Source organism: Citrobacter sp. T1.2D-1, assembly GCF_950098555.1.
Lineage (GTDB): Bacteria > Pseudomonadota > Gammaproteobacteria > Enterobacterales > Enterobacteriaceae > Citrobacter_A > Citrobacter_A telavivensis.
In genome coordinates, this window is sequence record NZ_CATNHH010000056.1 from 173,015 (window position 1) to 230,685 (window position 57,671).

Annotated in this window: 51 protein-coding genes and 1 riboswitch (2 of these 52 running past the window's edge); of the genes, 30 read left to right on the forward strand and 21 right to left on the reverse strand. The window is 54.3% G+C overall.

What is annotated here, in order from left to right; all coding sequences use genetic code 11:
- Nucleotides 1-20, reverse strand: the start of a protein-coding gene (iaaA, locus tag QQZ17_RS21975; RefSeq protein ID WP_152405328.1) for a beta-aspartyl-peptidase. It extends 946 nt beyond the left edge of the window; 20 of the gene's 966 nt are visible here — the first part of the coding sequence; it begins with the start codon at nucleotides 18-20; its stop codon lies off the left edge, out of view.
- A 184-nt stretch (nucleotides 21-204) separates the two neighbouring features.
- Here iaaA and moeA point away from each other — a divergent pair, with 184 nt between their 5' ends.
- Both moeA and moeB read left to right on the forward strand, forming a co-directional pair.
- Nucleotides 205-1,440 (forward strand): molybdopterin molybdotransferase MoeA, encoded by a 1,236-nt coding sequence (gene moeA / locus QQZ17_RS21980; protein WP_152405329.1) that lies wholly within the window; start codon nucleotides 205-207, stop codon nucleotides 1,438-1,440.
- Complete coding sequence (gene moeB / locus QQZ17_RS21985) at nucleotides 1,440-2,198, forward strand: molybdopterin-synthase adenylyltransferase MoeB (RefSeq protein ID WP_152405330.1); 759 nt, start codon at nucleotides 1,440-1,442, stop codon at nucleotides 2,196-2,198. Before moeA ends, moeB begins: the two co-directional genes overlap by 1 nt.
- A gap of 94 nt (nucleotides 2,199-2,292) precedes the next feature.
- Here the strand turns inward: moeB and fsa are convergent, their stop codons facing one another.
- A complete protein-coding gene (gene fsa, locus QQZ17_RS21990; protein ID WP_152405331.1) occupies nucleotides 2,293-2,955 on the reverse strand; it encodes a fructose-6-phosphate aldolase in 663 nt (220 codons plus the stop codon).
- Nucleotides 2,956-3,086: 131 nt separating this feature from the next.
- Between fsa and QQZ17_RS21995 the strand changes: the two genes are divergently transcribed.
- The 6 genes from QQZ17_RS21995 to QQZ17_RS22020 all read left to right on the forward strand — a co-directional run bounded on the left by QQZ17_RS21995 (nucleotide 3,087) and on the right by QQZ17_RS22020 (nucleotide 13,156).
- Nucleotides 3,087-3,986: a glycyl-radical enzyme activating protein gene (locus QQZ17_RS21995; RefSeq protein WP_152405332.1), complete on the forward strand. Its 900-nt coding sequence runs from the start codon at nucleotides 3,087-3,089 to the stop codon at nucleotides 3,984-3,986.
- A gap of 4 nt (nucleotides 3,987-3,990) precedes the next feature.
- Nucleotides 3,991-6,423: a glycyl radical protein gene (locus QQZ17_RS22000; protein ID WP_152405333.1), complete on the forward strand. Its 2,433-nt coding sequence runs from the start codon at nucleotides 3,991-3,993 to the stop codon at nucleotides 6,421-6,423.
- Nucleotides 6,424-6,597: 174 nt separating this feature from the next.
- The gene (locus tag QQZ17_RS22005; RefSeq protein ID WP_152405334.1) at nucleotides 6,598-7,413 is read left to right on the forward strand and encodes a Cof-type HAD-IIB family hydrolase; all 816 of its coding nucleotides are present in this window, start codon (nucleotides 6,598-6,600) and stop codon (nucleotides 7,411-7,413) included.
- A 596-nt stretch (nucleotides 7,414-8,009) separates the two neighbouring features.
- A complete protein-coding gene (locus QQZ17_RS22010; RefSeq protein ID WP_284554177.1) occupies nucleotides 8,010-10,472 on the forward strand; it encodes an autotransporter outer membrane beta-barrel domain-containing protein in 2,463 nt (820 codons plus the stop codon).
- Between the two features lie 88 nt (nucleotides 10,473-10,560).
- Complete coding sequence (locus tag QQZ17_RS22015; protein WP_187696606.1) at nucleotides 10,561-11,703, forward strand: glycosyltransferase family 4 protein; 1,143 nt, start codon at nucleotides 10,561-10,563, stop codon at nucleotides 11,701-11,703.
- A gap of 190 nt (nucleotides 11,704-11,893) precedes the next feature.
- Nucleotides 11,894-13,156: a DUF1479 domain-containing protein gene (locus tag QQZ17_RS22020; protein ID WP_152405336.1), complete on the forward strand. Its 1,263-nt coding sequence runs from the start codon at nucleotides 11,894-11,896 to the stop codon at nucleotides 13,154-13,156.
- Between the two features lie 57 nt (nucleotides 13,157-13,213).
- Here QQZ17_RS22020 and QQZ17_RS22025 read toward each other — a convergent pair whose 3' ends face one another.
- A complete protein-coding gene (locus QQZ17_RS22025; RefSeq protein ID WP_152405337.1) occupies nucleotides 13,214-14,809 on the reverse strand; it encodes an ABC-F family ATPase in 1,596 nt (531 codons plus the stop codon).
- 217 nt (nucleotides 14,810-15,026) lie between these two features.
- Here QQZ17_RS22025 and ldtB point away from each other — a divergent pair, with 217 nt between their 5' ends.
- Complete coding sequence (ldtB, locus tag QQZ17_RS22030; RefSeq protein ID WP_152405338.1) at nucleotides 15,027-15,947, forward strand: L,D-transpeptidase; 921 nt, start codon at nucleotides 15,027-15,029, stop codon at nucleotides 15,945-15,947.
- Nucleotides 15,948-16,000: 53 nt separating this feature from the next.
- Here ldtB and QQZ17_RS22035 read toward each other — a convergent pair whose 3' ends face one another.
- From QQZ17_RS22035 to mntR, 4 genes are all read right to left on the reverse strand, one after another.
- Entirely contained in the window at nucleotides 16,001-16,615 is a 615-nt protein-coding gene (locus QQZ17_RS22035; RefSeq protein WP_152405339.1) for a TetR/AcrR family transcriptional regulator, read from the reverse strand.
- A 33-nt stretch (nucleotides 16,616-16,648) separates the two neighbouring features.
- The gene (locus QQZ17_RS22040; RefSeq protein ID WP_152405340.1) at nucleotides 16,649-19,744 is read right to left on the reverse strand and encodes a multidrug efflux RND transporter permease subunit; all 3,096 of its coding nucleotides are present in this window, start codon (nucleotides 19,742-19,744) and stop codon (nucleotides 16,649-16,651) included.
- Nucleotides 19,745-19,930: 186 nt separating this feature from the next.
- The gene (locus QQZ17_RS22045; RefSeq protein ID WP_152405341.1) at nucleotides 19,931-21,037 is read right to left on the reverse strand and encodes an anion transporter; all 1,107 of its coding nucleotides are present in this window, start codon (nucleotides 21,035-21,037) and stop codon (nucleotides 19,931-19,933) included.
- On the reverse strand, nucleotides 21,034-21,507 hold the full coding sequence (gene mntR / locus QQZ17_RS22050) for a manganese-binding transcriptional regulator MntR (protein ID WP_152405342.1): 474 nt from the start codon (nucleotides 21,505-21,507) through the stop codon (nucleotides 21,034-21,036). The genes QQZ17_RS22045 and mntR overlap by 4 nt, the downstream gene beginning before the upstream one ends.
- 185 nt (nucleotides 21,508-21,692) lie before the next feature.
- Between mntR and mntS the strand changes: the two genes are divergently transcribed.
- Nucleotides 21,693-21,821, forward strand: coding sequence for a manganase accumulation protein MntS (mntS, locus tag QQZ17_RS22055; protein WP_061076948.1), 129 nt, complete (start codon nucleotides 21,693-21,695; stop codon nucleotides 21,819-21,821).
- Between the two features lie 277 nt (nucleotides 21,822-22,098).
- Nucleotides 22,099-23,685, forward strand: coding sequence for a phosphoethanolamine transferase (locus QQZ17_RS22060; protein ID WP_152405343.1), 1,587 nt, complete (start codon nucleotides 22,099-22,101; stop codon nucleotides 23,683-23,685).
- A gap of 66 nt (nucleotides 23,686-23,751) precedes the next feature.
- Here the strand turns inward: QQZ17_RS22060 and ompX are convergent, their stop codons facing one another.
- Nucleotides 23,752-24,267: an outer membrane protein OmpX gene (ompX, locus tag QQZ17_RS22065; protein ID WP_152405344.1), complete on the reverse strand. Its 516-nt coding sequence runs from the start codon at nucleotides 24,265-24,267 to the stop codon at nucleotides 23,752-23,754.
- A 389-nt stretch (nucleotides 24,268-24,656) separates the two neighbouring features.
- Here ompX and rhtA point away from each other — a divergent pair, with 389 nt between their 5' ends.
- From rhtA to ybiO, 6 genes are all read left to right on the forward strand, one after another.
- Nucleotides 24,657-25,544: a threonine/homoserine exporter RhtA gene (gene rhtA / locus QQZ17_RS22070; protein ID WP_152405345.1), complete on the forward strand. Its 888-nt coding sequence runs from the start codon at nucleotides 24,657-24,659 to the stop codon at nucleotides 25,542-25,544.
- A gap of 309 nt (nucleotides 25,545-25,853) precedes the next feature.
- The gene (dps, locus tag QQZ17_RS22075; RefSeq protein ID WP_042320427.1) at nucleotides 25,854-26,357 is read left to right on the forward strand and encodes a DNA starvation/stationary phase protection protein Dps; all 504 of its coding nucleotides are present in this window, start codon (nucleotides 25,854-25,856) and stop codon (nucleotides 26,355-26,357) included.
- A 364-nt stretch (nucleotides 26,358-26,721) separates the two neighbouring features.
- Nucleotides 26,722-27,468 (forward strand): glutamine ABC transporter substrate-binding protein GlnH, encoded by a 747-nt coding sequence (gene glnH / locus QQZ17_RS22080; protein WP_152405346.1) that lies wholly within the window; start codon nucleotides 26,722-26,724, stop codon nucleotides 27,466-27,468.
- An 86-nt stretch (nucleotides 27,469-27,554) separates the two neighbouring features.
- Nucleotides 27,555-28,214 carry a glutamine ABC transporter permease GlnP gene (gene glnP / locus QQZ17_RS22085; protein WP_046477722.1) on the forward strand — a complete coding sequence of 220 codons (660 nt, stop codon included), beginning with the start codon at nucleotides 27,555-27,557 and terminating at the stop codon, nucleotides 28,212-28,214.
- Nucleotides 28,211-28,933 (forward strand): glutamine ABC transporter ATP-binding protein GlnQ, encoded by a 723-nt coding sequence (gene glnQ, locus QQZ17_RS22090; protein WP_152405347.1) that lies wholly within the window; start codon nucleotides 28,211-28,213, stop codon nucleotides 28,931-28,933. Before glnP ends, glnQ begins: the two co-directional genes overlap by 4 nt.
- A 117-nt stretch (nucleotides 28,934-29,050) precedes the next feature.
- Nucleotides 29,051-31,291 carry a mechanosensitive channel protein gene (ybiO, locus tag QQZ17_RS22095; protein ID WP_152405348.1) on the forward strand — a complete coding sequence of 747 codons (2,241 nt, stop codon included), beginning with the start codon at nucleotides 29,051-29,053 and terminating at the stop codon, nucleotides 31,289-31,291.
- Here ybiO and rlmF read toward each other — a convergent pair.
- The gene (rlmF, locus tag QQZ17_RS22100) at nucleotides 31,288-32,214 is read right to left on the reverse strand and encodes a 23S rRNA (adenine(1618)-N(6))-methyltransferase RlmF (protein WP_152405349.1); all 927 of its coding nucleotides are present in this window, start codon (nucleotides 32,212-32,214) and stop codon (nucleotides 31,288-31,290) included. The genes ybiO and rlmF overlap by 4 nt on opposite strands.
- Nucleotides 32,215-32,500: 286 nt before the next feature.
- On the opposite strand from rlmF, the gene mcbA reads away from it, so the two are divergent.
- From mcbA to ybiJ, 3 genes are all read left to right on the forward strand, one after another.
- Complete coding sequence (gene mcbA / locus QQZ17_RS22105; RefSeq protein ID WP_152405350.1) at nucleotides 32,501-32,761, forward strand: DUF1471 family periplasmic protein McbA; 261 nt, start codon at nucleotides 32,501-32,503, stop codon at nucleotides 32,759-32,761.
- A gap of 123 nt (nucleotides 32,762-32,884) precedes the next feature.
- Nucleotides 32,885-33,151, forward strand: coding sequence for a DksA/TraR family C4-type zinc finger protein (locus QQZ17_RS22110; protein WP_152405351.1), 267 nt, complete (start codon nucleotides 32,885-32,887; stop codon nucleotides 33,149-33,151).
- A 285-nt stretch (nucleotides 33,152-33,436) separates the two neighbouring features.
- Nucleotides 33,437-33,697 carry a DUF1471 family protein YbiJ gene (gene ybiJ / locus QQZ17_RS22115; protein WP_152405353.1) on the forward strand — a complete coding sequence of 87 codons (261 nt, stop codon included), beginning with the start codon at nucleotides 33,437-33,439 and terminating at the stop codon, nucleotides 33,695-33,697.
- A 108-nt stretch (nucleotides 33,698-33,805) separates the two neighbouring features.
- Here the strand turns inward: ybiJ and ybiB are convergent, their stop codons facing one another.
- The 4 genes from ybiB to pcaB form a co-directional block, all read right to left on the reverse strand.
- Complete coding sequence (ybiB, locus tag QQZ17_RS22120; RefSeq protein ID WP_152405354.1) at nucleotides 33,806-34,774, reverse strand: DNA-binding protein YbiB; 969 nt, start codon at nucleotides 34,772-34,774, stop codon at nucleotides 33,806-33,808.
- A gap of 26 nt (nucleotides 34,775-34,800) precedes the next feature.
- On the reverse strand, nucleotides 34,801-36,951 hold the full coding sequence (gene dinG / locus QQZ17_RS22125; RefSeq protein WP_152405355.1) for an ATP-dependent DNA helicase DinG: 2,151 nt from the start codon (nucleotides 36,949-36,951) through the stop codon (nucleotides 34,801-34,803).
- A 216-nt stretch (nucleotides 36,952-37,167) separates the two neighbouring features.
- On the reverse strand, nucleotides 37,168-38,589 hold the full coding sequence (locus QQZ17_RS22130) for a DASS family sodium-coupled anion symporter (RefSeq protein WP_152405356.1): 1,422 nt from the start codon (nucleotides 38,587-38,589) through the stop codon (nucleotides 37,168-37,170).
- A gap of 33 nt (nucleotides 38,590-38,622) precedes the next feature.
- Nucleotides 38,623-39,975 (reverse strand): 3-carboxy-cis,cis-muconate cycloisomerase, encoded by a 1,353-nt coding sequence (pcaB, locus tag QQZ17_RS22135; protein WP_152405357.1) that lies wholly within the window; start codon nucleotides 39,973-39,975, stop codon nucleotides 38,623-38,625.
- A 202-nt stretch (nucleotides 39,976-40,177) separates the two neighbouring features.
- Here pcaB and QQZ17_RS22140 point away from each other — a divergent pair, with 202 nt between their 5' ends.
- Nucleotides 40,178-40,912, forward strand: coding sequence for a GntR family transcriptional regulator (locus QQZ17_RS22140; protein WP_152405358.1), 735 nt, complete (start codon nucleotides 40,178-40,180; stop codon nucleotides 40,910-40,912).
- A 749-nt stretch (nucleotides 40,913-41,661) separates the two neighbouring features.
- Here QQZ17_RS22140 and rhlE read toward each other — a convergent pair.
- A complete protein-coding gene (gene rhlE / locus QQZ17_RS22145) occupies nucleotides 41,662-43,035 on the reverse strand; it encodes an ATP-dependent RNA helicase RhlE (protein WP_152405360.1) in 1,374 nt (457 codons plus the stop codon).
- A 231-nt stretch (nucleotides 43,036-43,266) separates the two neighbouring features.
- Between rhlE and cecR the strand changes: the two genes are divergently transcribed.
- From cecR to QQZ17_RS22170, 5 genes are all read left to right on the forward strand, one after another.
- A complete protein-coding gene (gene cecR, locus QQZ17_RS22150; protein ID WP_152405361.1) occupies nucleotides 43,267-43,941 on the forward strand; it encodes a transcriptional regulator CecR in 675 nt (224 codons plus the stop codon).
- Entirely contained in the window at nucleotides 43,941-44,936 is a 996-nt protein-coding gene (hlyD, locus tag QQZ17_RS22155; protein WP_152405362.1) for a secretion protein HlyD, read from the forward strand. Before cecR ends, hlyD begins: the two co-directional genes overlap by 1 nt.
- Complete coding sequence (locus QQZ17_RS22160; RefSeq protein ID WP_152405363.1) at nucleotides 44,929-46,665, forward strand: ATP-binding cassette domain-containing protein; 1,737 nt, start codon at nucleotides 44,929-44,931, stop codon at nucleotides 46,663-46,665. Before hlyD ends, QQZ17_RS22160 begins: the two co-directional genes overlap by 8 nt.
- Nucleotides 46,658-47,791 (forward strand): ABC transporter permease, encoded by a 1,134-nt coding sequence (locus QQZ17_RS22165; RefSeq protein WP_152405364.1) that lies wholly within the window; start codon nucleotides 46,658-46,660, stop codon nucleotides 47,789-47,791. The genes QQZ17_RS22160 and QQZ17_RS22165 overlap by 8 nt, the downstream gene beginning before the upstream one ends.
- Nucleotides 47,792-48,275: 484 nt before the next feature.
- Nucleotides 48,276-49,382 carry an ABC transporter permease gene (locus QQZ17_RS22170; protein ID WP_152405365.1) on the forward strand — a complete coding sequence of 369 codons (1,107 nt, stop codon included), beginning with the start codon at nucleotides 48,276-48,278 and terminating at the stop codon, nucleotides 49,380-49,382.
- Here QQZ17_RS22170 and QQZ17_RS22175 read toward each other — a convergent pair.
- The gene (locus QQZ17_RS22175; protein ID WP_152405366.1) at nucleotides 49,344-49,754 is read right to left on the reverse strand and encodes a YbhQ family protein; all 411 of its coding nucleotides are present in this window, start codon (nucleotides 49,752-49,754) and stop codon (nucleotides 49,344-49,346) included. The genes QQZ17_RS22170 and QQZ17_RS22175 overlap by 39 nt on opposite strands.
- A gap of 132 nt (nucleotides 49,755-49,886) precedes the next feature.
- Here QQZ17_RS22175 and QQZ17_RS22180 point away from each other — a divergent pair, with 132 nt between their 5' ends.
- The 3 genes from QQZ17_RS22180 to QQZ17_RS22190 are packed head-to-tail and all read left to right on the forward strand — an operon-like array spanning nucleotide 49,887 to nucleotide 52,848.
- Nucleotides 49,887-50,648, forward strand: coding sequence for an endonuclease/exonuclease/phosphatase family protein (locus QQZ17_RS22180; RefSeq protein ID WP_152405367.1), 762 nt, complete (start codon nucleotides 49,887-49,889; stop codon nucleotides 50,646-50,648).
- The gene (gene clsB, locus QQZ17_RS22185) at nucleotides 50,645-51,886 is read left to right on the forward strand and encodes a cardiolipin synthase ClsB (RefSeq protein ID WP_152405368.1); all 1,242 of its coding nucleotides are present in this window, start codon (nucleotides 50,645-50,647) and stop codon (nucleotides 51,884-51,886) included. The genes QQZ17_RS22180 and clsB overlap by 4 nt, the downstream gene beginning before the upstream one ends.
- On the forward strand, nucleotides 51,886-52,848 hold the full coding sequence (locus tag QQZ17_RS22190) for a lysylphosphatidylglycerol synthase domain-containing protein (protein WP_152405369.1): 963 nt from the start codon (nucleotides 51,886-51,888) through the stop codon (nucleotides 52,846-52,848). Before clsB ends, QQZ17_RS22190 begins: the two co-directional genes overlap by 1 nt.
- 91 nt (nucleotides 52,849-52,939) lie before the next feature.
- On the opposite strand, the gene QQZ17_RS22195 is transcribed toward QQZ17_RS22190, so the two are convergent.
- From QQZ17_RS22195 to moaA, 6 genes are all read right to left on the reverse strand, one after another.
- Nucleotides 52,940-53,644 (reverse strand): Bax inhibitor-1/YccA family protein, encoded by a 705-nt coding sequence (locus tag QQZ17_RS22195; RefSeq protein WP_152405370.1) that lies wholly within the window; start codon nucleotides 53,642-53,644, stop codon nucleotides 52,940-52,942.
- Nucleotides 53,645-53,698: 54 nt separating this feature from the next.
- Nucleotides 53,699-54,151, reverse strand: coding sequence for a molybdopterin synthase catalytic subunit MoaE (moaE, locus tag QQZ17_RS22200; protein WP_152405371.1), 453 nt, complete (start codon nucleotides 54,149-54,151; stop codon nucleotides 53,699-53,701).
- 1 nt (nucleotide 54,152) lies between these two features.
- Nucleotides 54,153-54,398: a molybdopterin synthase sulfur carrier subunit gene (gene moaD / locus QQZ17_RS22205; protein ID WP_152405372.1), complete on the reverse strand. Its 246-nt coding sequence runs from the start codon at nucleotides 54,396-54,398 to the stop codon at nucleotides 54,153-54,155.
- On the reverse strand, nucleotides 54,391-54,876 hold the full coding sequence (gene moaC / locus QQZ17_RS22210; protein ID WP_152405373.1) for a cyclic pyranopterin monophosphate synthase MoaC: 486 nt from the start codon (nucleotides 54,874-54,876) through the stop codon (nucleotides 54,391-54,393). Before moaC ends, moaD begins: the two co-directional genes overlap by 8 nt.
- Nucleotides 54,877-54,878: 2 nt before the next feature.
- Complete coding sequence (moaB, locus tag QQZ17_RS22215) at nucleotides 54,879-55,391, reverse strand: molybdenum cofactor biosynthesis protein B (RefSeq protein WP_152405374.1); 513 nt, start codon at nucleotides 55,389-55,391, stop codon at nucleotides 54,879-54,881.
- Nucleotides 55,392-55,416: 25 nt separating this feature from the next.
- Nucleotides 55,417-56,406, reverse strand: a complete 990-nt coding sequence (moaA, locus tag QQZ17_RS22220; protein WP_152405375.1) for a GTP 3',8-cyclase MoaA — start codon at nucleotides 56,404-56,406, stop codon at nucleotides 55,417-55,419.
- Nucleotides 56,394-56,536: riboswitch (molybdenum cofactor riboswitch) on the reverse strand. (Overlaps the previous gene by 13 nt.)
- 267 nt (nucleotides 56,537-56,803) lie before the next feature.
- Between moaA and yvcK the strand changes: the two genes are divergently transcribed.
- On the forward strand, nucleotides 56,804-57,671 hold the 5' portion of the coding sequence (gene yvcK / locus QQZ17_RS22225) for a uridine diphosphate-N-acetylglucosamine-binding protein YvcK (protein WP_152405376.1). It continues 41 nt past the right edge of the window; only the first 868 of its 909 coding nucleotides appear in the window; its start codon is at nucleotides 56,804-56,806; its stop codon lies beyond the right edge, outside the window.

Here is a 57,671-nt window from a genome sequence, read left to right on the forward strand (position 1 = left end):
GCAATAACTGCTTTGCCCATGTTTGTCGTCCGTCTTCTACAAATATCAGAATTTTGTAGACTTATTGATTCGATTTTTGACTATAGAAAGATGCGATTAGCATGTAAAGCGTTCACATTCTTTCTAAGTCCGAGGTGGCATACAGTCCCCTCGTGTTTTCTGACATAATAGGCGGATTCGATTTTGCCCCGCAGGAGTGTTTTCATGGAATTTACCGCCGGACTGATGCCGCTGGAAACGGCGCTTACCGAAATGTTATCGCGTGTTACCCCACTGACTGCCGTTGAGACGCTGCCGCTGGTGCAGTGCTTTGGCCGTATTCTGGCGACCGACGTGGTTTCGCCGCTCGACGTGCCGGGTTTCGATAACTCGGCGATGGACGGCTATGCGGTGCGACTGGCCGATCTCGCCAGCGGACAGCCGCTGTCGGTCGCCGGTAAAGCGTTCGCCGGTCAACCGTTCCAGGGAGAATGGCCTGTGGGGAGCTGCATTCGCATTATGACCGGCGCGCCGGTACCGGCGGGATGTGACGCCGTGGTGATGCAGGAGCAGACGGAACAGACTGATGACGGCGTGCGTTTTACCGCCGACGTCCGCGGCGGGCAAAACATCCGCCATCGTGGCGAAGACATTAAACAAAATGCGGTGGTTTTCCCTGCCGGTACGCGCCTGACCACCGGCGAACTGCCGGTGCTGGCATCGCTCGGTATTGCCGACGTCCAGGTCGTGCGGAAAGTCCGCGTCGCGCTGTTCTCGACCGGTGATGAACTGCAGCTGCCGGGACAACCGCTCGGCGAAGGCCAGATTTATGATACCAACCGCCTGACCGTGCATCTGATGCTGCAACAGTTGGGTTGCGACGTGATCAATTTAGGCATCATCCGCGATGACCCGCACGCTCTGCGCACGGCGTTTATCGAAGCCGACAGCCAGGCGGATGTGGTGATTAGCTCCGGCGGCGTGTCGGTGGGTGAAGCCGATTACACCAAAACCATCCTTGAAGAGCTGGGCGAAATCGCCTTCTGGAAGCTGGCAATCAAACCCGGCAAACCGTTCGCCTTCGGCAAACTGAGCAACAGTTGGTTCTGCGGATTGCCGGGTAACCCGGTGTCAGCGGCGCTGACGTTCTACCAACTGGTTCAGCCGTTGCTGGCGAAGCTGAGCGGCAACGCGGCCAGCGGGTTACCTGCACGCCAGCGTGTGCGTACCACCTCACGGCTGAAGAAAACGCCGGGTCGTCTCGATTTCCAGCGCGGCGTGCTCCAGCGCACCGCCAACGGCGAGCTGGAGGTGAGCACCACGGGTCATCAGGGTTCACACGTCTTCAGTTCCTTCAGTCAGGGGAACTGCTTCATTGTGCTGGAGCGCGATCGCGGTAACGTTGAAGCCGGTGAATGGGTGGAAGTCGAGCCCTTCAATGCGCTGTTCGGAGGCCTCTGATGGCGGAACTCAGCGATCAGGAGATGCTGCGTTACAATCGGCAGATAATCCTGCGCGGCTTTGACTTTGACGGGCAGGAAGCGCTGAAGGAAGCCAACGTGCTGGTTGTCGGTCTCGGTGGGCTGGGCTGCGCGTCCTCGCAGTATCTGGCGAGCGCTGGCGTCGGCCACCTGACGCTGCTCGATTTTGACACCGTGTCGCTGTCGAATCTACAGCGCCAGACGCTACACAGCGATGCGACCCTCGGCCAGCCGAAAGTGGAATCGGCGCATGCGGCGCTGAGCCGTATTAATCCGCACGTGGCTATCACTGCGGTTAATGCGCTGCTGGACGAGACCGCCCTTCGGACACTTATCGCCGAACACGATCTGGTGCTGGACTGCACCGATAACGTCGCGATTCGTAATCAGCTCAATGCCGGTTGTTACGCGGCAAGAGTCCCGCTGATTTCTGGCGCGGCGATCCGCATGGAAGGTCAGGTTACCGTCTTTACCTACAAAGAGGGTGAGCCCTGCTATCGCTGCCTGAGCCGTCTGTTTGGTGAAAATGCATTAACCTGCGTGGAGGCGGGGGTGATGGCGCCGCTGATTGGCGTGATTGGGTCGCTACAGGCGATGGAAGCCATTAAGCTGCTGGCGCATTATGGTCAGCCAGCGTCGGGGAAAATCGTCATGTACGACGCCATGACCTGCCAGTTCCGCGAAATGAAGCTGATGCGAAATCCGGGCTGCGAGGTGTGTGGGGAAGCCTCATCCTGATCGGATTGTAAGCCGGATAAGCGTCGCGCCATCAGGCAATGACGGCGCGAATTGCCGGATGATGGCGTTGCCTTATCCGGCCAACAACGACAACTTACAGCGACGAACGCCCAAAGGCGCTCTGCCAGTCGTGCTCAAACTTCGCCACCGCCGCATCGACAGCCGGAGAGCTAATCAACTGTTGGGCAACGTCCAGCGGTAAGGTGATGGATTCACAGCCCGCCAGCAGACAATCCAGTGCCTGACGCGGCGTCTTGAAACTGGCTGCCAGCACTTTGGCATGCGGCGCGTGCATCTTCAGCAAATTCTGCAAATCGGTAACGGTCTGAATGCCATCGCCACCCTGCGCATCCACGCGGTTGACGTAAGGCGCAACATACTCCGCCCCCGCCAGTGCCGACAGCAGGCCCTGTGCCGCACCGTACACCGCCGTTCCCAGCGTCGGAATACCTTCCTCTTTAAGCAACTTGATCGCCGCCAGACCTTCCGCCGTGACGGGCACTTTCACGACGATATCAGGAATGATCCCACGCAGTTTACGCGCATCACTCACCATCCCTTCTGCCGTTGTCGCCATCACCTGAGCAAATAAACGCCCCTGCCCCCCCATTGCTTCATGCAATTGTGGCAGTAAGACGTCCAGCGTTTTTTTACCCGCCGCAACAATACTGGGGTTTGTGGTCACGCCCGCCAGCGGGAAAATTCGCGCCAGTGCTTTCACCGCGTCAACGTCGGACGTATCCAGATAGAGTTCCATAATCATTCCTCAACGACTAGTTTGCATAAAAGAAAGATACCACGGCAAAACCTCTCGGTTAGTTGACGCACGTCAACATAACTTTCATTCGAAAGTTATTTAATCTTTATACGAAACACGAGAGGCCGTTTATGATTTTCAATATTCAGCGCTATTCTACTCACGATGGCCCCGGTATCCGCACCGTGGTGTTCCTTAAAGGATGCTCTCTGGGCTGTCGCTGGTGTCAGAATCCGGAAAGCTGGGCACGCACGCAGGATCTGCTGTTTGACGCACGTCTGTGCCTCGAAGGCTGCGAGCTTTGCGTCCAGGCGGCACCGGGCGTTATCGAACGCGCGCTGAATGGCCTCCTTATCCATCGCGAAAAACTGACTGACGCGCATCTTGCCAGCCTGATCGACTGCTGCCCTACTCAGGCTCTGACCGTCTGCGGCGACGTTAAAAGCGTCGATGAGATTATGACCACCGTCCTGCGCGATAAACCTTTTTATGACCGCAGCGGCGGCGGTATTACGCTTTCCGGCGGCGAACCGTTTATGCAGCCAGAGCTGGCGGCATCACTTTTAAAAGCAAGCCATGAGGCGGGCATTCATACCGCGGTCGAAACCTGTTTGCATGTGCCGTGGAAATACATTGAACCGTCACTGTCCTGGATCGATCTGTTCCTTGCGGATTTGAAACACGTCGCCGACGCGCCGTTTAAGCAATGGACGGATGGCAGCGCGTCACGCGTGCTGGAAAACCTGAGAAAGCTCGCCGCCGCCGGGAAAAAAATCATCATCCGCGTTCCGCTGGTTCAGGGGTTTAACGCCGATGAAGAAAGCATTAAAGCGATTACCGATTTTGCCGCCGATGAACTGCACGTTGGCGAGATTCACTTTTTGCCCTACCACACGTTAGGCATCAACAAATACCACTTACTCAGCCAACCCTACAACGCGCCGGACAAGCCGCTGGATGCACCCGATCTGCTCGCCTTTGCGCAGCAGTACGCCTGCACGAAAGGTTTGACCGCGACATTACGAGGATAATCTCATGACCCAACTGAAACTGGATACGCTCAGCGACCGAATCAAAGCGCACAAAACCGCGCTGGTGCACATCGTCAAACCGCCGGTCTGTACCGAACGCGCGCAGCATTACACCGAAATGTACCAGCAGCATCTGGACAAACCGATTCCGGTACGCCGCGCGCTGGCGCTGGCGCATCATCTGGCAGAGCGGACCATTTGGATCAAACACGACGAGCTGATCGTCGGCAACCAGGCGAGCGAAGTGCGCGCCGCGCCGATCTTCCCGGAATACACCGTCTCGTGGATTGAAAAAGAGATAGACGCCCTGGCGGACAGACCGGGTGCGGGTTTTGCGGTCAGTGAAGAGAACAAACGCGTGTTGCATAGCGTTTGTCCGTGGTGGCGCGGCCAAACCGTTCAGGATCGCTGCTACGGCATGTTTACCGATGAGCAAAAAGGGTTGCTGGAAACCGGTATTATCAAAGCCGAAGGCAACATGACCTCCGGTGACGCGCACCTGGCGGTCAACTTCCCGCTGCTACTGGAAAAAGGCATTGACGGCCTGCGGGCAAAAGTCGCGGAGCGCCGTTCACGCATTAACCTGACCGTTCTCGACGATCTGCATGGCGAGCAATTCCTGAAAGCTATTGATATTGTGCTGATTGCCGTCAGCGATCACATCGCCCGCTTCGCCGAACTGGCGCGTAAAATGGCGAGCGAAGAGACACGCGTCAGCCGCCGTAACGAGCTGCTGGCGATGGCGGAAAACTGCGATCTTATCGCTCACCAGCCGCCGCAGACTTTCTGGCAAGCGCTGCAGCTGTGCTACTTCATCCAGTTGATTCTGCAAATTGAGTCCAACGGTCACTCGGTGTCGTTCGGGCGCATGGACCAGTATCTTTATCCGTACTACCGCCGCGATGTGGAACTGAACCAGTCGCTGGACCGCGAACACGCCATTGAGCTGCTGCACAGCTGCTGGCTGAAACTGCTGGAAGTGAACAAAATCCGCTCCGGCTCGCACTCTAAAGCCTCCGCAGGCAGCCCGCTGTATCAGAACGTTACCATTGGCGGACAAAACCTGGTCAACGGTCAGCCGATGGATGCGGTCAATCCGCTCTCCTACGCGATCCTCGAATCCTGTGGGCGTCTGCGCTCCACCCAGCCTAACCTCAGCGTGCGTTATCACGCCGGGATGAGCAATGATTTCCTCGACGCCTGCGTACAGGTGATCCGCTGCGGCTTTGGTATGCCAGCCTTTAACAACGATGAAATCGTGATCCCGGAATTCATTAAGCTCGGTATTGAGCCGCAGGACGCCTACGATTACGCGGCGATTGGCTGCATCGAAACCGCCGTGGGCGGCAAGTGGGGCTACCGCTGCACCGGCATGAGCTTTATCAACTTTGCCCGCGTGATGCTGGCTGCGCTGGAAGGTGGTCGGGACGCCACCAGCGGGAAAGTTTTCCTGCCACAGGAAAAAGCGCTCTCCGCCGGTAACTTCAACAATTTCGACGAGGTGATGGCGGCGTGGGATACCCAGATCCGCTACTACACGCGCAAATCGATTGAGATCGAGTATGTGGTCGATACCATGCTGGAAGAGAACGTGCACGATATCCTCTGCTCGGCGCTGGTGGATGACTGCATCGAGCGGGCAAAGAGCATTAAGCAAGGCGGGGCGAAGTATGACTGGGTATCCGGCCTGCAGGTCGGTATCGCGAACCTCGGCAACAGCCTGGCCGCGGTGAAAAAACTGGTCTTTGAACAGGGGGCAATCGGTCAGCAACAGCTGGCGGCTGCACTGGCAGATGATTTTGACGGCCTGACCCACGAGCAGTTGCGCCAGCGTTTAATCAACGGCGCGCCGAAGTATGGCAACGATGATGACTCCGTCGATACCCTGTTGGCCCGTGCTTATCAGACCTATATCGATGAACTGAAGCAATACCATAACCCGCGTTATGGACGCGGCCCGGTCGGCGGTAATTACTACGCGGGTACGTCGTCTATCTCGGCAAACGTGCCGTTCGGCGCAGCGACCATGGCGACGCCTGATGGTCGTAAAGCCCATACCCCGCTGGCTGAAGGGGCAAGCCCGGCATCCGGTACCGACCATCTTGGTCCCACGGCGGTGATTGGCTCCGTCGGCAAGCTGCCTACCGGTTCGATTCTGGGCGGCGTGCTGTTGAACCAGAAGCTGAACCCGGCCACGCTTGAGAACGAGTCCGACAAGCAGAAACTGATGATCCTGTTGCGAACTTTCTTTGAAGAGCACAAAGGCTGGCACATTCAGTACAACATCGTCTCGCGCGAAACCCTGCTGGACGCGAAAAAGCATCCGGACCAGTATCGTGATCTGGTGGTCCGCGTAGCCGGTTATTCCGCCTTCTTCACCGCGCTTTCACCGGACGCGCAGGACGATATCATCGCCCGTACCGAACATATGTTGTAATCCCCATGGCCCGGTGGCGCTAACGCTTACCGGGCCCACAAGCCTCTCTCCGTAGGCCGGATAAGGCGCAGCCGCCATCCGGCGCTTTTGCTTTCATTCGAAATTAAATTTGTGCTTTAGGTCACATTGTTATTAGAATGTTGCTAGCCACAGTAATATTCTGGAGAGAAATGTATGACCGTAAAAGTTATCGTCACTGATATGGACGGAACTTTTCTCAATGACGCCAAAAAGTACGATCACGCACGTTTTATGGCGCAGTACCACGAGCTAAAGAAACGCAACATCGAGTTTGTCGTCGCCAGCGGCAATCAGTACTTTCAGCTCATCTCTTTCTTCCCCGAACTCAAAGACGAGATCTCTTTCGTTGCCGAAAACGGCGCGCTGGTGTTTGAGCATGGCCAACAGCTTTTTCACGGCGAACTTACCCGTCATGAATCACGGAGCGTGATCGGCGAACTGCTCAAGGATAAACAGCTCAACTTTGTCGCCTGCGGTCTGCAAAGCGCTTACGTCAGTGAACACGCCCCGGCGTCCTTTGTTGCGCTCATGGCAAAGCACTATCACCGCCTGAAGCCGGTGAAGGACTATCACGACATCGACGACGTGCTGTTTAAGTTCTCTCTGAATCTGCCGGATCAGCAGATCCCGTTGGTTATCGACAAGCTGCATACGGCGCTGGACGGCATTATGAAACCTGTGACCAGCGGTTTCGGCTTTATCGATCTGATCATTCCGGGGCTCCACAAAGCCAATGGCATCAGCCGGTTGTTGAAACGCTGGAACCTTTCACCGAAGGAGGTGGTCGCCATTGGCGACAGCGGCAACGATGCAGAAATGTTGAAAATGGCGCACTACTCTTTCGCCATGGCGAATGCCACCGACAGTATCAAAGCGCTCTCCCGCTATCAGACGGATGACAATAACCATCAGGGTGCGCTGAACGTGATCCAGGCTGTGCTGGATAACACGGCCCCCTTCAACGTGTAATGCCTGAATGCGGCGACTGGAGAATATTTTAATCCGGATGCCGCATTCAGATTATTATTATTAATATTAGGATTTTTGATAATAATAATGGAAAGTTTTTTTGTTATTCCTTTATATAGATATCTTCAGGCTGGTAAAATTCTTAATTCTTTTGGATTAGCATCGCAACAGGTTTCTTTTATAACACTCGACCTCTGGCAACTACTTTACAGCAATAGATAGCTTTATATTTTTACGGATAACCAATATCACCGTAAGCCAAAAAAATTCATTATTAACTCATTGATAAACATACAAAACAATCACAACGCAATTAAAGTGATGTCTATTTTATTTTCATACACACACAAATCATTTAGACTATTAATTGACAAACAGAAACCTTTGTTTGCCCCACTTATTAAATGTTAAATTTTTTATTATAATTTAATCATTATGGACAAGTTAACATGGATTACACTCTGAAATTACACCAGGCCAGGAATTTCACGTTTCTTTCGGGAAATTTTAATAAAACTTTTCTCGCTAGCGCCATTTTATTGGCAGCCCACTCTGCTTACGCAGATGACTGTAATAACCTGGCACTTCAAGCTGGAGTGAGTTGCGTACAAAACGGTAACCAACTGAATATTGATATTCATGCAGATATCGACAACCCTACCCCATACCCTGCCTACTCATTCAACGCTCAGAACGGGATGCAGTCTGATAAGGTCGTCATCTCTCTGGACGCGGGTAAGACGCTCACGGCCGCTCAGAATGGGATACAGGCCCAAGGCAATCCCCTTGCTCTTGATGAAATAGAAGTCAGCACATCGGGAAACATCTATACCGGTAAGGTAACCGACAACGATGCGGCGGATCCGCTTGCACCGATTACGGGCCCTTCTGGTGGCATAATTTTTGATAAAACCAATATCCGGGATACGCAGCACGCTGGGATTTATCTGGCCGGCGCATCCGGCGGGCTGTTAGCTATTGGTTCAGTTCTTCAGCAGTCCGGAAGCCAGATCGTTAACAACAGCGCGAGTAAAGATACCGCAGCTATCTATTCGCAGGCGCTGGAATCGCGGATTACCAGCTCAGGCGTGATTCGTTCCCAGGTCGGTGATGCCATTCGCATAGAAAGCACCCCGCCTGAATATACCTGGTCCAGCGGCGGTTACATCATTGTCGATCCGCAGGGCGTGTTTGATGTTCACCTGAAGGCCGACAGCGTTGTCGAGGGGGGGAGCGAAGGCGCGGGTATCAAAACCACGGGGGGAACGCAGTCCACTGTGCAAATCGATCAAGGTGCCACGCTTGGCGCGCTATCCGATGTGGCAATCGACGTGGCAGGTTTTGACGGTTTTTATTTGCGCGATCCCGCCATGCCCAATTTGCCGCTAGACAGTACTCATTATAGCGGAGCAGAAACCCGCATCATTAACGCAGGGGCCATGACGGGCGTCGTACGCCTCTCCAGCGGTCGGGATACGGTGATTAACGACGCTACGGGTGTCTGGAACGTGCGGCAGTGGTTTGATTCGGATCGCGACGGTATCCGGGATACCGTCGCGCCTGTAGCGACCAGTGATTTTGGCGGAGGCACAACGGAACTTGTCAACCGTGGCGTAATTTCCCTCACCGCGCGCCCGGACGGGACAGCCAATCATGCGTTATTTGATAACCTGGCGACGTTTCGAAATCAGGGTAGCCTGCAGTTAACCAATAATGTCGCTGGCGATCGCTTTACCCTTAACGGGGATTATGTCGGAGACGGCGGCGTTATTGCGCTTGATACGGTTCTGGGTGACGATAACTCACTGACCGACCAGCTCATTATTAACGGCTCAACGTCAGGCCAAAGCGTGCTGTCCATCAATAATCTCGGTGGCACCGGGGCACAAACCCGTGAAGGCATTAAAGTCATTGAGGTCAATGGCGATTCATCAGGGGTGTTCACGCAGAGCGGGCGTATTGTCGGAGGAGCATATGAATACTATTTACACAAAAATAGTCTCAGCGTTCAGGACGGCGACTGGTACTTGCGCTCCGAACTGCCTTCGGTCACGCCGGATCCCCAGGATCCTGAACCCGTGCAACGTCCGGAAATCGGCAGCTATATGGTTAACCACATGGCCGCCAATACCCTCTTCCAGACACGTCTTCACGATCGCCTCGGTGAAGCGCAGTATACCGATGCGTTAACCGGGGAACAGACAACCAGCCTGTGGCTTCGTCAGGTCGGTGGGCATAACCGCTCTCAGGACAGTTCTGGTCAGTTTAAAAACCAGGGAAATCGCTATGTCGCGCAAATTGGCGGTGACATTGCGCAGTGGAGTTCCGATCAACGGGATCGCTGGCATCTGGGTATCATGGCGGGCTACGCCCGGCAAAGTAACAATACCGAATCCAGATACTCACACTATCAATCCAAAGGCTCGGTCAAAGGCTATAGCGCGGGTTTATACGGAACCTGGTATGCCAACGATGAGAAAAAAACCGGTAGCTATGTCGACAGTTGGGCGCTCTACAACTGGTTTGATAACGAAGTGAAAGGCGATCAGCTGGCGTCCGAGAAGTATAAATCTCGCGGCATTACCGCCTCGGTAGAAGCGGGTTATACTTTTGAATTAGGCAGCAGAGAAACGGATGCAGTGGGATATTACATCCAGCCTAAAGCCCAGCTTATCTGGATGGGCGTCAGATCCAGCGATCATACTGAACGCCAAAGCAGCGGCGGTTCACGTGTCTCATTCGAGGGCGATGGTAATCTTCAAAGTCGATTGGGTGTCCGTGCCTATCTGCAAGGACACAGCACGGTAGACAAGGGCAAAAATCGCGAGTTCCAACCCTTCATCGAAGCAAACTGGATCCATAACACCCGTGATTTTGGGGCCAGTATCAATGGCCAGGGCAATGAAATTGCCGGCACCCGCAATATTGGTGAAGCCAAAATCGGGGTTGAGGGACAACTCTCCCGACAACTGGATATGTGGGGTAACGTGACGCAGCAAATAGGGAACAGTGGTTACAGTGATACTCAGGCAATGATAGGGATCAAATACCGTTTCTAGCCAGTAGCAGGGCCCTGGCAGACGGATAATATTGTCCGTCTGCCTCCCTGACGATTTATACCAAACGCATTTGATAACAGGAATGGTCATGCAACCACGCGTTTTAATTGTCACCACCGAAGCCCCTGATGTGCTGTTCAGTGGCCTGGGTTTTTTCAATCAGCATTTCTGGCAGGAATTAACGCGCCGTCGCTACCCCTTCAGGGTGTTATACCTGAACAATCAGAAAACCCGGGCGTCAACACTGGCTGATTATGAGATTGCCGTTGAACCTACATTGCCTTTTGACTCCTCCCTGGAATCACTGAGCCTGAATGTGGCATGGAGTACCGCGCAAAAAATTCAGCCCATACTCAATGAGTTCAAGCCCGATATTATCTCAGTGCACGAAAACTCACCTCTGTTACCGTTTTACTTTGAGTTACACAGAGTGCAATTCACGCTCCATTCCAGCTATATCGGCATGCAGCACTATCTGACCCGAACCCAGAAAGGTATGCAGCATTACTGGGAACAGCGAATCGCGGTACGTCAGAGTGGCGCGGTAGTGCTTCACAGCGACTGGGCGCACCGTTCAATTATTCAGCATGTCTCCGCCGATATTGTCCCCCCCGATATCTTCCCTATCGGTGTCGATTTCGCCGATTACCCGGAAAAAAAAATCCGCCATCCGCAAGGTAAAGTGGTCATCAGCTTCTTTGGGCGATTCACCGATATTGTGAAAAACTTCCAGATTTTTCGTGAGTCGATCAATACGCTGCCAGAAGCCTATCGCAACCGGGTTGAGGCCAGGGTTTATGGGCCAGAGAAGATCCCTGACTACATGGAAAAAGAAGGCTTTAAAGGTCTGACATTTGTTCAGGGTGAGGAAAAAAAACGGGCTTTTGCGGAAACTGACATTGTGGTCTTCCCCAGCATTCAGGAGAGTTTCGGTATTGTCGGACTGGAAGCCTTGCTCTCAAACTGCGCACTGATCGCGACGCCAGGACTGGGTATGGATGCATACATGCCTTCTGATTACGCCTGCGAACCTACCGTTGCCGCGCTACAGCAGCGCATCGTCCACTATCTCTCACATACTGAACAACTCTGGCGCGATCAGGATAACCAGGTGTTTCGCCAGAGCGTAAATCATCCGGAATTAACGCTCAGTAACATGACGGAATCCTATATTGAAGTCTGGAAAAAGTTGCACCAAAAGTTAGTCAGCTCAGCGACTGCCGCGAAGTAAGCTGTTCCCCTGCCCTTTATGGCGCCGTCGGGCGCCACAATCCAATCATCAGACCTCTGGTATGCGTTGTCCTGGACAAATGGCGCGACGATCTCACCAGCAAACATTTAAACTTGCATTAACTTTTTTATAACTTACATTATCAACTGTAAGTTAAATAAGTTTCGAATGAAAGTTATGCGAGGTGGTTATGGCTTTTACCTTCACAAGCGACACATTACCGGTCGATCACAAAGCGGCTATCCGTCAGATGAAGCAGGAACTGCGGGCGCAGCTTGGCGACGTTGATCAAATCTTCGGCCAGATTAGCGATGCCATTGCCACCCGCGTGGCGGAAATCAACGCGCTCAAAGCACAGGGCGCGCCGGTCTGGCCTGAGCTGTCCTATGCCGATATCAACGCTGGCACGATCGCAGCGCAGCAGCGTGAACAGATCAAACGCTGCGGCTGTGCGGTTATCAAAGGTCACTTCCCGCGCGAGCGGGCGCTGGCCTGGGATCGGTCGATGCTGGACTATCTGGACCGCAACCGCTTTGACGAGGTGTATAAAGGGCCTGGCGATAACTTTTTTGGCACCCTCAGCGCCTCCCGTCCGGAGATCTATCCGATCTACTGGTCGCAGGCGCAAATGCAGGCGCGGCAGAGTGAGGAGATGGCGAACGTGCAATCGTTCCTCAACCGTCTGTGGACCTTTGAAAGCGAGGGCAAGCAGTGGTTTAACCCGGATGTGAGCGTGATCTACCCGGACAGGATCCGCCGCCGTCCGCCGGGCACCACCTCAAAAGGGCTGGGTGCGCACACCGATTCCGGCGCACTGGAGCGCTGGTTGCTGCCGGCGTATCAGCGCGTTTTCGCCAGTGTCTTTAACGGTAATCTGGCGAAATACGATCCGTGGCATGCCGCTCATCGCACCGAGGTGGAAGAGTATACCGTGGATAACACCACCAAATGTTCGGTGTTCCGCACCTTCCAGGGCTGGACCGCGCTGTCGGATATGCTGCCCGGTCAGGGCTTGCTGCATGTCGTGCCCATTCCGGAAGCCATGGCGTATGTGCTGTTACGTCCGCTGATGGATGATGTCCCGGAAGACGAACTGTGTGGCGTGTCGCCGGGCCGGGTGCTGCCAATATCCGAACAGTGGCATCCCCTGTTGATTGAGGCGCTCACCAGCATTCCGCCACTGGAAGCCGGCGATTCCGTCTGGTGGCATTGCGATGTGATTCACTCCGTGGCGCCGGTCGACAATCAGCAGGGATGGGGAAATGTGATGTACATTCCCGCCGCTCCCCTGTGCGAGAAGAATCTGGCCTATGCGCACAAAGTAAAAGCGGCGCTGGAAAAAGGGGCTTCGCCAGGCGATTTCCCGCGTGAGGATTACGAAACAGACTGGGAAGGACGCTTTACGCTGGCGGATTTGAATATCCACGGCAAGCGCGCGCTGGGGATGGCGTAACGCTAAATCGTGACAGGTGTGGTCAACACACCTGTCACATGAAAGGCAATGGGGAAATTAGCCGTCAATGCCTTTACTGCGCAGATAATCTTCGTAGTTACCGCTGAAGTCCACCACGCGATCGGGGGTTATCTCCAGCACGCGGGTTGCCAGTGAACTCACGAATTCACGGTCGTGAGAAACGAAGATCAGGGTTCCCTGATACATCTCCAGGGCCATGTTCAGCGATTCGATGGATTCCATATCAAGGTGGTTGGTCGGTTCGTCCATCACCAGAATGTTTGGCTTCTGCATCATCAGCTTACCGAACAGCATACGACCCTTTTCACCACCCGAAAGTACCTTCGCCGGCTTTTTGATGTCGTCCTGGCTGAACAGCAGACGACCGAGGATGCTGCGCACCGCCTGTTCGTCATCGCCTTCTTGCTTCCACTGGCTCATCCAGTCGAAGACCGTCAGATCGTTTTCAAACTCATATTCGTGATCCTGCGCGTAGTAGCCAATGCGCGCGTTTTCAGACCATTTCACCGTACCGCTATCGGCGTCCAGATCGCCCACCAGCGTTTTCAGCAGCGTCGATTTACCCACGCCGTTGGTTCCCAGTACCGCCAGCTTTTCACCGACTTCCAGCAGCAGGTTGACCCCTTTGAACAACGGGCCGTTATCAAAGCCTTTGCTGAGCGCTTCCACTTCCAGCGCGTTACGGAACAGTTTCTTGTCCTGCTCGAAGCGGATGAACGGGTTCTGACGGCTGGACGCCTTCACTTCGTCGAGTTTGATTTTATCAATCTGACGGGCGCGAGACGTCGCCTGACGAGATTTAGAGGCGTTAGCGCTAAAACGGCTGACAAAGGATTGCAGGTCGGCAATCTGCGCTTTTTTCTTGGCGTTATCCGCCAGCAGACGTTCGCGCGCCTGCGTCGCGGCGGTCATGTATTCGTCGTAGTTGCCCGGATAAATACGCAGTTCGCCGTAGTCAAGATCCGCCATGTGCGTACACACCATGTTCAGGAAGTGACGGTCGTGCGAAATGATGATCATGGTGCTGTCACGTTCGTTCAGCACCTGCTCCAGCCAACGGATGGTATCGATGTCCAGGTTGTTGGTCGGTTCGTCAAGCAGCAGAATATCCGGATTGGAAAACAGTGCCTGCGCCAGCAGTACACGAAGCTTCCAGCCAGGGGCAACTTCGCTCATCGGGCCGTAGTGTTGCTCTACCGGAATCCCCACGCCGAGCAGCAGTTCACCGGCGCGCGCTTCAGCAGAGTAACCGTCCATCTCGCCGTATTTCACTTCCAGATCGGCCACTTTGTAGCCATCTTCTTCGCTCATCTCCGGTAACGCATAGATGCGATCGCGTTCTTGCTTCACTTCCCACAGCTCACCGTGGCCCATGATGACCGTGTCGAGCACCGTGAACTCTTCAAAAGCGAACTGATCCTGGCGCAGCTTACCGATACGCTCGTTGGGATCGAGAGAAACGTTACCCAGCGTCGGTTCGAGGTCGCCGCCGAGAATTTTCATGAAGGTGGATTTACCGCTACCGTTAGCGCCAATCAGGCCGTAACGGTTGCCGCCGCCAAATTTGACGGAAATGTTTTCGAACAGCGGCTTACTGCCGAACTGCATGGTGACGTTGCTGGAAACTAACACGGACGTATCCTAAAGAATATGTGACAAACCTCATATTATGCCACAAGTCTTAAATAAGATCGCGCCCTGTAGCAAACGACTACACTGGGGGAACAGGAAAAAAATGTGATTTCGTACACATCTGAATTCCCTGTTAACAGGAATGCACATATAATGCGCTCCCAACACTACAGAATTCTCAACCCAACAGCCTGCCAGGCAATGAATCTCGCATAACATGAATATGAAATTAACAACGTTTTTCGCGGCAGCACTCGCGGTAGTCGGCTTTTGCAGTACCGCATCCGCTGTCACCTATCCTCTGCCAACGGATGGTAGTCGCGTCATTGGTCAGAATCAGGTCATCACCATCCCGGAAGGTAACTCGCAGCCGCTGGAGTATTTTGCTGCTGAATACCAGATGGGGCTTTCCAACATGCTGGAAGCCAACCCGGGCGTGGATACCTTCCTGCCGAAAGGCGGCACCGTGCTGAACATTCCGCAGCAGTTGATTCTGCCGGACACCGTGCATGAAGGCATTGTGATCAACAGTGCGGAAATGCGTTTGTACTACTACCCGAAAGGCACCAATACCGTGATCGTCCTGCCAATCGGTATCGGCCAGTTAGGTAAAGACACGCCAATCAACTGGACCACCAAAGTAGAACGTAAGAAAGCCGGCCCGACCTGGACGCCAACGGCGAAAATGCACGCTGAATATCGTGCCGCAGGCGAACCGCTGCCCGCTGTCGTGCCTGCCGGTCCGGATAACCCGATGGGTCTGTACGCCCTGTACATTGGCCGTCTGTACGCCATTCACGGTACTAACGCGAACTTCGGTATCGGCCTGCGCGTGAGCCACGGCTGTGTGCGTCTGCGTAACGAAGACATCAAATTCCTGTTCCAGAATGTGCCTGTTGGAACGCGCGTACAGTTTATCGATGAGCCGGTAAAAGCAACGACGGAGCCAGATGGCAGTCGTTACATCGAGGTTCACAACCCGCTGTCGACCACCGAAGCGCAGTTTGAAGGCGGCGAAATCGTACCGATCACGCTGTCGAAGAGCATTCAGAACATCACTAACCAGCCTGATGTTGACCAGAGCGTGGTGGAACAGGCGGTTCAGAACCGTTCAGGGATGCCCGTTCGTCTGAACTGATTGTTTTGGATTCATCAAGTTAATGAAAAAGGGCTCATCCACTGAGCCCTTTTTTAATGGTAGCGCCAGGCGGTAAGAAAGGTTTGAACCGCCGAGTGCGCAAGTTGCTCCAGCACACGGCTATCCATTGGTTGTTGATCAATCAATGCGGCTGGTAATGGGTATCCCATTACCGCACCGAGAAAGGCGGTCGCCTGAAGTGTCGGGTTATCAAGCTGTATTCTCCCCTGCTCCTGATATCGCTTCAGTATCTCTGCCAGCGCCTGTAATACGCGTCCTGTTGGACGCTGCTTAAGCGTGGCGTAAAGCTCCGGTTTCTGTACCAGAACCTGAATTAACAAACGCTGGAAATGGATATGCTCAGGGGCATAGAAGTGTTCTTGTACCACTTTCGCGAAGCCGAGTAGTAATGCTGGCAGACAGTCCGCGTTATCCGTCATCATCTGCTGGAGCGGCGGCTGCATCCTGTCATTGAGAAAGGAAAACGCTTCAACCAGCAGCGCGTCTTTCCCCCCTGGGAAATGGCTATACAGTGTAGGCCTGGAGATCCCGGCAGTGGCGACGATGGTGTCTAACGACACATCAAGTCCCTGTTCAAGAAAAAGATCGCAAGCAGCCTGTAAAATGCGAGGGCGCGCTTTCATCGGACGCCCACGTTGATTTGCCATTAAAACTGTCCTTAATGATTTATCGATGAAATCTTACGTCTTCAGATACCGTAACCCTTGTCGAATAAGGATGAAAAACAGCGGCACAAAAAGCAGCGTTAATACCGTACCTGAAAGCATTCCCCCAATGACGGCGGTACCGATCTCTATTCGGCTGGCTGCGCCCGCCCCGGTAGAGAGTACCAGAGGGATAACGCCTGCCACAAATGCCAGTGAGGTCATGATAATGGGACGCAAACGTAACCTTGCGCCCTCATACGCCGCTTGTGTGATATCAAGACCGTCGGCGATACGCGACTGAGCAAACTCGACAATCAAAATCGCGTTTTTTGCCGACAATCCCATGGTGGTCAATACGCCAACCTGGAAATAAATATCGTTATTGAATCCGACGAGCATTGAGGCAGTCACCGCCCCCAGAATTCCCAGTGGGATTATCAACATGACAGCCAGTGGAATTGACCAGCTTTCATACAAAGCGGCAAGACAGAGAAAAATAAAGATGAGTGACGCCATGTACATCCAGAGAGTCTGCGCGGACGACGCTTTTTCTTGATACGACAAACCACTCCATTGCAAACCCAGACCGGGCATTTCCTCTACCTTCTCTGCCATCACGTCCATCGCATGACCGGAGCTGGTGCCTGCTGCGGCATTCCCCTGAAATTGAACCGCGGGCAAACCGTTAAAACGTTGCAGCATCTGTGGACCCGTTGTCCATCTGAATGACGCGAAACTCGCGATAGAGGCCATATTGCCACTCGCGCCTTTCACAAACCAGGCGGCAAGATTCTCAGGGTTTGCCCGCCACTCGGCATCCCCCTGCATATACACCCTTTTAACACGTCCACGATCGATAAAATCATTGATATAAACGCCCCCCAGGGCAGCGGAAAGCGTTTCATTGATATCAGCGTGAACAACGCCTTGCGCACCGGCTTTCAGTGGGTCAATTGCAACCTGTAGCTGTGCCTTTTCTTCCAGGCTGTTAATTCTGACCGCAGTGAGATGTTCACTGACACTGGCCTTGCGTAAAAGCGCCTGCTGCGCCTGCAACAGCGCCTCATATCCGCTGGCCGATTGATCCTGAAGCCACATTTCAAATCCGCTGGACTGTCCAAGCCCGCGGACCGTCGGTGGGGACATCGCGTTAATTGATGCCAGAGGTACCGTTTTGAAGTATTGGTTCGCACGGGAAATGATCGCTCTGGCACTATTCTGTTCCCCGCTTCGCCTGTCCCAGTGCTTTAATTCCGCAAAAGCCATTCCGACATTTTGGCCGCTACCCGCATTATTGCGCCCCGTGACCATGAAGATAACACTGAGATTATCTTTCTCTTGCGTCAGAAAATAATCGGTAATGGAATCACCCACGCGTTGGGTCATAGACAGTGGCGATCCGGTAGGGAGCGCAAACTGAATCATCACCGCCCCCTGATCCTCATCAGGAAGAAAACCTGTCGGCAATCGTTGATATTCCCACACCATAAACAGCACCAGTAACGTCGCCATAATGCATGAACGTAAGGGGCGCGAAACTATCCGTCGCAGCGTGGCTAAATAACGCTGCTGGCTCTTTTCCACCCCCTGGTTAAAGCAGATAAAAAAGGCCCCTTTCTTCGGCTGCTCTTTTTTCAGCAAATGAGCACAAAGGGTCGGCGTCAATGTTAATGCCACCAGCGCGGAAAGTGCCATTGCCGCCGCAATGGTTATGGTGAACTGACGGTAAATTATTCCCACTGAACCGCCAAAAAAAGCCATTGGAACAAAAACGGCAGCTAACACCAGTGCGATACCAATCAGCGCACTGGTGATTTCCCTCATTGAATGCAATGTCGCTTCCTTAGGCGTCATATCTTTTTCGGCCATCACTCGCTCAACATTTTCGACAACCACGATAGCGTCATCGACTAACAGACCAATCGCCAGCACCATGGCAAAAAGAGTCAGAGTATTCATGTTGTAGCCCAGGACACTTAAAATGCCGAACGTACCGAGCAGGACGACCGGTACAGTGATCGCAGGAATAAATGTGGCGCGCCAGTTTTGCAAAAACAGATACATCACCACAATCACAAGGATGATCGCTTCAATTAACGTCCATACCACGCCTTCAATGGAAACGGTCACGAACGGCGTACTGTCACGCGGGTAAGCGCTGATCACCCCTTGCGGAAACTGTACACTGAGACGCTCCACTTCAGCGCGAACATTTTCAGCTGTCGCCAGGGCATTCGCCCCTGAAGCTAACTGAATGGAAATCCCGGCGGCCGGATAGCCGTTGAGAGTCGTCTGGTTCTGATAATTTTCTGCCCCCAACTCTATGCGGGCAACATCACGTAAATAGATGACAGAACCATCACCATTAATACGAACGACAATGTTTTCAAATTGTTTGACCGTTTCAAGTCGCGACTGCGCCATCACGGTCGCATTGAGATATTGCCCCTCTACTGCAGGCAATGAGCCTATCTCGCCCCCGGTGACCTGGGCGTTCTGAGCTTCAATAGCAGCCCGGATATCAGATGGCATCAACCCATAACTGGTGAGCTTGTAAGGATCCAACCAGATGCGCATCGCATATTGCGCGCCAAAAACGGTGGTTTCGCCAACGCCATCAACCCGACTGAGAGGATCCTGCAATGTGCTAATGAGAAAATCGTTAATATCCAGACTGCTTAGCTGCCGGGTTTCATCATAAAGCGCGACCACCATCAGGCTATCCCCCTGCGATTTGGTCACGGTAATTCCTTGCTGCTGCACTTCCGGCGGCAGGCGTGTTATCGCCTGGTTGACCGCGTTTTGTACCTGGACCTGTGCCATATCGGGGTTTACCCCCTGATTAAAGCTGAGGCTGATTCGGGCCTGGCCAGCAGAACTGCTGCTTGATGAGAAATAGAGCAGCCCGTCAATCCCTTTGATCTGTTGTTCCAGAACCTGGGTGATGCTGTCCTCAACGGTCTGTGCAGATGCCCCTGGGTAGTTCGCTGTGATATTCACGCCCGGAGGAGCAATATCGGGATACTGCTCAACGGGTAACAGAAACAGCGCAAGCGTTCCTGCGGCCATGATTGAGATAGCCATCACTGCGGAAAAAACAGGTCGGATAACAAAAAAACGTGCCAGCATGAGCCACTTCCCCCATCAGGGTCCGCTGAACAGAGGCCGCACAAGCCAACAATCTTGTGTCCATTATCTGCTCAGCTTGTTTAATCACCATTTATTTACTTTACAGTAAAGTAAATAAATAGATCAAACAAATCCATTCAATCAGGAGATGGATTTGCTTTTGTCAGAATGGAGTGGCAATCGCGACTAAAACTTAAGCAGAACAAATCCTACAGCCGCAGCCCATATCAACATGGGTACCGAATAGAGATGGAAGCGCCACCAGATGCGTCGATCATTCGCCATCCGCAGGGCAATCAGATTCGCCAGCGAACCCGGCAACAGGCCGAATCCACCCACGTTAACCGCCCAGGCCAACAGCACGCCAGGAGGGACATAGTTCAGCAGTAAGATAGTGCTGGGAACATTACTGATCGCTTGCGACAGGCCAATTGCCGTCAGCCACAGTCCGGGTTCAGACAACGTACCAACATGACTTAGCACCCCCTGCAACGCCGGCAGTTGGGTTAGCAAATGGACATCAATAAACATGGACATAAACACCAGCAGCAGCGTCCAGTCAACACTCAACAGCACGCGGCGTGCCAGCAACAGGAAACCGAGGGCCACAATCGCCAGCCCAACCAATTCCTGCTTAAGCTCCAGCGCCGTCAGAAAAACGATGTACAGTCCCAGACAGCCCCACACCAGCCGGGGTAGCCACTCTGGCTGACTTGTCCCGGTATGGTATTGCAGCGGTTTATTGGGGAAGCAAAACCAGCAGAGCACCAGCAGCGTCAACATCATCGCAACGGCCAGCGGTGCCATCTGACCGATAAACGCAACAAAGGAGAGACCAGAACGCCCCCACATCAGGATATTTTGCGGATTCCCGATGGGTGTAAGTAAGGAACCCGCATTCACCGCCAGCGCTTCAAAAATAATGAGACGGTTGACCGGTATTGCGCACAACTTTTTCAGGGTAATGGTCAGAGGGACGACGATAAATAATGCGACATCGTTCGTCAGGAACGTCGAAAGCAGCGCCGCCGCCAGCACCATGAACATCGACAGACGGCGCTCCGTCGCAAGACGCCGGGTCATTTTACGGCCCAGGACATCAAAGTAACCGCTCAGCTCGACGCCTTTGGTCAACATCATCAGACCACTGAGGGTAATAATGGTGTGCCAGTCAATTGCGCCGGGCCAGGTCTGTGGCGTGAACGGAACCCACACACTCAATCCAACACCCACCACTATCAGTAAATGGAAAAAACGGTCGCGTTTCAGCGCCCGTAAAAAAGGCAGGCTCATTCAATAGAGTTTCCGTGCTGTTGCGTAAAATGACGGAAGGCTTCCAGCGTTTCCTGGCTTACGTGGTGCTCCATCCCTTCCGCATCACGTCGGGCTATCTCCGGGCTTACGCCCAGTACCAGCAGGAAGTTTTCCACAATCTGATGGCGTTCACGACTTTCCTGCGCCAGCTTCTCCCCTTCCGGGGTTAAAAAAACGCCGCGCCAGGGGATCATTTCTATCAGTCCCACCGAGGCCAGACGCTTAAGCATCTTGGCTACCGTCGGTTGGGACACCCCGAGACGGGCCGCCATATCCACCTGACGCGCTTCGCCGACTTCAATAATCAGGTCAGAAATCAACTCAACATAGTCGTCGATCAGTTCGCGGCGATGAGCCTCTCGCACCTGACGAAACCCTTCAACGTGTTCCTCAACGTTCACTAACTGCGTCACTTTTTTTGTTGTTGGCATACCTGCGCGACGACTCATTCTGCTTCCTCATTCCTGTGACGCATTAACAGCATCTAATTGGAGAGCGCTCATTGTAAACCAGAGTTGCCCGGGCACAAAAAATTAACGTTTTAGCAATAGCTATATAATATAGCCTGTGCTATATCTGTATGTAATGCAGTCATCCCTCATGGACAGAGGGACCAGAAAGTCAGGAGGTCAATATGAACGAATTCAAGAGGTGTATGCGCGTGTTTAGTCACTCTCCCTTTAAAGTCCGGTTAATGCTGCTCTCGATGCTGTGCGATATGATCAACAGCAAACCAGAGCAGGATAAACCCTCAGAAAAATAATGCGGCGTCGCGGTACGCCGCTTCATCGGGTTGTCATATTCAGCCGTTACACTCCTGTTCATGTCAAAATAGCCCCTCTTTTTGTCGGATTTGCTAACCCCTTCGCAAAACAATTTCTTTCTGCCAGTTGACCTTCACATTCACACGCTCTATCTTCTTGCAGCCCTGCCTAACTTGCGGCTCGCAGATGCGGACCTCTTCCCCTCTTCACGCACTCTCAGCAGGTAATGACCCTTGGCGCCAGGGTAAGCACATGGCGTTTTTGCGATAGTGGTATATGAATTTAACCCTTAAAGACTCGCTTCTTGCCCGCAGCCGGGCCCTTAGCCCGTGGACTGGCTTTTATGTTTTGCAGTCCCTGCTGATAAACCTGGCGCTGGGCTATCCGCTTAGTCTGCTGTATACCGTTGCCTTTACCTGCATATTACAGTTGCTCTGGCGGAGTGCGCCGAAAGCGCAAAAGGTTCTGATCGGCGTTTGCTCGCTTGTCGCAGCCTTCTACTTTCCTTTCGGTCAGGCTTATGGGTCGCCAAATTTTAATACGCTGCTGGCGCTGCACTCGACCAACATGGAAGAGTCCACTGAGATCCTGACGATTTTCCCCTGGTACAATTACCTGATGGGCGTGTTTATCTTTGCCCTTGGCGTGATTGCCGTGCGTCGCAAACCCAGCGAAGAGAAAAAGCGCTGGAATAAATATGACACCCTGTGCCTGCTGTTCAGCGTCGTCGCTTTTTTTGTCACCCCCGTGCAGAACCTGGCCTGGGGCGGCGTGTTTAAATTGAAGGATACCGGCTATCCGGTGTTCCGTTTCGCCAAAGACGTCATCGTCAATAACAAGGAAGTGATTGACGAGCAGGAACGCATGGCGAAGTTCGCCAGCATGAAAGACACCTGGACCGTCACCGCCGTGAAGCCGAAGTATCACACCTACGTGGTGGTGATCGGTGAAAGCGCGCGCCGTGATGCGCTGGGGGCGTTTGGCGGTCACTGGGATAACACCCCGTTTGCCAGCAGCGTCAACGGCTATCTGTTCGCCGATTACGTCGCGGCCAGCGGGTCAACGCAAAAATCACTCGGACTGACCCTTAACCGGGTTGTCGACGATAAGCCACAGTATCAGGATAACTTTGTCACGCTGGCAAACCGCGCCGGTTTCCAGACCTGGTGGTTCTCGAATCAGGGACAAATCGGCGAATATGACACCGCCATCGCCAGTATCGCGAAGCGGGCTGATGAAGTGCATTTTCTGAAAAGCGGCGACTTCGAAGCTGACAAAAACACCCAGGACGACGCGCTGTTAAAAATGACCGCGCAGGTGCTGGAAACCGAACGTACCCAGCCGCAGCTGATTGTACTGCATCTGATGGGTTCTCATCCGCAGGCTTGTGACCGCACCAAAGGGAAGTACGACACGTTCGTACAGTCGAAAGAGACCTCCTGCTATCTCTACACCATGACCCAGACCGACGACCTGCTGCGAAAACTGTACGATCAGCTTCGCAACAGCGGCGGCAGTTTCTCGTTGGTGTACTTCTCCGATCACGGTCTCGCCTTTAAAGAGCGTGGGAAGGAAGTGCAGTATCTGGCGCATGACGACCAGTTCCAGCAAAACTTCCAGGTCCCGTTTATGGTGCTCTCCAGCGATGATAAAGCGCACAAGGTCGTCAAAGCGCGGCGCTCCGCCAACGATTTCCTCGGTTTCTTCTCACAGTGGACAGGGATCAGCGCAAAAGAGATTAAGACGAAGTATCGTTTTATCTCCGAACAGAAGGCCGGACCGGTGTATATCACCAACTTCAAGTTGCAGAAGGTGGATTACACTCACCTGGGAACCGACATTTTTAGCACCACATCGCGCTAAACCGTCGTGAAAAACAGCCAAAAAAAATCCGCCCCTTGAGGCGGATTTTTTATATCACCGAAGTGATTAGAAGCGGTAACCAACGCCTGCGATCCAGGTGCCAACGTCAACGCTACGAATACGGCTCTGCTCGTAAGAGAAGTCCAGCGCAACGTTTTCGATCGGGTTGAACTGCAGACCTGCGCCATAAGAGAAACCATAGTCGCTGGTATCATCTTTATGGGTCGGGTAGTTGGTGTCCTGGAATTTACCGTAACCGACACCCACAACACCGTAGATGCTTGCCCAGTCGTTCAGACGGTAAGCCGGACCCGCAGTGATGCCGTAGTACTGAGTTTTGTTGTAATCGCCTGCACCGTTAGTACGATCTTTTTCGGTGTAAGTGAAGGAACCGATTACGCCCAGCGGGTTGTTGTCCTGCTCATAGCGATACTTCAGGTTGAAACCGTTCATTTTGTTCGCCGCGCCCTGAGCATCGCTCTGAGCATAACCACCGGTAACGGTAGAAGTCGCAGCGACAGCAGAACCTGCGGAGATAGCCAGAACAGCGGCCAGTGCTGAAAGACATGCAATTTTTTTCATAACCACCTCAAATGTGCTTCAAATAAGTCCTAAGTGTTAAATATATCAAAAATTGATGAGAAACTCTTTGCGATTAGTGATGTCTAACGGGCCATTTCGTGTAACAGAACGTTTCAACGAGCCGCTATCTCTTTCAATTAACATCACTTTTCTGGATTTTCGTCCCATTATTACGCGCATAATAAAGAACATTCATCCAGATTATTCCTAATTCGCCAGCGTATTAATCCATCAACCTGCCGCTATTTTACGGTTTTCCGGGAATTTTTTTTCAACGAAGACTCAACCGCAGGAGGTTATTTCCATTACACTGCCTCTTTTACTTTTCTATACACAAGTCAGGCAAGTTGCTGGATGCCGTGTATCTACAGTCATTGTCGGGAGAAAGGATGCCAGGGTCGTCACGTAAAACGCCAGTTTGGTTGCCCATTTTAGTACTGCTTATCGCCATGTCCTCGATCCAGAGCGGCGCATCGCTGGCAAAATCACTGTTCCCGCTGGTTGGCGCGCCCGGCGTGACCGCCCTTCGTCTGGCCCTGGGCACATTGATCCTTATTGTCTTCTTCAAACCCTGGCGTCTACGTTTCGCCAAAGAGCAGCGCCTGCCGCTGCTTTTTTACGGCCTGTCGCTGGGGGGAATGAACTACCTCTTCTATTTGTCGATTCAGACGGTTCCGCTGGGGATCGCGGTCGCTCTGGAATTTACCGGGCCGCTGGCGGTCGCCCTGTTCTCGTCTCGACGCCCCGTTGATTTTATCTGGGTAGTGCTGGCCGTTCTCGGGCTCTGGTTCCTGCTGCCGCTGGGGCAGGACGTTTCGCATGTCGATTTGTTCGGTGCCGCCATGGCGCTGGGTGCGGGTGCCTGTTGGGCTATCTATATTCTTAGCGGTCAACGCGCCGGTGCTGAGCACGGCCCAGCCACCGTCGCGGTAGGCTCGCTGATTGCCGCTCTGGTTTTCGTTCCACTTGGGGTGGCACAGGCCGGAGAAGCGCTCTGGCACTGGTCGGTGATTCCGCTGGGTCTGGCGGTTGCGGTGCTGTCGACAGCGCTCCCCTACTCGCTGGAAATGATTGCCTTAACCCGTCTGCCTACGCGCACCTTTGGTACGTTGATGAGTATGGAACCGGCGCTGGCCGCGGTGGCGGGCATCCTGTTTCTGGGCGAAACGCTGACGCCAGTCCAACTGCTGGCGCTCGGCGCGATTATTGCCGCCTCAATGGGCTCGACGCTGACCATTCGGCGGGAGAGCAACATAAAAGAAGTTGATGTAAATTAATTTTACATTTCTGCATGGTTTGCATAACCATGCAGAATATCTTCCCGCTGTTTTCCTGATATTTTCCTGATATTTCTCCACGGTTCATCGGCTTCGCCTCGCCTATTTATTCTCATTCCGATGTCACAGTGAGAATATTGATATCTCAATCTTTTACGTACGCAACCATATGAATAGTAATGCAATTAAATGCAGATGTTGTTAAGTGCTATTAAAGCGATAGGCAGAGCCAGAAAAGCAGGAACGATAACCGGTGCTATACTGAATCCCGTAAATTACTGGGACATAACATCAAGAGGATATGAAATTATGAGTACCGCTAAATTGGTAAAAACAAAAGCGTCCAATCTGCTTTATACCCGTAACGATGTCTCCGACAGCGATAAGAAAGCAACAGTTGAGTTGCTGAATCGTCAGGTGATCCAGTTTATCGACCTGTCGCTGATCACTAAGCAGGCCCACTGGAACATGCGCGGTGCGAATTTTATTGCCGTTCATGAGATGCTGGATGGCTTCCGTACGGCACTGACCGATCATCTCGACACCATGGCAGAGCGTGCCGTGCAGCTGGGTGGCGTTGCCCTGGGCACCACGCAGGTTATCAATAGCAAAACGCCGCTGAAAAGCTATCCGCTGGACATCCATACCGTCCAGGATCACCTGAAAGAACTGGCAGACCGTTATGCTGTAGTGGCAAATGATGTCCGTAAAGCCATCAGTGAAGCGAAAGACGAAGATACCGCAGATATCTTTACCGCCGCTTCCCGCGATCTCGATAAATTCCTGTGGTTCATCGAATCCAACATCGAATAATCGCATCATAAGTATTCCCTCTATAACCCTCGCCACGGCGGGGGTTTTGCACTTTTATGGTGCACAACATCGCTTTTCCCCCGCTGTAAAGTAAAATATTTGTAATAATCACCTCACACAATCGTTAACGAAAGATTGTTTTATCAACGATCTTTGCGCTAAATAGGCAAACCATTCGCACACCCTTTGTGGTGCACTAAATCAGTGCCCCACTATGGTGCAAAAAGCGAGTTTTGCTCCGCTAACTGTGCAAAAGAGTGCGATACCCTCTTGTGAAAACAAGGGGTTGCAAAATTGGCACGATTCTTTCATTACACTTATCGTTCTCGCAGGGGATCGCCCCGTGGATAAAAAAGGAAATGCTATGAAGTCTGTATTAAAAGTTTCACTGGCAGCACTTACCCTGGCTTTTGCGGTGTCCTCTCATGCCGCGGATAAGAAACTGGTTGTCGCGACCGACACCGCGTTCGTCCCGTTTGAATTCAAACAGGGCGACAAATACGTTGGCTTTGATGTGGACCTGTGGGCCGCCGTAGCAAAAGAACTGAAGCTGGATTATGAACTGAAACCGATGGATTTCAGCGGCATTATCCCGGCACTGCAAACGAAGAACGTTGACCTGGCGCTGGCGGGCATCACCATTACTGACGAGCGCAAAAAAGCGATCGATTTCTCTGATGGTTACTACAAAAGCGGCCTGTTAGTGATGGTGAAAACCAACAACAACGACGTGAAAAGCGTAAAAGATTTGGACGGTAAAGTCGTCGCAGTGAAGAGCGGCACCGGCTCCGTTGATTACGCGAAAGCCAACATCAAAACGAAAGATCTGCGTCAGTTCCCGAACATCGATAACGCGTACATGGAACTGGGCACCAACCGCGCAGATGCTGTTCTGCACGATACGCCAAACATCCTGTACTTCATCAAAACCGCGGGTAACGGCCAGTTCAAAGCGGTTGGCGAATCACTGGAAGCACAGCAGTACGGTATCGCATTCCCGAAAGGCAGCGACGAACTGCGCGAGAAAGTGAACGGCGCGCTGAAAACGCTGCGTGACAACGGTACCTATAACGAAATTTACAAAAAATGGTTCGGTTCTGAACCTAAATAATAAGACGTTTTGCCTTCAGATGTTGCCCGGGGGCGCTAAGCGTACCGGGCATTTGATTTTTTTCACCACGGTAACAGGAACAACATATGCAGTTTGACTGGAGTGCCATCTGGCCCGCCATTCCGATCCTGCTTCAGGGTGCCAAAATGACCCTGTGGATCTCCATCCTTGGTCTGGCTGGCGGGATCATCATCGGCTTGCTGGCGGGATTAGCCCGTACCTATGGTGGTTGGATAGCCAATCACGTTTCTCTTGTCTTCATTGAGATCATCCGTGGCACGCCGATCGTCGTCCAGGTGATGTACATCTATTTTGCCCTACCGATGGCCTTCCCGGACTTGCGTATCGACACCTTCAGCGCCGCTGTTATCACTATCATGATTAACTCCGGCGCCTATATCGCCGAAATCACCCGTGGTTCAGTTCTGTCGATCCATAAAGGGTTTAGCGAAGCCGGTCTGGCATTGGGGCTTTCCCGTCGCGAAACCATTCTCCACGTGATCATGCCGCTTGCGCTGCGCCGTATGCTGCCGTCGCTCGGTAACCAGTTAATCATCAGTATCAAAGATACGTCGCTGTTTATCGTGATCGGCGCAGCCGAACTGACCCGTAGCGGTCAGGAGATTATTGCCGGTAACTTCCGCGCCCTGGAGATCTGGACCGCGGTGGGGGTTATCTATCTCATTATCACGCAGGTCCTGAACATCGTGCTTCGTAGTCTGGAAAGAAGGATGAAAATCCTGTGATTGAATTTAAAAACGTCTCAAAGCATTTTGGTCCAACCCAGGTGCTGCATAACATCGATCTGAACATTAAGCAGGGCGAAGTGGTGGTGATTATCGGACCATCAGGCTCCGGTAAATCCACGCTGTTGCGCTGTATTAATAAACTCGAAGAAATCACCTCCGGCGATCTGTTCGTCGATGGGCTGAAGGTTAACGATCCGAAGGTGGACGAGCGCCTGATTCGTCAGGAAGCCGGAATGGTGTTCCAGCAGTTCTATCTTTTCCCTCACCTGACCGCGCTGGAAAACGTCATGTTCGGTCCACAACGCGTGCGGGGGACGAAGAAAGACGCGGCCGAAAAGCAGGCGAAAGAGTTGCTGGCGAAAGTGGGTCTGGCCGAGCGCGCTCACCACTACCCTTCTGAACTTTCCGGCGGTCAACAGCAGCGTGTGGCCATCGCCCGCGCCCTGGCGGTAAAACCGAAGATGATGCTGTTTGATGAGCCTACCTCTGCGCTCGATCCAGAACTGCGTCACGAAGTATTGAAAGTAATGCAGGATCTGGCGGAAGAAGGGATGACGATGGTCATCGTCACGCACGAAATCGGCTTCGCCGAAAAAGTCGCCTCACGTCTGATCTTCATCGACAAAGGCCGTATTGCCGAAGACGGCCATCCGCAAACCCTGATTGAAAACCCGCCCAGCCAGCGCTTGCAGGAGTTTTTGCAACACGTTTCCTGACGGTCCACCTCCCTTCCGCCTGGAAGGGAGGTTTTTCTACGACTCTTCCCATTTCGAATCGCCGCTCCTCCAGCAACTATACTTATCTTTTTGTTCTGTTTTCTCACTGGAGGAGTCATGCGGTGGATCCTGTTCATCCTCTTTTGCCTGCTGGGCACACCCGCCCAGGCGGTGACCATCCCCGGCGTCACGACCGGTACAGACGCTGACGCACAAACCACTCCTGCGCCAGAACCTGACGTCGAGCAAAAGAAAGCCGCTTACGGGGCGCTGGCCGATGTACTGGAAAATGACACCTCGCGCAAGGAGCTGATTGACCAGTTGCGCAGCGTTGCGGCCACGCCGCCGCCGGACCCGGTGCCCAAAATCACGCCGCCGGTGGTGGTTGAAGAAAAAACCGTACTGGAGAACGTCACCGAACTCAGCCGCCATTACGGCGAAGCGCTGTCTGACCGCTTCGCCCAACTCTATCGCAACATCACCGATGCGCCTCACAAACCGTTTAACAGCCAGACCTTTAATAATGCCCTTAGCCACTTTCTGATGCTGGCCGCGGCGGTGTTCGGCTTCTACTGGTTGATTCGTCTGTGTGCGCTACCGTTGTATCGCAAAATGGGTAACTGGGCGCGACAAAAGAACCGTGAGCGCAGCAACTGGCTCCAGCTACCGGCAATGATCGTTGGCGCCTTTATTATCGATCTGCTGCTACTGGCGTTGACCCTGTTTGTCGGTCAGTTATTGAGTGACAGACTGAACGCAGGCAGCCGCACCATCGCGTTTCAGCAAGGGCTGTTTCTGAACGCCTTTGCGCTGATCGAATTTTTCAAAGCCATTCTGCGGCTGATTTTTTGTCCAAACGTGGCGCAACTACGACCCTTTAATATTCAGGATGCCAGCGCCCGTTACTGGAACCGGCGATTAAGTTCACTCAGCAGCCTGATTGGCTATGGACTGATCGTTGCGGTTCCCATTATTTCTAATCAGGTGAACGTGCAGGTTGGCGCAATGGCCAACGTGGTCATCATGCTGTGTATCACGCTGTGGGCGCTGTATCTGATCTTTCGCAACAAGAAAGAGATTACCCAGCACCTGTTGAATCTGGCAGAACGATCGCTGGCCTTCTTCAGTCTGTTTATCCGCGCCTTTGCGCTGGTCTGGCACTGGCTGGCGAGCGCCTATTTCATCGTCTTGTTTTTCTTCTCGCTGTTCGACCCTGGCAACAGCCTGAAGTTTATGATGGGGGCGACGGTGCGCAGTCTGATGATCATCGGCATTGCGGCCTTCGTTTCCGGGATGTTCACCCGCTGGATCGCCAAAACGATTACTCTCTCCCCGCATACGCAGCGCAATTATCCTGAACTGCAAAAACGGCTTAACGGCTGGCTCTCTACCGCGTTGAACGTGGCGCGGATCCTGACGGTATGCGTTGCCATCATGCTGCTGTTAAACGCATGGGGGCTGTTTGATTTCTGGAACTGGCTGCACAACGGCGCCGGAGAGAAGACGGTCGATATTCTGATCCGTATTGTGCTGATCCTGTTTTTCTCAGCGGTGGGCTGGACGCTGCTTGCCAGCCTGATCGAAAACCGGCTGGCCTCCGATATTCATGGTCGTCCTCTGCCCAGCGCACGTACCCGCACGCTGTTAACGCTGTTTCGCAACGCGCTGGCGGTGATCATCAGCACGATCACCATCATGATTGTGCTCTCGGAAATTGGCGTTAACATCGCCCCACTGTTGGCCGGGGCCGGGGCGCTGGGGCTGGCGATTTCATTTGGTTCGCAAACGCTGGTGAAAGATATTATTACCGGGGTCTTTATTCAGTTCGAGAATGGCATGAACACCGGGGATCTGGTGACTATCGGACCGTTGACCGGGACAGTAGAACGGATGTCGATTCGTTCCGTTGGCGTGCGCCAGGACACCGGGGCGTACCATATTATCCCGTGGTCATCGATCACCACCTTCGCCAACTTTGTCCGCGGCATTGGGTCGGTGGTCGCCAATTACGATGTGGATCGCCATGAAGATGCCGATAAAGCCAATCAGGCGCTGAAAGAAGCAGTCGCTGCGGTGATGGAAACCGAAGAGGTTCGTGGGCTGATCATTGGCGAGCCGTCATTTGCCGGGATTGTCGGATTAACCAACACGGCATTTACGCTGAGGGTATCGTTCACCACGCTGCCGCTGAAACAGTGGACGGTCCGCTTCGCGCTGGACAGCCAGGTGAAAAAACATTTCGACCTCGCTGGCGTTCGCCCGCCGGTGCAAACTTATCAGGTACTGCCCGCCACGCCAACGACACCGACAACGCCGACCGCACCGGCGCCGCTGCCACCCGGCGAGCCGACCCTCTAGCGTTTACGCGTGCTAAAACGGCGGCGCTGGTCGTCATCCATAAAGGTCCAGGCGATAAAGCGACTCTGCTTTTGTCCCTGGGCCATCTCTTTTTTCACCACCCTGACCGCCCCCACGTCTGTCAGCGCACGATAAAGTGGCGGCAGGTTTTCACCGCGAGACACCAGCGTAGTAAACCACATGACCTGACGGCCAAAGGCCTGGCTTTCAGCAATCATCGTTTTGATGAATGCCACTTCGCCACCTTCACACCACAATTCCTGCTGCTGACCGCCGAAGTTCAACGCATCGTCTTTGCTCTGTCCGAGGTTGCGGCGTTTGCGCTCGCTCCCTGCCCGGGCAGACGCGGCAGAGTCATGAAACGGCGGGTTGCACAGCGTTGCATCATATTGCTCATTCTTATGAATGATGCCGTTAAAGATAGCCGCAGGGGTTTTCTGCCGACGCAGGCGAATCGAACGCGTCAGTCCCGGATTGGCACTGATAATCGCCTGCGCGCTGGCGAATGCCTGCTCATGCGTCTCGCTGCCCGTAAAGCGCCAGCCATACTCATGCACGCCAATCAGCGGATAGATACAGTTCGCGCCGACACCGACATCCAGGATAGTGGCCTGGGTTGGCACACTTCCCGACGTCTCAGCAAGAAGATCGGCCAGGTGGTGGATGTAATCTGCACGCCCTGGCACGGGCGGACACAGAAACCCTTCAGGAATATCCCAGTTTGCCACCCCATAGAAATGCGCCAGCAGCGCCTTGTTCAACGCTTTTACCGCCAGTGGATTGGCAAAATCAACGCTTTGCTCGCCTGCGGGAGTCAGGACGAGATACTGCGCCAGCTCAGGCGTGCCTTTGCAGAGCGAGGCAAGATCGTAGCGGCTGTGATGACGGTTACGCGGGTGTAGGCCCGGTTTCTGGGGGGACATAGCATTCTCCTTTTAACAGCGGCGTAAGATACCCGCATAACGCAACGCGGTAAACCAGGTTGATGAGAAACAACCGCTTCGCTGCGGCGTATCAGAACGAAAAATGGGGCGAAGCAGCATAAATCACCCGAAAATCAGTGATATGCATGTCATTGATTTGTCAACATACGTCAATATTTATCGTTCAAATTTTAAGCAGATCATCATCGATTTTTTACGCCATTTCCGCCGCACTGACGACCTAAACTTATCAGGCACTACACGTTGTTTCACTGAGGAGAGCATCATGAAAAAATGCCTCGCATTACTCGTCGCTACCACGCTTGCCGGTGTGGCATTCGCGGCATCAGCAGTACAGCCTCTCAATAGCCCCGATACTGGTCAGCTACGCGCGTCAGGTACCGTCTCTGCGACTGGCGCAACCAACCTGAGTGACCTGGAGGATAAACTGGCGGAAAAAGCGCAAGAACAAGGCGCGAAAGGCTTTGTGGTTAATTCCGCAGGCGGTAACAACCAAATGTACGGTACAGCTACCATTTACAAGTAATCTTCCCCACGACCTGCCCGATAGCGACTTCGCTTATCGGGCAATACCTCCCTTGACTGAGCAATTTTTGACCCCATCTCGGTTATAATAATCCCTGTCATAAAGCGTGAGGAGAATATCGCTATGGCCTCCGGTTGGGCAAATGATGACGCCGTGAACGAACAGATCAACAGTACAATTGAAGATGCTGTCGCCCGTGCAAGAGGTGAAATTCCGCGCGGTGATAGCCTGTATGAATGTGAAGAATGTGGCGACCCCATACCCGAAGCGCGTCGACAGGCGGTGCCCGGTGTAAGACTGTGCCTCAACTGCCAACAGGAGAAAGATTCAAAAAATGCATCTTACACGGGATATAATCGCAGAGGTTCAAAAGACAGCCAGTTACGCTGACCTATTTTTACAGAGATATAAAGAACATGCCGTTTCGCTTACGCTCACGTTAAATCGCATTCTGCGTAGCAAAACGTGCCGTTCACCGCTCAACTGTAAAGCGAACGTCGAAGAACCGTAAATTCATCTCGCGAATTAATTAATAATCAATAAGTTATTTGTCATTCAAATTATTTGATGGATGTTGTCAATTCTCTTCGATTTTATCTCTCAAGCAAAAGCGTGATACTTATCACATCGACGAAACATCGTCTTCCTTAAAGAATAACCTGCGAGAGATTAACAATGAAAACTATCAAATACGCTATTGCCGCTGTTGCCCTGTCTACCCTGTCTTTTGGCGTTTTCGCTGCCGAACCTGTCACGGCTGCTCAGGCGCAAAGCATGAATAAAATCGGTGTGGTTTCTGCAGAAGGCGCAACCACGCTGGACGGCCTGGAAGCAAAACTGGCTGAGAAAGCCGCTGCAGCTGGCGCGAGCGGTTACAGCATCACCTCTGCCAACAACAACAACAAAATGAGCGGTACTGCTGTTATCTACAAATAAGTTTTACCCCGTCTGCTGCCAACAGACACCCTGCTCCAACCCTCATTGAACCTGAATTACCCTTATTTGCCCGTCCGCCACTGGACGGGCTTTTTTTTATCTGTCGTGCTAAAAACTGTCGTTCACCCGCGCCAGTCCTTCCTCGAGTGTTGACACTGCTGCCGTTGCCACCAGGCAACAGGCCATCTGGATTTTCAACGATGCCGGTACCGGCTCGCTTCCCGCCAGACAGCGTTCGATCCAGCGCGCAGTCGTCTCGGGATCCTTTGCCGCAGGCAGCGGTACGGGTTCGTCGGGCATTTCGCTTTGTCGGTTCTGTAACACCCGCGAGCCGGTACTATCAATCAGGCTAATCTGCGGACAACGCTGCGGGTTGGCGTAGACCTCACCTTCAGTTCCGTGCATCAACAGCCCACGCCCGCCAATATCACTAAAGAATTTCGCTACGCGCGGCACATATTCCGGATGTGACACGCTGGCAAGACGCAGCGCGGCGTCCTCAGCAAACGGTGTCGCCAGCTTCGCCAGCGTATGTGCGCTGTTACGCACGCCCAGTCGCCAACGCATTGCCAGCTGTTTTTCCAGCGGCGGGCAGAGCGTACTCACCGGAATAAAGACCGGCTGATGTCCATCCAGCTTCGCCTGCGCTTGTCCAGCATGCCACGTCGGTGCAATCCCCATCAACTCAAAAATGGTTTCCGTTAGCACGCGGGTCGGATCTTCACTCACCCCATGCACCACCACCGGGAAACCCAGTTTGTGTAATAAAATGGCCAGCAGCGGCGTCAGATTCGCCTGTTTACGCGCGCCGTTATAGCTGGGAATGACAATCGGCATCGGTTTCGCAACCGGAGGGGTTAGCTTAATAGAATGGTTTTGCATCGCCTCATAAAAGCCCAGCATTTCGGCTTCCCCTTCCCCTTTAATACGCAGCGCAATCAGCACGCCGCCCATCTCCAGTTCAGGCACGTCCCCGTTGAGCATGTGGGTATACAGACCGCGGGCGGTGTCCAGGTCCAGATCCCGGGCGTGGTTTTTGCCCCGGCCGATCTCTTTAATAATTTTGCGGTAATCCATCGAAAACTCCTTGCCTCACACTCACGTTATTTACGCCGACGGCGCGCGGGTTTCGCTTTTTCTTTTGCCTTTACTATAACGTCTGGCACAGCGGGTTGCTCTATGGGAAAAACAGGTAATGCATCCAGTAAACGCTTGCCATAATTTTTGGTCAACAGACGCTTATCATAAATCACCACTTCTCCCCAGCACCCGTGGCTACGGATCAGGCGTCCCACCTGCTGAATGAGATTAAACGAGGCGGCGGGCAGGCTTTGCACCTCAAACGGATAGCGATTGAGGCTTTTGAGCCATTCGCCTTCGGTGATCACCACCGGGCTGTCAATGGGCGGGAACGCTATTTTATGAATATGCACCTGGCTGAGCAAATCCCCTTTCAGATCCAGCCCCTCGGCGAAAGATTGCAGCCCAATCAACACGCTACGCTCGCCGTTCTCTACTCGCTTACGGTGCAACTCCACCAACCGATAGCGCGGCTGGTCACCCTGGACCAGCAACAGCAGACGCAAATCCGTGACGTGTTCCAGAAATCGCTGCATTGCCCGTCCGCTGGCAAACAATACCAACATGCCAGTGTGCTTTTTGCTTTCCAGTTGTTCGCGAAAATAGGCGGCCATCTCCGCGATATGCTGCTCTTCGGTATCAATTAGCGGCTCATAGCGCATCTGCGGAATTATGATTTTGCCCTGTTCAACGTGGTTAAACGGCGAATCGAGCGCGACAAAACGGTCTCCGGCTTTCTCCTTCAGACCGCTCATCTCCTGCAGGCGTGAAAAACTGTTAAGCGAACGCAGCGTGGCGGAGGTGACGATAATATGCGGCACGCTGCGCCAGAGTAGCCGCTCCAGCTGATCGCTCACGCGGATCCCCACACAGTGAAACCAGACGTGAGGCTGCCCGTCGCGCACATCGCGCGTCGTCCATTTCGACACCGGCGCACCGGACGACTGGGCCAGTGAGGCCAGCCGCCACAGTTTGCTTTGTGCCTCAAACATCCCCAGCGCACGGTTCATCTGCAAAATAGCCCGGTGCAGACGCACAACATCGTGGCTGCCGGTTTTCTCGCTGAGATCGTTTAAAAATAGCTCCGCCAGACCGCGCAGCGTTTCGGTGAGCTTCGCCAGACGCTGGCAAATCTCCATCACTTCATCCGGCAGTGTTCCCATCGCAAAGCGATGTTCCGCCTCCTGCCTGGCGGGCATGTACAGATTGAGAATGCTATTAAGCGAGGCGATAAGCTCATACAACTCTTCGCAATGGGCGTTCAGACGCTCCGGATTCGCCAGCGGCGGCGTGGTTTTGGGACGAAACTGCTCCATGCAGGTCGCCACCAGTTTGCTGAACAGATCCAGCTGCAGGCGATACCAGGGTGCGGTAATTTCGGCACTCATTTCCAGCGCATCGCGGGCGACGTCCGGCAGGTGATGGCCTTCATCCAGCACCAGCAGCAGGTTTTTCGGATCCGGCAGCACTGCTTCACTTTCCATCGCGGCCATCACCAGCGCATGGTTTGCCACCACCACTTCCGCTTCCTGAATCTCACGACGCGCCACAAAGAACGGGCACTCACGATAGTAATGACAGTTGCGGTTCAGGCAGCTGGCTTTGTCGGTGCTCAATCGCCGCCAGAGGTCGTCATCAATGGCGATATCCGTATGATCGCGCAGGCCGTCCCACTTGTAGCTGTCGAGGGAGTCTTTCAACTTTGCGCAACGCTTCTGTTCTTCCTGGTTGTTCGGCGTGAGTTCATCATCAAGAAACGCGAGCAGATCCTGCTGCGTGGGTTCAGTACTGGCCAGCGCCGTCAGATTTCGAGGACACACATAGCGACCGCGACCAAACGCGGCGGTAAAGCGAAGATCGGGAATGATTTTGCGCAGTAATGGCAGATCTTTACTGTAGATCTGATCCTGCAACGCCACGTTGGCGGTACTGACCACCAGCGTTTTTTGCTCTTCCCGCGCAATGGCAATACCGGGAATGAGATAAGACAGGGTTTTCCCCACCCCGGTGGGTGCTTCAATCGCCAGATGACGCCCTTCTTCTCCGGTCAGCGTTTTCGCGACATCGGCAATCATCTGCCGCTGCGGCGCACGGGGGATAAAGTCGGGGATCTGTTCCTGAAGCGCCTTATACCAGGCGGCGATTTGCGCTTTGAGCGCAGCGGTTAATGCCATGAGAAAACCTGAAATACTGTATAAACAGCCACTATTGTGGCACATTTCAGGCCTGGAACGTACCTTTTTTGCCGGTTCTGGAAAGCGCTTCGCAACCTGGAGGCGAATTGCCGGATGGCGGCTTGCGCCTTATCCGGCCTACGTTTAAGCATACTCCGGGCCGGATAAGCGCGTAGGCCTGATAAGCGCAGCGCCATCAGGCAGCTGCGCTATGACTTAATAGTACCCCAGCAGCTTCCACCACAACATGCCAACCGCGAAGATGATGATCACATTAAACGTCACCACGCACAGGTTGATTCGGTAAAACCGCGGTCGCTCGAAATAGCCTTGCGCAAAGTAAATAGGGCCGGGTCCACCACCGTACTCCGTGTTCCCCCACATCAGGTTACTGAAGATACCGAAGCAGATTGCCACCATCATCGGCGGCGCTCCGGCCGCAATCGCCGTTGCGGCAAACGGCGCGTACAGCGCGGCAACGTGCCCCGTGGCGGTGGCAAACAGATAGTGGACATAGATGTACAGGACCCCGAGCACGATAAAGGCTTCCATCGCGCCGAATCCCTGAATCCCGCTGCCCAACTTCACCGTCATCCATTTGATGAATCCCAGATCCGCCAGACCCGTCGCCAGGCTGATGATCACGCTAAACCAGATTACCGTATCCCACGCGGCATGGTCATTAAGGAGACTTTTCCAGCTTACCGCACCGGTCGCAAACAAATAGGCCGCCAGACCCAGCCCGACCGACGTCGCGGAGATCCCGGTGATCAGGCTGGTTCCCCAGCCTACCAGCGCCAGCACAAAGCCTACCGCCACTTTTTTCTCATTACTGCTCATTCCGCCCAGTTCGCTGAGCGACTGTTTGCCCATCGCTTTGGCTTCCGGAGTGTGCTTCAGTTCCGGATCCAGCAGCTTGTAGACCAGCAGCGGCATCAGGCAAAAGCAGACCATCGCCGGTACTACGGCGGAAATAAACCATCCGCCCCAGGTGATATCCAGACCCAGCGTGGATTTTGCCAGGCTTGCTACCAGCGGGTTTGCCGCCATCCCCGTCAAAAATATCGCCCCGGTGATCGGCGTGAACTGAAAGCAGACCATCGTTAAGAAATCACCAATCCGTTTACCGGTCGCGCCGGGTGCCGAGCCGAGTACGTCGTTGATTGAACGGGCGATGGGGAAAATAATCCCACCAGAACGCGCCGTCACGGAAGGCATTGCCGGAGCCATAATCAGGTCGGAAACGCCGAGCGAATAGGCAATTCCCAGACTGCTTCCACCAAACAGCGACAGCATTTTATAAGCAATGCGTTTCCCCAGTCCGGAGGTCACAAATCCCAGTGAGAGCACGTAGGCGCAGAATATCAGCCACACGGTGCCAGAGGCAAAGCCCGACAGCGCCTTTGCCTCGGTCAAGGTTTTACTAAAGATAACCACGCAAAGCGCAATCAGCATGACCGCCCCCGAAGGGAGCGGTTGGGTCAGGATAGCCGCAATGGTCGCGGCAAAAATCGCAAACATATGCCAGGCCGCCGGCGTTAGCCCGTCAGGGACGGGAATAAACCAAATGACGGCGCCAATCACCAGCGGGATCAGAAATGAGATAACTTTCTTTCCCGCGACAGAATTCGTAGACATAGCAATATCCTTATTCCGTTAACACGAGAACGTTCATTTCCGTGACTGATACTTGGCCAGCACCTGATCGACCATTTCAGGCGCCATTCCCAGGTAATTTGCCGGATCGGTCAGTTGGTGAATCAGTTGCGGATCCAGTCGCTGTGCAACTGTCGGCATGGCGTTCAGCACGTCTGCCAGGTGACCGCCCTTCTCATTGACGATACGACAGGCGTCATAGACGACATCGTGGGCATCCTGGCGACCGATGTACGGAGCCAGTCCCATCATCACGGCTTCTGCCACAATCAGTCCATTGGTCATTCCCAGATTGCGCAGCATCGCCGCTTCATCGACCTCCAGTCCCGCCAGCATAAAGTTGGCCTGATGCAGCGCGCCTGCGCTCAACACGAAACTTTCCGGGATCGCAATCCACTCCGCATGCCACGGCCCGGTCGCGCGTTCCAGATCCTGAACCATCGCATCCAGCATCAGTCCGGCCTGTTGACGAACGCCTTTTGCACAGGCCAGCATCAGTTCGCTGGAGATAGGGTTGCGTTTTTGCGGCATGGTGCTGCTCGCACCGCGTCCTTTTACGAACGGTTCATACAGTTCGCCAAACTCGTTCGACGCCATCAGCATCACGTCATACGCAATCTTCCCTAACGAACCGGTCATGACCGCCAGCAGGTTCACCGCTTCGGCAAAGCCGTCGCGCGCCACGTGCCAGGTGGAAGTGGGAACATTGAGGCCCAACTCTTCCATCAGCGCTTTTTGTACCGCCAATCCTTTATCGCCCAGCGACGCCAGCGTGCCGGCAGCCCCGGCAAATTCACCGACCAGCACGCGGGGACGCGCCTGTTGCAGACGTTCGGCATGGCGTTCAAACATGTCCAGCCAGATGGCGGCTTTATAGCCAAAAGTCACCGGCAGCGCCTGCTGTAAGTGGGTGCGTCCGGCCATCGGCGTATCACGATAGCGCAGCGCCAGGTCAGCCAGCGTCGCACGCAACCGGTCCATGTCCGCCTCGAGCAGTTCAAAGGCATCACGAATTTGCAGAACCACCGCCGTGTCCATAATGTCCTGCGTCGTCGCTCCCCAGTGCACGTAGCCGCCAGACTCGCCAGCCTGCTTTGAAATCTGGTGAACGAGCGGCAGGATCGGATAACCGACGATTTCCGTCTCATGGCGCAGCAAATCGAAATCCAGCGTATCGGCATTGCACTTCTCGGCGATCTCTTTGGCTGCCGCTTCCGGGATCACCCCACATCGCGCCTGCGCTTTGGCGAGCGCGACCTCCACTTCGACATATTTGCGAATGAGTTCGTAGTCATCAAACACCGCACGCATTGCCGGTGTACCAAAAGAATCTCTAAATAAAACAGAATCCATTACATTCGAAGCCATAAATCCCCCGGTTTAATCCGATAGTGATAAGATGTGTGTCTGCCCCGGTTTACACCTCAGCCGGGACAGCTTAAATGTCCGAACATAAAACAATGTCCGTACATTTTAAATGTACGGACATTTATAATAATCATGATGAATGTATGGAATAGCCCGTACACATTTTTGTGACTGTGATCATTAATTATTTGATGAAACTGCGATGAAAGAATCTCTGTACAAGCGGATAGCCCGTGAACTGGCCCATCAAATCTCGACGGGAACTTACCCACCGGGTTCACTGTTTCCGACAGAAATGGAACTGTGCGAAACCTGGCAGGTGAGCCGTCACACCATGCGCGAAGCGTTGCGGGAATTAACGGAACAGGGGCTGATTTCGCGGCGTAAAGGCGCAGGTACGCGCGTATGTGAACCGCAGGCGAGCGGGGTTAACCATCCGCTGTCGCATCTGGAAGATCTGCTGCTGTTGGCGAAGAACAACCTGCGGGTGATTAAGAAGATCGATGAGATTGTGGCGGATATTGAGCTTTCTCAGCTGATAGACTGTCCGCCAGGCTCACGCTGGCTACATATCGCCAGTATTCGCGAGGATGCGCAAAACCCGGACGCCCCCATTTGCTGGACGGACAGTTACGCCAGCACCGATTACTCCAGGCTGCGCACGTTTATCCGTGACGATCCGCACTCGCTGATTAGCGATCTGATCGAAACGCACTACGGGATTAAGAGCCACGAAGTACATCAGACGATCACCGCCGTTGGTGTGCCAAAGAAAATCGCAAAGATACTGAATGTCGAGCCCGATTCTCCGGGGATGCGCATCGTGCGACGCTATCGGGATCGAGACGGAAAGGTGTTCGAGACCACGATTTCAATTCACCCGGCGGGAAGGTATACCTGCTCTATCGTGTTGAAATCGCAGAATTCGGGGGAATGAGGGGGAATTTTGCATACCCTTTTAAAGTGAATATGACACCACCTGTAACAGGTTCCGTTCACCTCATGTTCGCAGCTTGTCTGGCACCCTTGCTCCTGTGAACGTGTTAAGGAGGCTCGTCGCCGCCTCCTTAACAATCCAGGCTCCCGGCAGGAAAATTGTCGCTTCGCGAATTATTCTCACCATCCATGGGGCTCCCCCCTTCGGGGCCAGCACAAGTGCTGTTCAAAATTGCTCCCGGCAATTTTGTCCTCCGCTTATTCCTTCAGGCTATCGGGTCGGGTGCGACTCAGCATCCCTGCTTCGCGCGCCCTGAACCCGCATCCCTGCGGGTTCCCCCGGCCTTACGGAAACACGTCGGCAATTTTCAGCCGGACCACTCCACACCTGACCCTCTCAGCGGTTTGCTTTTTTGGCAGCAACATAAATTTATCCGGGAGGGAGGATGTTGAAGCGATGCCGTTGATCCGGCCTGAAAATCGATGAGGCGTTGACGGCTGACCGGGTCCGCCCGCAGGGAAGCGGGCGGAGGGGACGGCCTGCAGGGATGCAGGCTCGACCCCGACCCGACAGGCAGACGGCATAAGACGAATGCACCACGAAGTGGCGATTTTCCTTGCCGGGAGCCAGGGTTGCAAGGGAGGCGGCGGAGAGCCTCCCTTGCACGTTCACGTGTGCTGTAGTTTCAGAGAATCACTGAATACAAAGTGAACGTAAAATTTCTCAGAGTATCAGGTTCCCCTGACCCCTTACTGTACTGGCGTAATTCTGCGTGGACGACGCGGCGGACGGGGCTTTTCGCCAGCCGGTTTCGCATCGCCTGTGCGGCGTGAAGGTTTAGCGCCGACTTTTGGCGCGCCACCGTCCTGACGACGCGGCTGCTGAGCGCGACCCGCGCCCTGCCCTTGCCCCTGACCACGGCCTCGACCGCCGCCGCCGCCACGCTGCTGGCGACCATTCTCGATCGGCTCTGCTTTAATCGATGGATCCGGCTCATAGCCTGGCATGGCAATACGTGGGATCTCTTTTTTCAGCAGTTTTTCGATATCACGCAGCAGTTTGTGTTCATCAACACAGACCAGCGACAGCGCCTCACCGGTAGCCGCCGCACGCCCGGTACGACCGATACGGTGCACATAATCTTCCGGAACATTCGGCAGCTCGTAGTTCACCACGTGCGGCAGTTCTTCGATATCCAGACCACGCGCGGCAATATCCGTTGCCACCAGCACGCGAATTTCACCTGATTTAAAATCAGCCAGCGCACGGGTACGCGCCCCCTGGCTCTTGTTGCCGTGGATCGCCGCACTGCGAATGCCATCTTTGTTCAGTTGTTCCGCCAGATGATTGGCGCCGTGTTTGGTACGGGTAAACACCAGCACCTGCTGCCAGTTCCCCTGGCCGATCATCTGCGATAACAGCTCACGTTTGCGTTTCTTATCCACAAAATGCACGTGCTGCGTGACCTGTTCTGAAGCCGTGTTGCGGCGTGCCACCTCAATTTCCAGTGGGTTATGCAGCAGCTTTTCGGCCAGCGCCTTGATCTCATCAGAGAATGTCGCAGAGAACAGCAGGTTCTGACGCTTCGCTGGTAGTTTCGCTAACACACGGCGAATATCGTGAATAAAGCCCATATCCAGCATACGGTCCGCTTCATCCAGCACCAGAATCTCAATCTGGTCCAGTTTCACCGCGTTCTGGTGTTCCAGGTCCAGCAAGCGGCCCGGCGTTGCAACCAGCACATCGACGCCGCCGCGCAGTTTCATCATCTGCGGGTTAATGCTCACGCCGCCAAAAACGACCAGCGAACGGATGTTCAGATACTTGCTGTAATCACGGACGTTTTCACCAATCTGCGCCGCCAGTTCACGCGTCGGCGTCAGGATCAGCGCCCGTACCGGACGGCGCGCTTTGTTGTGCGGCTGTTTAGTAATAAGGTGCTGTAACAGTGGCAGCGTAAAGCCTGCCGTTTTACCGGTACCAGTCTGCGCACTCGCCATCAGGTCGCGACCTTCCAGCACGGCAGGGATTGCCTGCTGCTGAATAGGGGTAGGTTCACGGTAACCCTGCTCGGCAATGGCGCGCAGAATATCAGGGTTCAAACCCAGGGAATCAAAAGACATAACTACTCCGAACCGCCCCGACCGTTCCCGGTGTCGTTTTCAGGGAGATACATACAATTTGGGAATGACAAAAACCACAATGTCATGAAGGGGCGGAGTGTAGCAGTTTTTGTGACGCACCGCATAAATTATCCCTGTTACTGGGCCAGACAAAATACGCCATCAGACTGGACAAGGATGATTTTCAGTCATAATCTTAATCAATCGATTGATTAAGATTTAGGTCGCGTGATGAATACTCCCACTATGACCACCAAAGGTGAACAGGCCAAAAGCCAGCTGATTGCCGCCGCACTGGCCCAGTTTGGCGAGTATGGCCTGCATGCCACCACTCGCGACATTGCCGCGCTGGCCGGGCAAAACATTGCCGCCATTACCTACTATTTTGGCTCAAAAGAGGATTTATACCTCGCCTGCGCCCAGTGGATTGCCGATTTCATTGGCAGTCAGTTTCGCCCGCACGCGGAAGACGCCGAACGTTTATTCGCCCAGGCCCATCCCGACCGTGCCGCCATGCGCGAGCTGATTTTGCGCGCCTGTAAAAACATGATCATGCTGTTAACCCAGGATGACACCGTGAATCTGAGCAAATTTATCTCGCGCGAACAGCTCTCCCCTACCGCGGCGTATCAGCGGGTGCACGAGCAGGTTATCGAGCCGCTGCACAGTCATCTGACCCGTCTCATCGCCGCGTATACCGGTTGCGACGCCCACGACACGCGCATGATTCTGCATACCCACGCGCTGCTCGGCGAAGTGTTGGCATTCCGTCTCGGTAAAGAAACCATTCTGTTACGTACCGGCTGGTCGCAGTTTGATGAAGAAAAAACGGCGCTGATTACGCAGACCGTGACCTGTCATATCGATCTTATTCTGCAAGGTTTATCGCAAAGGAGTCTGGACTGATGAAAAAGCCTGTCGTTATTGGCCTGGTGATCGCGGCGCTGCTCGCGGTGATTGCCGGTGGCACATGGTGGTATCAAAGCCGGCAGGACAACGGACTGACGCTCTACGGCAACGTGGACATCCGTACCGTTAACCTCAGCTTTCGCGTCGGTGGTCGACTCGCATCACTGACGGTGGATGAAGGCGATGCCATTAAAACAGGACAGGTGCTGGGCGAGCTGGATCATGCTCCCTATGAGAACGCCCTGATGCAGGCAAAAGCCGGTGTTTCCGTCGCGCAGGCCCAGTACGATTTGATGCTGGCGGGCTATCGTCAGGAAGAGATTGCCCAGGCAGCGGCAGCGGTGAAACAGGCACAGGCCGCCTATGATTACGCGCAGAATTTCTACAACCGTCAGCAGGGATTGTGGAAAAGCCGCACCATTTCCGCTAACGATCTGGAAAACGCCCGCTCTTCCCGCGACCAGGCGTTGGCAACGTTGAAATCCGCACAGGACAAACTGAGTCAGTACCGCTCCGGTAATCGTGAACAGGATATCGCCCAGGCGAAAGCCAGCCTTGAACAGGCGCAGGCACAGCTGGCGCAGGCGGAACTCGACCTCCATGACACCACGCTTGTCGCCCCGGCGAACGGCACGCTGTTAACCCGCGCGGTTGAGCCCGGCAGCATGCTCAGCGCAGGGGGTACCGTGCTGACGCTCTCCCTCACCCGACCGGTTTGGGTGCGCGCCTACGTCGACGAACGTCATCTTTCTCAGGCACAGCCGGGACGCGAAATCCTGCTGTACACCGATGGACGTCCCGACAAGCCGTATCACGGTAAAATCGGCTTTGTCTCCCCGACCGCAGAATTCACCCCGAAAACGGTAGAGACGCCGGACCTGCGTACCGATCTGGTTTACCGCCTGCGTATTGTTGTCACCGATGCCGACGACGCCCTGCGCCAGGGCATGCCGGTGACGGTGAAGTTCGGCAACGAGGCTGGACATGAATGACGCCGTCATCACGCTGAGCGGGCTGACTAAACGTTTTTCCGGACTGGAAAAGCCGGCAGTCGCCCCGCTCGACTGTACGATTCACGCCGGATACGTGACCGGTCTGGTGGGACCGGACGGTGCAGGGAAAACCACGCTGATGAGAATGCTGGCGGGTTTGTTGAGGCCGGACGGCGGCAGCGCAACGGTGATTGGCTTTGATCCGATTAAAAACGACAGCGCGCTGCACGCGGTGCTGGGTTACATGCCACAAAAATTTGGCCTGTATGAAGATCTCACCGTGATGGAGAACCTCAACCTATACGCCGATTTACGCAGCGTTACAGGCGATGTGCGGGAAAAAACCTTTGCCCGCCTGCTGGAATTCACCTCGCTCGGCCCGTTTACCGGTCGTCTGGCGGGAAAACTCTCCGGCGGGATGAAACAGAAACTGGGGCTGGCCTGTACGCTGGTCGGTGAACCCAAAGTACTGTTACTGGATGAACCCGGCGTCGGCGTTGACCCCATCTCACGGCGCGAACTATGGCAGATGGTGCACGAACTGGCGGGCGACGGGATGCTGATCCTGTGGAGCACGTCGTATCTGGATGAAGCCGAACAGTGTCGGGACGTTCTGCTGATGAACGAAGGCGAACTGCTGTATCAGGGCGAACCGACTCAACTGACACAAACCATGGCCGGGCGCAGTTTTCTGATGCACAGCCCACAGGAAAACAACCGTAAATTGCTCCAGCGGGCGCTGAAACTACCGCAGGTCAGCGACGGCATGATCCAGGGGAAATCGGTTCGTCTGATCCTGAAAAAAGAGGCCACAGCAGACGATATTCGCCGCGGCAACGGCATGCCGGCGATCGATATCAGCGAAACCGCGCCACGCTTCGAAGATGCGTTTATCGATCTGCTGGGCGGGGCTGCCACCTCTGAATCGCCGCTGGGCGCCATTTTGCACACCGTCGAAGGGACACCGGGCGAAACGGTGATTGAAGCGAAAGCCCTGACCAAGAAATTCGGCGATTTCGCCGCCACCGATCACGTTGATTTTGCCGTCCAGCGCGGGGAAATTTTTGGCCTGCTGGGCCCCAACGGCGCGGGAAAATCCACGACCTTTAAAATGATGTGCGGCCTGCTGGTGCCCACTTCCGGCAAAGCGCTGGTGCTGGACATGGATCTGAAAGTCAGCTCCGGTAAGGCGCGTCAGCATCTGGGCTATATGGCACAAAAATTTTCGCTGTACGGCAACCTGACGGTGGAGCAAAACCTGCGCTTTTTCTCCGGCGTTTATGGCCTGCGAGGACGTGCGCAGAACGAAAAAATTGCCCGCATGAGCGAGGCGTTTGGCCTGAAAAGTATCGCCTCGCATGCCACCGATGAACTCCCACTGGGCTTTAAGCAGCGTCTGGCGCTGGCCTGTTCGCTGATGCACGAACCCGACATTCTGTTTCTCGACGAACCCACTTCTGGCGTCGATCCCCTCACCCGCCGCGAGTTCTGGCTGCATATCAACAGCATGGTGGAAAAAGGCGTGACGGTGATGGTGACGACGCACTTTATGGACGAAGCGGAATATTGCGACCGTATCGGCCTGGTCTATCGCGGGAAGCTGATTGCCAGCGGCACGCCGGACGACCTGAAGGCGCAGGCGGCCGATGATGACACGCCGGATCCGACCATGGAACAGGCATTCATCCGGCTGATTAATGACTGGGATAAGGAGCACGGCAATGCGTAACCGCCTTCTCTCCTGGCGCCGCGTGCGGGCGCTGTGCGTCAAAGAGACGCGACAGATCGTCCGCGACCCCAGTAGCTGGCTGATTGCTGTGGTCATCCCACTGCTGCTGCTGTTTATTTTTGGCTACGGCATTAACCTCGATTCCAGCAAGCTGCGGGTAGGGATCCTGCTTGAACAGCAAAGCGAAGAGGCGCTGGACTTTGCCCACACAATGACCGGTTCGCCGTACATTGACGCCACTATCAGCGATAACCGCAAGGCGCTGATTGAAAAAATGCAGGCCGGGCGCATTCGTGGGCTGGTGGTCATTCCGGTCGATTTCGCCCAACAAATGGCGCGCGCCAACGACACCGCACCGATTCAGGTGATTACCGACGGCAGTGAACCCAATACCGCCAACTTCGTACAGGGCTATGTGGAAGGCATCTGGCAAATCTGGCAGATGCAGCGAGCGGAAGATCGCGGGGAAACGTTTGAACCGCTGATTGAAGTGCAGACCCGCTACTGGTTCAACCCGGCGGCCATCAGTCAGCATTTTATTATCCCCGGCGCGGTGACGATCATCATGACGGTGATCGGCGCGATCCTCACCTCGCTGGTCGTCGCGCGCGAATGGGAACGCGGTACGATGGAAGCATTGCTCTCCACCGAAGTGACGCGCGCCGAGCTGCTGCTGTGTAAACTCATCCCCTACTATTTCCTCGGCATGCTGGCAATGCTGCTGTGTATGCTGGTATCGGTGTTTATTCTCGGCGTCCCGTATCGCGGATCGTTACTGCTGCTGTTTTTCATCACCAGCCTGTTTTTACTCAGCACGCTGGGGATGGGGCTGTTGATTTCCACCATCACCCGCAACCAGTTTAATGCCGCCCAGGTGGCGCTTAACGCCGCTTTTTTACCGTCGATTATGCTGTCAGGCTTTATTTTCCAGATAGACAGCATGCCCGCGGTGATCCGCGCGGTGACCTACATTATTCCGGCGCGTTACTTCGTCAGCACGCTGCAAAGCCTGTTTCTCGCTGGTAATATTCCGGTGGTGCTGATTGTCAACGTGCTGTTTTTAATCGCTTCGGCGGTGATGTTTATTGGTCTGACGTGGATAAAAACCAAACGTCGGCTGGATTGATGATTTGCCGGATGGCGCTTTCGCATATCCGGCAAACTGCCTGATGGCGCTGCGCTTATCAGGCCTACGGAGTGCTTCATCGGGTATAAGTCACCGTAGGCCGGATAAGGTCTTGTGCTGTCATCCGGCAAACTGCCTGATGGCGCTGCGCTTATCAGGCCTACGGAGTGCTTCATCGGGTATAGGTCACCGTAGGCCAGATAAGGTCTTGTGCCGTCATCCGGCAAACTGCCTGATGACGCTGCGCTTATCAGGCCTACGGAGTGCTTCATCGGGTATAGGTCACTGTAGGCCGGATAAGGCCTTGTGCCGTCATCCGGCAAACTGCCTGATGACGCTGCGCTTATCAGGCCTACGGAGTGCTTCATCGGGTATAAGTCACCGTAGGCCGGATAAGGCCTTGTGCCGTCATCCGGCAAACTGCCTGATGGCGCTGCGCTTATCAGGCTTACGAAATGCTTCATCGGGTATTAAGGGCAACACTATGTTTCATCGTTTATGGACGTTAATTCGCAAAGAGCTGCAGTCGCTGTTACGCGAGCCGCAGACCCGCGCGATCCTGATTCTGCCGGTGCTGATTCAGGTGTTTCTGTTTCCCTTTGCGGCGACCCTGGAAGTGACTAATGCGACCATCGCCATCTATAACGAAGACAATGGGAAGCATTCGGTTGAGTTGACCCAGCGCTTTGCTCGCGCCAAAGCCTTTACCCATATTCTGTTGCTGAAAAGCCCGCAGGAAATCCAGCCCACGATCGATACGCAAAAGGCGCTGCTGCTGGTGCACTTTCCGGCGGATTTCTCGCGCAATCTGGATACCTTTCAGTCTGCGCCCATGCAGTTAATTCTCGACGGACGTAACTCGAACAGCGCGCAGATCGCCGCCAACTATCTCCAGCAAATCGTGAAGAACTATCAGCAGGAACTGATGGAGGGCAAACCGAAGCCTAACAACAGCGAGCTGGTGGTGCGCAACTGGTACAACCCTAACCTCGACTATAAGTGGTTCGTGGTGCCATCACTGATCGCGATGATCACCACCATTGGCGTGATGATCGTCACCTCGCTGTCCGTGGCGCGCGAACGTGAACAGGGTACGCTGGATCAGCTGCTGGTCTCCCCGCTCACCACCTGGCAAATCTTTATTGGTAAAGCGGTTCCCGCGCTGATTGTCGCCACCGGACAGGCCTCTATCGTGCTGGCAATCGGTATCTGGGCGTATCAGATCCCGTTTGCCGGGTCGCTGGCGCTGTTTTACTTCACGATGGTGATTTACGGACTGTCACTGGTGGGCTTCGGGCTGCTGATATCCTCGCTCTGCTCCACACAGCAGCAGGCATTTATCGGCGTGTTCGTCTTTATGATGCCGGCGATTTTACTGTCGGGGTACGTCTCCCCGGTCGAAAATATGCCGGTCTGGTTGCAGAACCTGACATGGATAAACCCTATCCGTCACTTCACGGATATCACCAAGCAAATCTATTTGAAAGATGCGAGTTTGCAGATTGTCTGGGGAAGCTTGTGGCCGCTACTGGTGATAGCGACCACGACGGGATCAGCGGCGTATGCGATGTTTAGACGCAAAATTATGTAGCTTTTTGTCCTTCGCCAGCAGCGAAACCACAGCGGGTCCGGCCAGGATTGCCAGTCCCGCCAGCGCCAGCAGGATGTTGTTTTGTAAAACCCGGGACAGCAGCCACAGCACGATCAGCGCTGCACCGAAATACCAGGTGGTGGTGAGTTCTTCCAGCACGTCAGCGACTTCGCGCCAACGCTGCTCATGATGACGCTGTAACGCCAGCATCAGTAATACGGTCACGCCATACACTACGCATAATCCCAGGCCGACGTGCACCAGCGTGCCGCTCATCCAGCCCATGACCAACAACGCCACGACCAGTAAATGCAACATAATCTGCCAGCAACTTAACCCCGTTGCGACACGAACACGTTGTTGCCACCTCATGGCTTTTCTCCTGAAGGATTTTTCTCTAATTACTCAGAGTACCGCACTTTACGGAAAATTCCGTAACGCCGCACCTTTTTGTGACGACGACTACACTATTTCAATCAGAAGAGTGACGCCAACAGGAGAAAAATGACTCAATCGACGCGAAATTTTTCATTTAACGTGCTCACTATTAATACGCATAAAGGCTTTACCGCCTTTAACAAGCGCTTCATTTTACCGGAACTGCGCGATGCCGTTCGTACGGTTGGCGCCGACATCGTCTGTCTGCAGGAGGTGATGGGCGCGCACGAGGTGCATCCGCTGCACGTCGAAAACTGGCCGGATACCACCCACTACGAATTTCTCGCCGACACCATGTGGAGTGACTACGCCTACGGGCGCAACGCCGTCTATCCGCAAGGGCATCATGGCAACGCGGTACTGTCACGCTATCCTATTGAACATTATGAAAATCGCGATATCTCAGTCGGCAGCAGTGAAAAGCGCGGCGTACTCTATTGTCGCATTGTCCCCCCGCAGCTTGGGAAACCGATTCATGTGATGTGTGTTCACCTCGGCCTGCGCGAAGCCCACCGGCAGGCGCAGCTCACTCTGCTGGCAGACTGGATCAATGCCCTGCCCGACGGCGAGCCGGTGGTGGTGGCCGGTGATTTCAACGACTGGCGGCAGAAGGCAAACCGTCCCTTAAAAGCCGCCGCCGGGCTGGATGAAATCTTTACCCGCGCCCGCGGTCGCCCGGCGCGGACTTTTCCCGCCAGCCTGCCGCTGCTGCGCCTCGATCGTATTTACGTGAAAAATGCCCATGCCAGTTCGCCGACAATGCTGCCGCTGCGCAACTGGCGGCATCTCTCAGACCATGCCCCTCTTAGCGCGGAGATCCATCTATGAAATGTGGCTGGCGTGAAGGTAATCAGATCCAGTTACTGGAAAACGGCGACCAATATTACCCCGCCGTGTTTGCGGCGATTGCCGATGCGCGGCAGAAAATTATTCTGGAAACCTTCATCTGGTTTGAAGATGAAGTGGGGAAACAGCTTCATGCGGCGCTGTTATCCGCGGCGAAACGCGGTGTGAAGGCGGAAGTACTGCTGGACGGCTACGGCTCGCCGGACCTGAGCGACGCGTTCGTCGGCGAACTGACCTCGGCAGGCGTGGTGTTTCGCTACTATGACCCCCGCCCTCGGGTGTTCGGCATGCGTACCAACGTCTTTCGCCGCATGCATCGCAAGATTGTGGTGATTGACGACCGGGTGGCATTTGTCGGCGGGATTAATTATTCCGACGAGCATATGTCCGATTACGGGCCCGAGGCCAAGCAGGATTACGCGGTACGAGTGGAAGGCCCCGTCGTCGCCGATATTCTACAGTTTGAGGTGGAAAACCTCCCCGGACAGAGCGCGGTGCGCCGCTGGTGGCGTCGCCATCATCGTGCTGAAGAGAACCGCCAGCCCGGCGAGGCGCAGGCGCTGTTCGTCTGGCGCGACAACGACGAGCACCGCGACGATATCGAGCGTCACTATTTGAAAATGCTCACTCAGGCGCGGCGGGAGGTGATTATCGCCAACGCCTACTTCTTTCCCGGTTACCGGTTGCTGCATGCCATGCGCAAAGCCGCCCGACGGGGCGTGCGCGTGAAACTAATTGTGCAGGGTGAACCGGATATGCCGATTGTGAAAGTGGGCGCTCGCCTGCTGTACAACTATCTGGTGAAAGGCGATGTCCAGGTTTACGAGTACCGACGTAAACCGCTGCATGGCAAGGTGGCGCTGATGGATGACCACTGGGCGACGGTCGGATCCAGTAATCTCGACCCGCTCAGCCTGTCGCTCAATCTGGAGGCCAACCTGGTCGTACACGACAGAGCGTTTAACCAGACGCTGCGCGACAACCTCAACGCGATCGTTGCCGAAGACTGTAAACGGGTGGACGAGTCGATGCTGCCGAAACGCACCTGGTGGAACCTGACCAAAAGCGTACTGGCGTTCCACTTCTTACGCCACTTCCCGGCGCTGGTCGGCTGGCTTCCGGCGCATACCCCCCGTCTGGCGCAGGTTGATCCGCCAGCACAGCCCGAGATGGAAACGCAGGATCGGGTGGAGGTACAGAACACAGGAGCGAAACCCTGATGGCAAAATCACACCCGCGCTGGCGAGTGGCGAAAAAGATCCTCACCTGGTTGTTTTTCATCGCCGTGATTGTGCTGCTGGTTGTCTACGCCAGGACAGTCAACTGGGAGGATGTATGGACGGTTATTCGCGATTATAACCGGGTGGTATTACTGAGCGCCGTTGGACTGGTGATCCTCAGCTATCTACTCTATGGCTGCTATGACCTGCTGGGACGCGCCTATTGCGGTCACAGACTGGCAAAGCGGCAGGTGATGCTGGTGTCGTTTATCTGCTACGCCTTCAACCTGACGCTCAGTACCTGGGTCGGCGGCATCGGTATGCGCTACCGGCTCTATTCCCGCCTCGGCCTGCCGGGTGGCACCATCACCCGTATTTTCTCCCTGAGCATCACAACCAACTGGCTGGGTTACATTTTGCTTGGCGGGATCATCTTCACCTTTGGCGTGGTGCAACTGCCCGCACACTGGTATATCGACGAAAGCACTCTGCGTATTCTGGGCGTGGCGCTGCTGCTAATTATCGCCATTTATCTGTGGTTCTGCGCTTTCGCCAGACATCGCCATATGACCATTAAGGGACAAAAGCTGGTGCTGCCGTCATGGAAATTTGCACTGGCTCAGATGGCTATCTCCAGCACCAACTGGATGGTAATGGGAGCGATCATCTGGTTGTTGCTGGGTCAGGAGGTGAACTACTTTTTCGTGCTCGGCGTGCTGCTGGTCAGCAGTATCGCGGGGGTGATTGTCCACATTCCGGCGGGGATTGGCGTACTGGAAGCGGTCTTTATCGCGCTGCTGGCGGGAGAACAGACGTCGCAGGGCATCATCATTGCCGCGCTGCTTGCGTACCGCGTGCTGTATTACTTTGCCCCGCTTTTGCTGGCGCTAATGAGTTATCTGCTGCTGGAGAGTCGGGCGAAGAAACTACGGGCGAAAAACGAAAAGGCGATGGCGAAGTGATAAATCGTTGCCTGATGGCGCTACGCTTATCAGGCCTACAGGATCATTTTTTGTAGGCGATAAGGCGTAGCCGCCATCCGGCACAGCAAACTCAGCGACGGTTGCCTAAGATACGCAGCAGCATCAGGAACAGGTTAATAAAGTCCAGATACAGCGTTAGCGCGCCGAGAATAGAATATTTACGCAGGTTAGAACTGTCGCGCACATCGATCTGCTCACCGATATTTTTTAGCTTCTGGGTGTCGTAGGCGGTCAGCCCGACAAACACCACCACCCCGATATAGGTCACTGCCCACATCAGCGCTTCACTCTTCAGCCAGAAGTTCACCAGTGAGGCCAGGATGATGCCAATCAGCGCCATAAACAGCATGCTGCCCCAGCCGCTCAGATCGCGCTTCGTGGTGTATCCCCACAGGCTCATCACGCCAAACATCCCGCCGGTGACCACAAAGGTGCTGGCAATGGAGGACGCGGTATAAATAATAAAAATGCTGGAAAGCGTCAGACCGGTCAGGACTGAATAGAGCATAAACAGTGTGGTCATGACGCCCGCACTGAGTCTGTTGACCAGACCCGATAACACAAATACGACTGCTAATTGTGCAATGACAAGGCCAAAGAAAAAGATTCTGTTGGTATAAAGCAACTCCATGAACGCACTGGAATTCGCCGCATACCACGCAATAAACGCGGTTAGCAGCAGCCCGACAGTCATCCAGCCGTAGACCTGCGCCATATAGGTTTGCAGGCCGGAACGGGCCTGCACGATTGATTCGGATCGTGGAAATCGGTCCATGATAATCTCCTGATTGAAAGTGACTACACGGGATAAGCGTATCACAATTTCCGGCTACCAGCGTTGCGCCGCCTGACGATCGCTGTCGCGGGCTTCCACCCAGCGCTCGCCTTCCGGCGTGGCTTCACGCTTCCAGAACGGCGCGCGCGTCTTCAGATAGTCCATGATGAACTGCCCGGCCTCAAACGAACTGCTGCGGTGCGAACTGGTGACGCCGACAAAGACGATTTCATCGCCCGGCCACAGTTCGCCAGTCCGGTGAATCACCGTGACGCGTCCCAGCGGCCAGCGCGCCCGCGCTTCATCAACAATCTCCGCCAGCGCTTTTTCCGTCATCCCCGGATAGTGCTCCAGCGTCAGCGCCTTCACGCTGTCGCCAAGATTATGATTGCGCACTTTACCGGTAAAGGTCACCACCGCGCCGTCTTCGTCGCGTTCCGCCAGCCAGGGATACTCTTCCCCCACGCTGAACGGCGCAGGCCCGACAACAATTTTCGTTTCAGCCATCTCAGCCTCCCGTGACCGGTGGAAAGAAAGCCACTTCATCACCCGCCGTCAGCGGATGATCAAAACTCACCAGCGTCTGGTTTACCGCCGCCAGCAGTTTGCCGTCTTCCAGGGCCAGCGCCCACCGGTTGCTGTTAGCCGCCAGATGCTGACGCAGCGCTTCTACCGTCGGGAAATCTGCCGCGACGTCCAGCGCATCTGTACCCACCAGTTCACGAACCTGGGCGAAGAACAAAACCTTAATCATTCGAATCCGCCTTAAAATCGCCAGACTTGCCGCCGCTTTTCGCCAGCAGGCGTACCGGGCCAATCACCATATCTTTCTGCACCGCTTTGCACATGTCGTAAATGGTCAACGCGGCCACTGACGCCGCCGTGAGCGCTTCCATCTCCACGCCGGTTTTTCCCGTGAGGCGACACAGCGACTCAATACGCACACGATTGTGTTCTGGCTGTGCCTGCAGTTGTACTTCCACTTTGCTCAGCAGCAGCGGATGGCACAGTGGGATCAGCTCCCAGGTACGTTTAGCCGCCTGAATCCCGGCAATGCGCGCGGTGGCGAACACGTCGCCCTTATGGTGGCTACCGTCGATAATCATGGCCAGCGTTTCGCTGTGCATGGTGACAAAAGCTTCGGCGCGCGCTTCGCGGACGGTCTCTGCTTTCGCGGACACATCCACCATATGCGCTTCACCGGCGGCGTTAATGTGAGTCAGTTGCGACATACTTATTTCTTCAGATGTGGGTGAAAATTACAGGGATGCGTACGGGCATCCAGTTGCGGCGCGATGATATTGTCCCACGCAGTGCGGCAGGCTTTGGTAGAACCCGGCATCGCGAAAATCAGCGTTTTGTTGGCCACGCCCGCCACCGCGCGCGACTGCAGCGTGGCCGTGCCAATCTCTTCAAACGACAGCATGCGAAACACTTCGCCAAAGCCTTCCACTTCTCTGTCAAACAGCGGCAGCAGCGCTTCCGGGGCCTGGTCGCCTTCAGTCAAACCCGTGCCACCGGTTACCAATACTATCTGCACTTCATCACTGGCAATCCACGCCGAAACCTGCGCGCGTATGGCGTAGCGGTTCTCTTTGACAATCGCTTTATCGATGATCTGATGTCCCGCTTCCTGCGCGGCATCACGCAGGAAATGGCCGGAGGTATCGTCCTCTTCGCCACGACGATTCGATACCGTCAAAATAGCAATGCGGGTCGGGATAAATTCAGCGCTTACCTGACTCATGGCAAACTCCTTGTTCAAAGCGGTGTTAACCGCCTATGTATGAGAGGTTCTGGGTAATACCCGTATTGTTCTGGTGCAGGAAATGGGTCTGCTTTTTCTCACGCAACGCCAGCGAGATACGCTCTTCCAGCGCGTCTTGCTGAGCATCGTCTTCCAGCAGATCGCGCAGGCTGACGCCGCCTTCACCGAACAGGCAGAGATGAAGTTTACCCACGGAGGAGACGCGCAGACGGTTGCAGGTGGCGCAGAAGTCTTTTTCATACGGCATGATGAGGCCGATCTCACCCTCATAATCGGGGTGGCAGAAGACCTGTGCCGGGCCATCGCTGCGCTGGCGTAGCTGGTGGATCCAGCCGCGACGCAGCAGTTCATCACGCAGCACCTGACCGGAGATATGGTGTTTACGGAACAGCTCGCTGCCCTCGCCCGTCTCCATCAGTTCAATGAAGCGCAGTTGAATGGGACGCGTCTGGATCCAGTCGAGAAAAGTATCGAGCTGATGGTGGTTCACATCGCGCATCAACACGGTGTTCACTTTGACCTTTTTAAAGCCGGCATCAAACGCAGCGTCAATACCCGCCATCACCTGCTGGAATTTATCCTGCCCGGTAATCGCGTGGAATTGACGCGCATCGAGGCTGTCGACGCTAACGTTAATGCCGGTCAGGCCAGCATCGCGCCAGTGGGCAGCATCACGCGCCAGACGGTAGCCGTTCGTGGTCACCGCCAGCTGACGAATCGCGTCGTTTTCACGCACGGCGGCAATGATGTCAGTAAAGTCGCGACGCAGGGAGGGTTCGCCACCGGTCAGGCGCACTTTTTCAGTGCCCAGGTTGGCAAAGGCGCGTGTCACCCGACGAATTTCATCGACGGTGAGAAAACCTTTATTAGTGACGCCGCCGGGCTTGTAGCCATCCGGCAAGCAGTATGTGCAACGAAAGTTACACACGTCGGTAATCGACAGACGCAAGTAGTAAAACTTGCGCGCGAAAGCATCGGTCAGTTGTGAGGCCATGTACACCTTTCCAAATATGGGAGGCGAAGTCATTTCTTCCTGCGCCCTGGTGGCAATGCGTTTGCATTGTCACGGCCAAAGCACCGTATCATTTGACCCAGGTGCAGAGGCTAGAGTGTTTACTGTGGTTATGCCGATACTAGCGTGTAAACGCGCATTATGCCATTCACACTTAACGCTGTATAATCATGTATATAGCGTCATGATCGTGCTATTTCGCTACAGAATAAGCGAAAATAGCACTTTTGCATTGATGTACATCATTTCGCTGTCAGGCGCGCATCACCATAAAGAGGTAGTGTGGCAGAATTTATTTTCTCAACTCGCCGCTGGCGAATTGCTGAAAAGCCCCTGTTTGCGCTACTGTAGCGCGGTAAATCTGACTTCAGGAATTTTTATGCGCAATCGTACGCTGGCTGACCTGGATCGTGTCGTTGCTCTCGGCGGAGGGCATGGATTAGGACGCGTTCTCTCTTCCCTCTCTCCCCTGGGTTCGCGCCTCACCGGTATCGTGACCACCACCGATAACGGCGGTTCGACGGGCCGTATTCGCCGTTCAGAAGGGGGAATCGCCTGGGGCGATATGCGCAACTGTCTTAATCAACTGATTACCGAACCGAGCGTCGCCTCCGCCATGTTTGAATACCGTTTTGGCGGTAATGGCGAACTTTCCGGCCATAACCTCGGAAATCTGATGTTAAAGGCGCTCGATCACCTGAGCGTGCGGCCTCTGGAAGCCATCAATTTAATTCGTAATCTGCTGAAGGTAGATGCACATTTAATCCCCATGTCGGAGTTGCCTGTTGACCTGATGGCGATCGACGATCAGGGGCATGAAGTTTACGGTGAAGTGAATATCGATCAGCTCACCTCACCGTTGCAGGAGCTGATGCTGTCGCCGAAGGTACCGACCACCCGGGAAGCGGTGCAGGCGATTAACGATGCCGATCTGATTATTATCGGCCCGGGCAGCTTTTACACCAGCCTGATGCCGATCCTGCTGCTGGATGATCTTGCGCAGGCGCTACGGCGCACACAGGCGCCCATGGTCTACATCGGCAATCTGGGCCGGGAACTGAGCATCCCCGCCGCGAGCCTCACGCTTCTCGATAAGCTAACCATTATGGAGCAGTATGTTGGCAAGAAAGTCGTTGATGCGGTGATCGTGGGGCCGAAAGTGGATATCTCTGCGGTCAGTGATCGGGTGGTGATTCAGGAAGTGCTGGAGGCCAGCGATATTCCCTATCGCCATGACCGCCAGTTAT

Coding starts and splice junctions, on each gene's coding strand:
- mntS (WP_061076948.1), top strand. CDS start 21,693: ATGAACGAATTCAAGAGGTGTATGCGCGTGTTTAGTCACTCTCCCTTT.
- QQZ17_RS21995 (WP_152405332.1), top strand. CDS start 3,087: ATGATTTTCAATATTCAGCGCTATTCTACTCACGATGGCCCCGGTATC.
- ompX (WP_152405344.1), bottom strand. CDS start 24,267: ATGAAAAAAATTGCATGTCTTTCAGCACTGGCCGCTGTTCTGGCTATC.
- QQZ17_RS22035 (WP_152405339.1), bottom strand. CDS start 16,615: ATGGCAAATCAACGTGGGCGTCCGATGAAAGCGCGCCCTCGCATTTTA.
- QQZ17_RS22005 (WP_152405334.1), top strand. CDS start 6,598: ATGACCGTAAAAGTTATCGTCACTGATATGGACGGAACTTTTCTCAAT.
- QQZ17_RS22140 (WP_152405358.1), top strand. CDS start 40,178: ATGAAAGAATCTCTGTACAAGCGGATAGCCCGTGAACTGGCCCATCAA.
- pcaB (WP_152405357.1), bottom strand. CDS start 39,975: ATGGCTTCGAATGTAATGGATTCTGTTTTATTTAGAGATTCTTTTGGT.
- ybiJ (WP_152405353.1), top strand. CDS start 33,437: ATGAAAACTATCAAATACGCTATTGCCGCTGTTGCCCTGTCTACCCTG.
- moaB (WP_152405374.1), bottom strand. CDS start 55,391: ATGAGTCAGGTAAGCGCTGAATTTATCCCGACCCGCATTGCTATTTTG.
- rhlE (WP_152405360.1), bottom strand. CDS start 43,035: ATGTCTTTTGATTCCCTGGGTTTGAACCCTGATATTCTGCGCGCCATT.
- QQZ17_RS22020 (WP_152405336.1), top strand. CDS start 11,894: ATGGCTTTTACCTTCACAAGCGACACATTACCGGTCGATCACAAAGCG.
- moeB (WP_152405330.1), top strand. CDS start 1,440: ATGGCGGAACTCAGCGATCAGGAGATGCTGCGTTACAATCGGCAGATA.
- clsB (WP_152405368.1), top strand. CDS start 50,645: ATGAAATGTGGCTGGCGTGAAGGTAATCAGATCCAGTTACTGGAAAAC.
- QQZ17_RS22195 (WP_152405370.1), bottom strand. CDS start 53,644: ATGGACCGATTTCCACGATCCGAATCAATCGTGCAGGCCCGTTCCGGC.
- QQZ17_RS22160 (WP_152405363.1), top strand. CDS start 44,929: ATGAATGACGCCGTCATCACGCTGAGCGGGCTGACTAAACGTTTTTCC.
- moaC (WP_152405373.1), bottom strand. CDS start 54,876: ATGTCGCAACTGACTCACATTAACGCCGCCGGTGAAGCGCATATGGTG.
- moaD (WP_152405372.1), bottom strand. CDS start 54,398: ATGATTAAGGTTTTGTTCTTCGCCCAGGTTCGTGAACTGGTGGGTACA.
- QQZ17_RS22015 (WP_187696606.1), top strand. CDS start 10,561: ATGCAACCACGCGTTTTAATTGTCACCACCGAAGCCCCTGATGTGCTG.
- moeA (WP_152405329.1), top strand. CDS start 205: ATGGAATTTACCGCCGGACTGATGCCGCTGGAAACGGCGCTTACCGAA.
- cecR (WP_152405361.1), top strand. CDS start 43,267: ATGAATACTCCCACTATGACCACCAAAGGTGAACAGGCCAAAAGCCAG.
- moaE (WP_152405371.1), bottom strand. CDS start 54,151: ATGGCTGAAACGAAAATTGTTGTCGGGCCTGCGCCGTTCAGCGTGGGG.
- QQZ17_RS22180 (WP_152405367.1), top strand. CDS start 49,887: ATGACTCAATCGACGCGAAATTTTTCATTTAACGTGCTCACTATTAAT.
- rhtA (WP_152405345.1), top strand. CDS start 24,657: ATGCCAGGGTCGTCACGTAAAACGCCAGTTTGGTTGCCCATTTTAGTA.
- fsa (WP_152405331.1), bottom strand. CDS start 2,955: ATGGAACTCTATCTGGATACGTCCGACGTTGACGCGGTGAAAGCACTG.
- rlmF (WP_152405349.1), bottom strand. CDS start 32,214: ATGTCCCCCCAGAAACCGGGCCTACACCCGCGTAACCGTCATCACAGC.
- QQZ17_RS22190 (WP_152405369.1), top strand. CDS start 51,886: ATGGCAAAATCACACCCGCGCTGGCGAGTGGCGAAAAAGATCCTCACC.
- QQZ17_RS22110 (WP_152405351.1), top strand. CDS start 32,885: ATGGCCTCCGGTTGGGCAAATGATGACGCCGTGAACGAACAGATCAAC.
- dps (WP_042320427.1), top strand. CDS start 25,854: ATGAGTACCGCTAAATTGGTAAAAACAAAAGCGTCCAATCTGCTTTAT.
- ldtB (WP_152405338.1), top strand. CDS start 15,027: ATGAATATGAAATTAACAACGTTTTTCGCGGCAGCACTCGCGGTAGTC.
- dinG (WP_152405355.1), bottom strand. CDS start 36,951: ATGGCATTAACCGCTGCGCTCAAAGCGCAAATCGCCGCCTGGTATAAG.
- mntR (WP_152405342.1), bottom strand. CDS start 21,507: ATGAGTCGTCGCGCAGGTATGCCAACAACAAAAAAAGTGACGCAGTTA.
- mcbA (WP_152405350.1), top strand. CDS start 32,501: ATGAAAAAATGCCTCGCATTACTCGTCGCTACCACGCTTGCCGGTGTG.
- QQZ17_RS22000 (WP_152405333.1), top strand. CDS start 3,991: ATGACCCAACTGAAACTGGATACGCTCAGCGACCGAATCAAAGCGCAC.
- QQZ17_RS22040 (WP_152405340.1), bottom strand. CDS start 19,744: ATGCTGGCACGTTTTTTTGTTATCCGACCTGTTTTTTCCGCAGTGATG.
- glnH (WP_152405346.1), top strand. CDS start 26,722: ATGAAGTCTGTATTAAAAGTTTCACTGGCAGCACTTACCCTGGCTTTT.
- QQZ17_RS22130 (WP_152405356.1), bottom strand. CDS start 38,589: ATGTCTACGAATTCTGTCGCGGGAAAGAAAGTTATCTCATTTCTGATC.
- hlyD (WP_152405362.1), top strand. CDS start 43,941: ATGAAAAAGCCTGTCGTTATTGGCCTGGTGATCGCGGCGCTGCTCGCG.
- ybiB (WP_152405354.1), bottom strand. CDS start 34,774: ATGGATTACCGCAAAATTATTAAAGAGATCGGCCGGGGCAAAAACCAC.
- QQZ17_RS22045 (WP_152405341.1), bottom strand. CDS start 21,037: ATGAGCCTGCCTTTTTTACGGGCGCTGAAACGCGACCGTTTTTTCCAT.
- QQZ17_RS22060 (WP_152405343.1), top strand. CDS start 22,099: ATGAATTTAACCCTTAAAGACTCGCTTCTTGCCCGCAGCCGGGCCCTT.
- QQZ17_RS22165 (WP_152405364.1), top strand. CDS start 46,658: ATGCGTAACCGCCTTCTCTCCTGGCGCCGCGTGCGGGCGCTGTGCGTC.
- ybiO (WP_152405348.1), top strand. CDS start 29,051: ATGCGGTGGATCCTGTTCATCCTCTTTTGCCTGCTGGGCACACCCGCC.
- QQZ17_RS22175 (WP_152405366.1), bottom strand. CDS start 49,754: ATGAGGTGGCAACAACGTGTTCGTGTCGCAACGGGGTTAAGTTGCTGG.
- QQZ17_RS22170 (WP_152405365.1), top strand. CDS start 48,276: ATGTTTCATCGTTTATGGACGTTAATTCGCAAAGAGCTGCAGTCGCTG.
- glnP (WP_046477722.1), top strand. CDS start 27,555: ATGCAGTTTGACTGGAGTGCCATCTGGCCCGCCATTCCGATCCTGCTT.
- moaA (WP_152405375.1), bottom strand. CDS start 56,406: ATGGCCTCACAACTGACCGATGCTTTCGCGCGCAAGTTTTACTACTTG.